The sequence below is a fragment of the Oenococcus sp. genome (assembly GCF_047725585.1).
In the GTDB taxonomy this organism is placed as follows: Bacteria; Bacillota; Bacilli; order Lactobacillales; family Lactobacillaceae; genus Oenococcus; species Oenococcus kitaharae_A.
On sequence record NZ_JBDNNF010000003.1, the window covers coordinates 55,244 to 112,914 of the forward strand.

59 protein-coding genes and 1 pseudogene (2 of these 60 running past the window's edge) are annotated in these 57,671 nt (G+C 41.8%); 22 read left to right on the forward strand and 38 right to left on the reverse strand.

Annotated features, from left to right (window positions below; all coding sequences use genetic code 11):
* The 4 genes from ABF487_RS04830 to ABF487_RS04845 form a co-directional block, all read right to left on the reverse strand.
* Window positions 1–427, reverse strand: the start of a protein-coding gene (locus tag ABF487_RS04830) for a hypothetical protein (RefSeq protein WP_415634672.1). It extends 1,619 nt beyond the left edge of the window; 427 of the gene's 2,046 nt are visible here — the first part of the coding sequence; the start codon lies at window positions 425–427; its stop codon lies off the left edge, out of view.
* 69 nt (window positions 428–496) lie between these two features.
* Window positions 497–1,909, reverse strand: coding sequence for an NAD(P)(+) transhydrogenase (Re/Si-specific) subunit beta (locus ABF487_RS04835; protein ID WP_415634673.1), 1,413 nt, complete (start codon window positions 1,907–1,909; stop codon window positions 497–499).
* Window positions 1,906–2,214 (reverse strand): NAD(P) transhydrogenase subunit alpha, encoded by a 309-nt coding sequence (locus tag ABF487_RS04840; RefSeq protein ID WP_007745543.1) that lies wholly within the window; start codon window positions 2,212–2,214, stop codon window positions 1,906–1,908. The genes ABF487_RS04835 and ABF487_RS04840 overlap by 4 nt, the downstream gene beginning before the upstream one ends.
* A complete protein-coding gene (locus ABF487_RS04845) occupies window positions 2,211–3,392 on the reverse strand; it encodes an NAD(P) transhydrogenase subunit alpha (protein ID WP_415634674.1) in 1,182 nt (393 codons plus the stop codon). The genes ABF487_RS04840 and ABF487_RS04845 overlap by 4 nt, the downstream gene beginning before the upstream one ends.
* 234 nt (window positions 3,393–3,626) lie before the next feature.
* On the opposite strand from ABF487_RS04845, the gene ABF487_RS04850 reads away from it, so the two are divergent.
* Complete coding sequence (locus tag ABF487_RS04850) at window positions 3,627–5,300, forward strand: SH3-like domain-containing protein (protein ID WP_415634675.1); 1,674 nt, start codon at window positions 3,627–3,629, stop codon at window positions 5,298–5,300.
* A gap of 3 nt (window positions 5,301–5,303) precedes the next feature.
* Window positions 5,304–5,693, forward strand: coding sequence for a C39 family peptidase (locus ABF487_RS04855; RefSeq protein WP_415634801.1), 390 nt, complete (start codon window positions 5,304–5,306; stop codon window positions 5,691–5,693).
* A 36-nt stretch (window positions 5,694–5,729) separates the two neighbouring features.
* Here the strand turns inward: ABF487_RS04855 and ABF487_RS04860 are convergent, their stop codons facing one another.
* The 3 genes from ABF487_RS04860 to ABF487_RS04870 all read right to left on the reverse strand — a co-directional run bounded on the left by ABF487_RS04860 (window position 5,730) and on the right by ABF487_RS04870 (window position 9,140).
* Window positions 5,730–6,287, reverse strand: coding sequence for a cysteine hydrolase family protein (locus tag ABF487_RS04860; RefSeq protein ID WP_415632603.1), 558 nt, complete (start codon window positions 6,285–6,287; stop codon window positions 5,730–5,732).
* 43 nt (window positions 6,288–6,330) lie between these two features.
* Window positions 6,331–7,308 (reverse strand): alpha/beta hydrolase, encoded by a 978-nt coding sequence (locus ABF487_RS04865; protein ID WP_263779888.1) that lies wholly within the window; start codon window positions 7,306–7,308, stop codon window positions 6,331–6,333.
* Between the two features lie 134 nt (window positions 7,309–7,442).
* Window positions 7,443–9,140, reverse strand: a complete 1,698-nt coding sequence (locus ABF487_RS04870; protein ID WP_415624960.1) for a phospho-sugar mutase — start codon at window positions 9,138–9,140, stop codon at window positions 7,443–7,445.
* Between the two features lie 37 nt (window positions 9,141–9,177).
* Between ABF487_RS04870 and yidA the strand changes: the two genes are divergently transcribed.
* Window positions 9,178–10,008: a sugar-phosphatase gene (gene yidA / locus ABF487_RS04875; RefSeq protein ID WP_415625986.1), complete on the forward strand. Its 831-nt coding sequence runs from the start codon at window positions 9,178–9,180 to the stop codon at window positions 10,006–10,008.
* Window positions 10,009–10,018: 10 nt separating this feature from the next.
* Here yidA and ABF487_RS04880 read toward each other — a convergent pair whose 3' ends face one another.
* From ABF487_RS04880 to ABF487_RS04945, 14 genes are all read right to left on the reverse strand, one after another.
* Window positions 10,019–10,783: a YibE/F family protein gene (locus tag ABF487_RS04880; protein WP_415625987.1), complete on the reverse strand. Its 765-nt coding sequence runs from the start codon at window positions 10,781–10,783 to the stop codon at window positions 10,019–10,021.
* Window positions 10,780–11,874, reverse strand: coding sequence for a YibE/F family protein (locus ABF487_RS04885; RefSeq protein WP_263779884.1), 1,095 nt, complete (start codon window positions 11,872–11,874; stop codon window positions 10,780–10,782). The genes ABF487_RS04880 and ABF487_RS04885 overlap by 4 nt, the downstream gene beginning before the upstream one ends.
* Window positions 11,875–11,915: 41 nt before the next feature.
* The gene (locus ABF487_RS04890; RefSeq protein ID WP_263779883.1) at window positions 11,916–12,950 is read right to left on the reverse strand and encodes a PTS transporter subunit IIC; all 1,035 of its coding nucleotides are present in this window, start codon (window positions 12,948–12,950) and stop codon (window positions 11,916–11,918) included.
* Between the two features lie 43 nt (window positions 12,951–12,993).
* Window positions 12,994–14,202 carry an aminotransferase class I/II-fold pyridoxal phosphate-dependent enzyme gene (locus ABF487_RS04895; protein ID WP_263779882.1) on the reverse strand — a complete coding sequence of 403 codons (1,209 nt, stop codon included), beginning with the start codon at window positions 14,200–14,202 and terminating at the stop codon, window positions 12,994–12,996.
* A gap of 247 nt (window positions 14,203–14,449) precedes the next feature.
* The gene (locus ABF487_RS04900; RefSeq protein ID WP_263779881.1) at window positions 14,450–15,724 is read right to left on the reverse strand and encodes a hypothetical protein; all 1,275 of its coding nucleotides are present in this window, start codon (window positions 15,722–15,724) and stop codon (window positions 14,450–14,452) included.
* Window positions 15,721–16,662 carry a hypothetical protein gene (locus ABF487_RS04905; protein ID WP_415634676.1) on the reverse strand — a complete coding sequence of 314 codons (942 nt, stop codon included), beginning with the start codon at window positions 16,660–16,662 and terminating at the stop codon, window positions 15,721–15,723. The genes ABF487_RS04900 and ABF487_RS04905 overlap by 4 nt, the downstream gene beginning before the upstream one ends.
* A 2-nt stretch (window positions 16,663–16,664) precedes the next feature.
* A complete protein-coding gene (locus ABF487_RS04910) occupies window positions 16,665–17,528 on the reverse strand; it encodes an ABC transporter ATP-binding protein (protein WP_263779879.1) in 864 nt (287 codons plus the stop codon).
* Between the two features lie 129 nt (window positions 17,529–17,657).
* Complete coding sequence (locus ABF487_RS04915; RefSeq protein ID WP_263779878.1) at window positions 17,658–18,515, reverse strand: helix-turn-helix domain-containing protein; 858 nt, start codon at window positions 18,513–18,515, stop codon at window positions 17,658–17,660.
* Window positions 18,516–18,652: 137 nt separating this feature from the next.
* Window positions 18,653–19,453: a tyrosine-protein phosphatase gene (locus tag ABF487_RS04920; RefSeq protein ID WP_007745523.1), complete on the reverse strand. Its 801-nt coding sequence runs from the start codon at window positions 19,451–19,453 to the stop codon at window positions 18,653–18,655.
* A gap of 61 nt (window positions 19,454–19,514) precedes the next feature.
* Entirely contained in the window at window positions 19,515–20,924 is a 1,410-nt protein-coding gene (gene lpdA, locus ABF487_RS04925; protein WP_415634677.1) for a dihydrolipoyl dehydrogenase, read from the reverse strand.
* Between the two features lie 2 nt (window positions 20,925–20,926).
* A complete protein-coding gene (locus tag ABF487_RS04930) occupies window positions 20,927–22,255 on the reverse strand; it encodes a dihydrolipoamide acetyltransferase family protein (RefSeq protein ID WP_415634678.1) in 1,329 nt (442 codons plus the stop codon).
* Entirely contained in the window at window positions 22,248–23,228 is a 981-nt protein-coding gene (locus ABF487_RS04935; RefSeq protein WP_415634679.1) for an alpha-ketoacid dehydrogenase subunit beta, read from the reverse strand. The genes ABF487_RS04930 and ABF487_RS04935 overlap by 8 nt, the downstream gene beginning before the upstream one ends.
* A gap of 1 nt (window position 23,229) precedes the next feature.
* Window positions 23,230–24,366 carry a thiamine pyrophosphate-dependent dehydrogenase E1 component subunit alpha gene (locus tag ABF487_RS04940; protein WP_007745519.1) on the reverse strand — a complete coding sequence of 379 codons (1,137 nt, stop codon included), beginning with the start codon at window positions 24,364–24,366 and terminating at the stop codon, window positions 23,230–23,232.
* The gene (locus tag ABF487_RS04945; protein WP_415625998.1) at window positions 24,359–25,378 is read right to left on the reverse strand and encodes a lipoate--protein ligase; all 1,020 of its coding nucleotides are present in this window, start codon (window positions 25,376–25,378) and stop codon (window positions 24,359–24,361) included. The genes ABF487_RS04940 and ABF487_RS04945 overlap by 8 nt, the downstream gene beginning before the upstream one ends.
* Window positions 25,379–25,706: 328 nt before the next feature.
* Between ABF487_RS04945 and ABF487_RS04950 the strand changes: the two genes are divergently transcribed.
* Window positions 25,707–26,528, forward strand: a complete 822-nt coding sequence (locus ABF487_RS04950) for an alpha/beta fold hydrolase (protein WP_007745516.1) — start codon at window positions 25,707–25,709, stop codon at window positions 26,526–26,528.
* Here ABF487_RS04950 and ABF487_RS04955 read toward each other — a convergent pair.
* On the reverse strand, window positions 26,485–28,146 hold the full coding sequence (locus ABF487_RS04955; RefSeq protein WP_415634680.1) for an ABC transporter ATP-binding protein: 1,662 nt from the start codon (window positions 28,144–28,146) through the stop codon (window positions 26,485–26,487). The genes ABF487_RS04950 and ABF487_RS04955 overlap by 44 nt on opposite strands.
* A 558-nt stretch (window positions 28,147–28,704) precedes the next feature.
* Here ABF487_RS04955 and ABF487_RS04960 point away from each other — a divergent pair.
* The 5 genes from ABF487_RS04960 (at window position 28,705) to ABF487_RS04980 (ending at window position 31,482) form a co-directional block, all read left to right on the forward strand.
* Complete coding sequence (locus ABF487_RS04960) at window positions 28,705–29,553, forward strand: Rgg/GadR/MutR family transcriptional regulator (RefSeq protein ID WP_415634681.1); 849 nt, start codon at window positions 28,705–28,707, stop codon at window positions 29,551–29,553.
* A gap of 191 nt (window positions 29,554–29,744) precedes the next feature.
* Window positions 29,745–30,035, forward strand: a complete 291-nt coding sequence (locus tag ABF487_RS04965; protein ID WP_415634682.1) for a hypothetical protein — start codon at window positions 29,745–29,747, stop codon at window positions 30,033–30,035.
* A gap of 181 nt (window positions 30,036–30,216) precedes the next feature.
* A complete protein-coding gene (locus ABF487_RS04970) occupies window positions 30,217–31,005 on the forward strand; it encodes an MFS transporter (protein ID WP_415634683.1) in 789 nt (262 codons plus the stop codon).
* 27 nt (window positions 31,006–31,032) lie between these two features.
* Window positions 31,033–31,260 carry a hypothetical protein gene (locus tag ABF487_RS04975; RefSeq protein ID WP_415634684.1) on the forward strand — a complete coding sequence of 76 codons (228 nt, stop codon included), beginning with the start codon at window positions 31,033–31,035 and terminating at the stop codon, window positions 31,258–31,260.
* Window positions 31,261–31,296: 36 nt separating this feature from the next.
* Entirely contained in the window at window positions 31,297–31,482 is a 186-nt protein-coding gene (locus ABF487_RS04980) for a hypothetical protein (RefSeq protein ID WP_415634685.1), read from the forward strand.
* A 583-nt stretch (window positions 31,483–32,065) separates the two neighbouring features.
* Here ABF487_RS04980 and ABF487_RS04985 read toward each other — a convergent pair.
* Both ABF487_RS04985 and ABF487_RS04990 read right to left on the reverse strand, forming a co-directional pair.
* Window positions 32,066–32,449: a hypothetical protein gene (locus ABF487_RS04985; RefSeq protein ID WP_415634686.1), complete on the reverse strand. Its 384-nt coding sequence runs from the start codon at window positions 32,447–32,449 to the stop codon at window positions 32,066–32,068.
* Window positions 32,450–32,497: 48 nt separating this feature from the next.
* Complete coding sequence (locus ABF487_RS04990; protein WP_415634687.1) at window positions 32,498–33,076, reverse strand: hypothetical protein; 579 nt, start codon at window positions 33,074–33,076, stop codon at window positions 32,498–32,500.
* A gap of 386 nt (window positions 33,077–33,462) precedes the next feature.
* Between ABF487_RS04990 and ABF487_RS04995 the strand changes: the two genes are divergently transcribed.
* Together ABF487_RS04995 and ABF487_RS05000 are read left to right on the forward strand one after the other, a co-directional pair.
* A complete protein-coding gene (locus ABF487_RS04995; RefSeq protein ID WP_415634688.1) occupies window positions 33,463–33,951 on the forward strand; it encodes an RrF2 family transcriptional regulator in 489 nt (162 codons plus the stop codon).
* 56 nt (window positions 33,952–34,007) lie between these two features.
* Window positions 34,008–34,082 (forward strand): annotated as a pseudogene (locus tag ABF487_RS05000) (hypothetical protein); the annotation flags it as partial.
* Between the two features lie 64 nt (window positions 34,083–34,146).
* On the opposite strand, the gene ABF487_RS05005 reads toward ABF487_RS05000, so the two are convergent.
* From ABF487_RS05005 to ABF487_RS05025, 5 genes are all read right to left on the reverse strand, one after another.
* A complete protein-coding gene (locus tag ABF487_RS05005; protein ID WP_415634689.1) occupies window positions 34,147–34,683 on the reverse strand; it encodes an ATP-binding cassette domain-containing protein in 537 nt (178 codons plus the stop codon).
* Complete coding sequence (locus ABF487_RS05010; RefSeq protein WP_415634690.1) at window positions 34,641–35,942, reverse strand: ATP-binding cassette domain-containing protein; 1,302 nt, start codon at window positions 35,940–35,942, stop codon at window positions 34,641–34,643. Before ABF487_RS05010 ends, ABF487_RS05005 begins: the two co-directional genes overlap by 43 nt.
* 24 nt (window positions 35,943–35,966) lie before the next feature.
* On the reverse strand, window positions 35,967–37,673 hold the full coding sequence (locus ABF487_RS05015) for a glycerophosphodiester phosphodiesterase family protein (RefSeq protein WP_415634691.1): 1,707 nt from the start codon (window positions 37,671–37,673) through the stop codon (window positions 35,967–35,969).
* Between the two features lie 109 nt (window positions 37,674–37,782).
* On the reverse strand, window positions 37,783–38,751 hold the full coding sequence (locus tag ABF487_RS05020) for a D-2-hydroxyacid dehydrogenase (RefSeq protein ID WP_415634692.1): 969 nt from the start codon (window positions 38,749–38,751) through the stop codon (window positions 37,783–37,785).
* Window positions 38,752–39,098: 347 nt separating this feature from the next.
* A complete protein-coding gene (locus ABF487_RS05025; protein WP_415634802.1) occupies window positions 39,099–40,544 on the reverse strand; it encodes an MDR family MFS transporter in 1,446 nt (481 codons plus the stop codon).
* A gap of 144 nt (window positions 40,545–40,688) precedes the next feature.
* Here ABF487_RS05025 and ABF487_RS05030 point away from each other — a divergent pair, with 144 nt between their 5' ends.
* Window positions 40,689–41,282, forward strand: coding sequence for a TetR/AcrR family transcriptional regulator (locus ABF487_RS05030; RefSeq protein ID WP_415624976.1), 594 nt, complete (start codon window positions 40,689–40,691; stop codon window positions 41,280–41,282).
* Window positions 41,283–41,457: 175 nt separating this feature from the next.
* Here ABF487_RS05030 and ABF487_RS05035 read toward each other — a convergent pair whose 3' ends face one another.
* Entirely contained in the window at window positions 41,458–41,751 is a 294-nt protein-coding gene (locus ABF487_RS05035; protein ID WP_263779867.1) for a bacteriocin immunity protein, read from the reverse strand.
* A gap of 391 nt (window positions 41,752–42,142) precedes the next feature.
* Between ABF487_RS05035 and ABF487_RS05040 the strand changes: the two genes are divergently transcribed.
* The 10 genes from ABF487_RS05040 to ABF487_RS05085 all read left to right on the forward strand — a co-directional run bounded on the left by ABF487_RS05040 (window position 42,143) and on the right by ABF487_RS05085 (window position 51,492).
* On the forward strand, window positions 42,143–43,024 hold the full coding sequence (locus ABF487_RS05040; protein WP_263779866.1) for an Rgg/GadR/MutR family transcriptional regulator: 882 nt from the start codon (window positions 42,143–42,145) through the stop codon (window positions 43,022–43,024).
* Between the two features lie 117 nt (window positions 43,025–43,141).
* Window positions 43,142–43,318: a hypothetical protein gene (locus tag ABF487_RS05045; protein WP_415634693.1), complete on the forward strand. Its 177-nt coding sequence runs from the start codon at window positions 43,142–43,144 to the stop codon at window positions 43,316–43,318.
* 66 nt (window positions 43,319–43,384) lie between these two features.
* Window positions 43,385–45,109, forward strand: coding sequence for an ABC transporter ATP-binding protein (locus tag ABF487_RS05050; RefSeq protein ID WP_415634694.1), 1,725 nt, complete (start codon window positions 43,385–43,387; stop codon window positions 45,107–45,109).
* A gap of 25 nt (window positions 45,110–45,134) precedes the next feature.
* Window positions 45,135–47,837, forward strand: a complete 2,703-nt coding sequence (gene lanKC, locus ABF487_RS05055; RefSeq protein WP_415634695.1) for a class III lanthionine synthetase LanKC — start codon at window positions 45,135–45,137, stop codon at window positions 47,835–47,837.
* Complete coding sequence (locus tag ABF487_RS05060; RefSeq protein WP_415634696.1) at window positions 47,830–48,588, forward strand: hypothetical protein; 759 nt, start codon at window positions 47,830–47,832, stop codon at window positions 48,586–48,588. Before lanKC ends, ABF487_RS05060 begins: the two co-directional genes overlap by 8 nt.
* 2 nt (window positions 48,589–48,590) lie before the next feature.
* Entirely contained in the window at window positions 48,591–49,289 is a 699-nt protein-coding gene (locus tag ABF487_RS05065) for an ATP-binding cassette domain-containing protein (RefSeq protein WP_415634697.1), read from the forward strand.
* Window positions 49,290–50,093: 804 nt separating this feature from the next.
* The gene (locus ABF487_RS05070; RefSeq protein ID WP_415634698.1) at window positions 50,094–50,474 is read left to right on the forward strand and encodes a hypothetical protein; all 381 of its coding nucleotides are present in this window, start codon (window positions 50,094–50,096) and stop codon (window positions 50,472–50,474) included.
* A 144-nt stretch (window positions 50,475–50,618) separates the two neighbouring features.
* On the forward strand, window positions 50,619–50,822 hold the full coding sequence (locus ABF487_RS05075) for a hypothetical protein (RefSeq protein WP_263779862.1): 204 nt from the start codon (window positions 50,619–50,621) through the stop codon (window positions 50,820–50,822).
* A 40-nt stretch (window positions 50,823–50,862) separates the two neighbouring features.
* Window positions 50,863–51,120: a hypothetical protein gene (locus ABF487_RS05080; RefSeq protein WP_415634699.1), complete on the forward strand. Its 258-nt coding sequence runs from the start codon at window positions 50,863–50,865 to the stop codon at window positions 51,118–51,120.
* A 51-nt stretch (window positions 51,121–51,171) separates the two neighbouring features.
* On the forward strand, window positions 51,172–51,492 hold the full coding sequence (locus ABF487_RS05085; protein ID WP_415634330.1) for a hypothetical protein: 321 nt from the start codon (window positions 51,172–51,174) through the stop codon (window positions 51,490–51,492).
* A 380-nt stretch (window positions 51,493–51,872) separates the two neighbouring features.
* Here ABF487_RS05085 and ABF487_RS05090 read toward each other — a convergent pair whose 3' ends face one another.
* The 8 genes from ABF487_RS05090 to radA form a co-directional block, all read right to left on the reverse strand.
* Window positions 51,873–52,082: a hypothetical protein gene (locus ABF487_RS05090; RefSeq protein ID WP_007745478.1), complete on the reverse strand. Its 210-nt coding sequence runs from the start codon at window positions 52,080–52,082 to the stop codon at window positions 51,873–51,875.
* A 70-nt stretch (window positions 52,083–52,152) separates the two neighbouring features.
* On the reverse strand, window positions 52,153–52,542 hold the full coding sequence (locus ABF487_RS05095; RefSeq protein ID WP_263779859.1) for a nuclear transport factor 2 family protein: 390 nt from the start codon (window positions 52,540–52,542) through the stop codon (window positions 52,153–52,155).
* Between the two features lie 107 nt (window positions 52,543–52,649).
* Window positions 52,650–53,210 carry a hypothetical protein gene (locus tag ABF487_RS05100; protein WP_007745468.1) on the reverse strand — a complete coding sequence of 187 codons (561 nt, stop codon included), beginning with the start codon at window positions 53,208–53,210 and terminating at the stop codon, window positions 52,650–52,652.
* Between the two features lie 28 nt (window positions 53,211–53,238).
* The gene (locus ABF487_RS05105) at window positions 53,239–54,057 is read right to left on the reverse strand and encodes a phosphoribosyltransferase (RefSeq protein ID WP_415625125.1); all 819 of its coding nucleotides are present in this window, start codon (window positions 54,055–54,057) and stop codon (window positions 53,239–53,241) included.
* Window positions 54,058–54,136: 79 nt separating this feature from the next.
* Entirely contained in the window at window positions 54,137–55,630 is a 1,494-nt protein-coding gene (gltX, locus tag ABF487_RS05110; protein ID WP_415625126.1) for a glutamate--tRNA ligase, read from the reverse strand.
* 22 nt (window positions 55,631–55,652) lie between these two features.
* Window positions 55,653–56,234, reverse strand: a complete 582-nt coding sequence (gene rdgB, locus ABF487_RS05115; protein WP_263779856.1) for an RdgB/HAM1 family non-canonical purine NTP pyrophosphatase — start codon at window positions 56,232–56,234, stop codon at window positions 55,653–55,655.
* Window positions 56,235–56,283: 49 nt separating this feature from the next.
* Complete coding sequence (pgmB, locus tag ABF487_RS05120) at window positions 56,284–56,955, reverse strand: beta-phosphoglucomutase (RefSeq protein ID WP_007745458.1); 672 nt, start codon at window positions 56,953–56,955, stop codon at window positions 56,284–56,286.
* A 26-nt stretch (window positions 56,956–56,981) separates the two neighbouring features.
* Window positions 56,982–57,671: the 3' end of a DNA repair protein RadA gene (gene radA, locus ABF487_RS05125; protein WP_007745457.1), read on the reverse strand. It continues 717 nt past the right edge of the window; the window shows 690 of its 1,407 coding nt (coding positions 718–1,407); its start codon lies beyond the right edge, outside the window; the stop codon is at window positions 56,982–56,984.

The following is a 57,671-nucleotide window of genomic DNA, read 5'->3' on the forward strand; positions in this document are numbered from 1 at the left end:
AGCGGACGGCCCAGCTGTAAAAGATAGTTGGTGAAACAATCTGCGGATATTGGGCAAAATAAATCCCCCACCGTCCCTGCCTGCCGTTTGCTAAATCATAGGCGAACGAGCGCAGGCGGAAAGGGTCATGAATAAGTGACGGAATAAAGTTCCGCAACAAATAGATTTCCAATAAGGCAAATAGCAACAACAGGCCAATTAAAATGCCGCGGTTGGCCGCCAAACTGCATTTTTTAAAAAACTGATAGGCTTTTCTGAATAATAGCAGCAGCAATGCAGACAGCAGCAAGACTAAGAAGTTGCCTGGCAAAAAGCTGCCATTTCCGGACATAAAAGTATTAACAACGACACCCGTTAATAAAATAAACAGTAAAATAGCGGTTAACGCCCGGTATATATACCGAAATGAATTCTTTTCCTGACTCACAATAATTAAAGTATAGGATAAAAAAACGCCTCAAAAATGAGACGTTTGTTCAACATAGCCAATAAAATTTTATTGGTTGATATATTCCTTGCTTGAAGCGATGATATCCTGCAGACCTTTTTTAGCATCCGAGAAGAACATCTTCGTATTCGGCAAAGAGAATAATGGATTTGGTACACCGGCATATCCACTGCTCATCGAGCGTTTGATAACAACAACCGACTTAGACTTATCAACATCCAAGATAGGCATTCCGGAAATATCATTCCCCGATTCGCGAGCTAACGGATTCGTCACGTCATTTGCACCAATAACCAAGGAAACATCGGTGTTTTCAAACATGGAATTAGCTTCATCCAGCTGTTTCAATTGGTCATAAGGCACATTGACATCAGCCAGCAGCACATTCATATGGCCAGGCATACGTCCAGCGACCGGATGGATCGCGTAATCAACATTAATCCCGTTATCAGTCAGCAGTTTGGCTAACTCAGCTACTTCATGCTGGGCCTGAGCGGCCGCCAAACCATAACCAGGAACAATCATCACATTATGCGCATAGGCTAATTGCAGGCCGATATCATCAGCTGATGTTTCCACTACTTTGACATCTGTCTGGCCAGCAGGGGAAACGGATTGAGAATCATCTGTCCCGAATCCACCTGCCAGAATATTAGCGACTGACCGATTCATCGCATCAGCCATCTGCAAGGTCAAAATCGTGCCCGCAGCACCAACAAGCGCACCGGCAATAATCAAAACCTGATTGTTAATCACGAATCCGGCAAAAGCAACTGCTAGGCCAGTAAAGGCATTTAACAATGATACAACGACCGGCATATCTGCACCGCCAATCGGCAGTGTCATCAAGAGCCCAAAAGCCAAGCTGGCCAGCAAAGCCAAGACAAGGTACCAGCTATTGTCAACTTGCGTGATCATTAAGACAGCAGCTGCCACGATCGCAATCACGACTAGGATATTGACAAATTTTGAACCTAGAAATGTAATCGGTTTTCCAGAAACCTTCCCGGAAAGTTTGCCCGTGGCAATCAAAGAACCAGAAAATGTAATCCCGCCAATGACGATATCTAAGACCACCGGAATTGATAAAACAAGCGGCAAGTGCCCATTAGCTGTCAGGTAATCAAAAGCGCCAATCGCAGCGGCGGCACCACCACCAACGGCGTTAAATAATGAAACCAGTTGCGGCACATCGGTCATCGGTACTCTTTTTGCCTTGCTAAAGCCATAAAAAATACCCAAAGCCAATCCGGCAGCCAGAGCCATCCAGGCACCAACTTGGACACGGCCAGAGACCAGGATTTCAATCAAAATCATGATGACAGCCAGAATCATGCCGACAAATGAGAGGCCGTTGCCTTTTTTAGCCGTCTTAGGGCTACGCATTAAATGCACGCCAATCACATAGCAAAAGGCCGAGATCAGATAAATGAGAGATGCAGTTGTTGTCAGACCTGTCATTTTTTGTCCTCCTCTTTTTTAGCTGGCTTGCGGTCAAACATACCTAGCATTCTGTCTGTTACCGTATAGCCACCGGCGACATTGATTGCAGCAAATAGTGCAGCAAAGAAAGTCAGCACATACAACAGCCAATTATTGGCCTCGGCTGCAATAGCAAAGGCACCAACGACAACCACACCGTGAATCGCGTTTGCACCAGACATCATCGGTGTCTGCAGCGTGGATGGAATTTTCGACATAACCTCAAAACCAACCAGCAGGCTTAAAACAAAGATAGCCAAATTGGCATATAATTCTTCACTCATTTTTCTTCCTCCGCTCCCTGTTCCTGCTTTGGCTGTACTGGCCTTTTTTCCATACCCATACGGCTGCGCAGAAAATTCGAATTGATCTGGCCGCCATAAGTTGCCAGCAGGTCTGTCAAAACATCATCATCAAGATCAAAATGAATCTGACCGTCTTTGACAATATAGTTGATTGTATTCTGAACATTTTTGGCATACATATCCGAAGCTGATCGAGCTACACGGCTCGCTAAATCACCAGCACCAACAATAATTGCACCAGTCTTTGTGACGATGGTCTCGCCAGGTTGGGATCCGGCTACATTGCCGCCCAATTTTGATGACCCCAAATCTATGAAGACCGTATCGGCTTTCGCTTCATCTACAGCTTTCTTTGAAACAACAACCGGTGGCTTGCCTCCAGGGACTTGAGCTGTCGTGATAATGACATTATTCTCCGCAATAAAGCCTTCTAATTCAGCCTGTTGTGCTTGTTTTTCATCATCATTCAAGGCACGGGCATAACCATTTTCATCTTTCACCTGGACTTTGGAAATCAATGCTTTGGCACCCAGCGACTCAATCTGGCCACGGGCATCTTCACGAATATCATAACCAGAAACAACTGCACCTAAACGATGGGCAGTACCAATGGCTTGCAAGCCAGCCACAGCTGCACCAATAACTAATACTTTGGCTGGACGCGCCGTTCCGGCAGCTGTCATCATCATTGGAAAATATTGCGGATAGGTATCAGCAGCCAGTAGAGCCGCTTTATATCCAGCAATCGATTTCTGCGATGAATTGGCATCAAGATTCTGAGCTCTTGACACAGTTCGCGGAAGCAGTTCAAAAGCCAAGGCACTGACACCCGCCTTGGCCAGCTGCTGCATCCCTTTTTTATCTCCAAGCGGATTCAGCATTCCGATAATCGTCTGTCCTTGAGACAATTTGGATAAAACTGCCTCGCTAGGTTCGTTAACGACTGTGACAATATCGGCCTTTAATGCCTCTGTTCGCGTGACCAGTTTCGCACCAGCCTTTGCATATAAATCATCATTATAAAAAGCCTTTTCGCCAGCTCCCTTTTCGATGCTCACCTCAAAATCGCTCTTAATCAGTTTTGCGGCCGTATCAGGTGTCAATGCGACACGATTTTCGCCGGCAGCTTCTTTAAGAGCAGAAACAACAATTGCCATAAAACCCCTTTCGTGTTTGAAGCTGCAATCACTTGCAAACGCTTCCACGCTTTCCTATTCTATTACATTCTTGTGAAAAATAAATTTTCATTTGCACATTTTTGGATTTTTTTGGTCAATCCGCTGCCAAACACCGCATAATTAAAGAAGATTTCGGTTTTTTAAATTGAGAAAACAGTTGCATAGCTTCTTGGGGGTCGCTTAATTGTGTTTAAAAAAAATAAGATAGTCCAAATGGTGATTGCAGGATTAATTCTTGCCGCATGTCTCGGTATCAACGGTCAATTTTTCGTGAACGCTGACACTGCCGGTAATATGCAATCTTCTAGCAGTGAAGCTTCCTCAGCGCCAACTCGGCAAAGCACACAAACCACGAGCCATGCCGACAAACCAAATCCACCTACTTTCCCAGCTACGATTACCGGCAATCAAAATATCAACCAGACAGCCGAAATTCTTGATAGCAGCCGTAATGACGGTGTTTTTGCAAATGGGCCGGCCCTAACAAGTGCAGACACTATGGCTCCAGAAAGTAATGGGAGCCAACTTAATGGCCGTTCTGTTAATGTTCTAGCAGTTGTCAATACAGTCCGCAGCAACGGCCAAAGATATGATTATGCTAAAGTACAGGATCTGGCCAATCAAAGAATTTTCTGGATTGACGAAAGAGCAATTTTAGCCACCATGATCAGCCAAAAAGATGTGCAATACCAGGCAATTATCATTTCAGGACAACGTAATGATGGTATTTACAACAACGGCCCAGCTCTCAGCACTTGGGCCGCTCTAAAAGCAGATAATTCAGCAAAAAATGTTGATGGTCGTCAAGTGACCGTCCTAAAAGAAGCTGACACGCTTCGAGGAAACGGCCAGCATTATTATGTCCAAGTGCATGATCCGGTCTCAAACCAAGATTATTGGCTTGACCGCAGAGCATTAACTCTGGGCCAATATGCTGTGATCACTAGTCAAAAAAATGTCAACCAATATGCTCAAGTAACCAATCAGCGCAATGACGGCATTTACAATAATGGCCCAGCCTTAACAAATGCAGCCAGCCTCTCTCCCCAAGGCTATGGAAACCGATATGCCGGCCTTTATCTACAGGTAATTGAATTAGCCGTGACACAACGCGCAACAGGCCAAAGCTATGAATATGCCAAAGTTACTAATCCTGAAAACGGAGAAAGTTTTTGGATTGACAGCCGATCATTAGCGATAAGTGATTTCGCAAGTATCATCAACCAGACTCCGATAAATCAAACTGCTACTATTCGTGACTCGTCCAGAAATGATGCCGTCTACAATAACGGTCCTGCTCTAACAAACATCAATACCTTAGCAGCTAGCAATCAGGGACAGAAGCTTAATGGCCGTGAAGTAATTGTTTTAAACGCTGTCAGAACACGCAGGGCTAACGGACAAGAATATGATTATGACCAAATTAAAGATGGTAATCAGACATATTGGATAGATCAAAGAGCTGTTTTAGCTAGTGTTTCATACAAGAATGTCAGCTATCAGGCGATTATTAATACGATTAACCGAACGGATGATTTTTACTTCAATAATCCAGCTCTAACGAACTGGCAAACGCTCTCCGCCAACGGCAGCGACCGTAATCGTAATGGCCATAAAGTTCAGGTTCTGCAAGAAGCTTATACACTTCGAGGCGATGGTAACCGTTATACCTATTTAAAAGTTCAAGATGGTATTACCATTTATTGGCTGGATAAGCGTGCCTTCTTGTTCCCGAATCAATCAGTAACTTTATCGTTTCACCATTTTAATCAAAACCAAGAAGGCGCACCCGAAGGGTGTGAAGGGGCTTCTCTGCAAACAGCCTTGTCAGTCAAGGGCAGGTACCTATCCTTGCGCCAAATTTATAATGCCACCGGCTATGGCTGATCCATTTCCCCTTATAACGGTTTTCACGGCAATCCCTTTGGCGGCGGCACTTTTCAAACACAGACAGTCTATGCTGAACCGCTGGCACGTGCGACCAAGAAATTTTATAACGGTATTAGCAACATGACCGGTGCTAATGTGAATGATGTTATCTACCAGCTGCAACAAGGTAATCCAGTTGTTACCTGGGCATCTTATACTTGGACTGTCAATCCGGCTAATTTTCATGTCATGTGCATTGTCGGCTATCGGCCAGGATACTTCCAAATCTCAGATCCAATTTTTTGGGGCAATTCTTACTGGATTTCAACGAAAACCTGGCAAAATGTTAACCAAAATGAAAAAACAATCGGCTTCAGCACACCAAGAAGCATGAATATTGTTGTTAAATAAAAAACCGCGACTCAAGGTTGCGGTTTTTTATTTATATTAATCAACTACTTTCGCGCCAATCACATTTTTAAAATGTGCCAAAGCCCAGTCTTGTGCCGCTTGTGTGAGCGTGGCAACAGCGTTTTCATGAATGATCAGTTGATAATTCAAATCGTAAGCATCAACAGCCGTGTGTAAGACGCAGATATCCGTACAGACGCCAACTAGATGCAGTGTATCAACATGTCGTTCACGCAAACGCAAGTCCAAGTCAGTCCCGGCAAAGGCACTGTAACGCGTCTTATCATACATATAGACCTGTGGGTCATCTTTGTTAGCACCATACCAAGGTGCCAGCTTGCCATAAAATTCCCGACCCCAGCTGCCAGCTAAATTATGCGGCGGATACAATTTAGTCTCAGGATGATAAGGATCATCTTTCTTATGCAGATCCGTTGGCAGAATCACCCAACCACCGTCAGCTTTGATTTGGTCAGCTAGTTCAACAATCCGGCTGTCAAGAACTTGGGCCGGTTTGCCGCAGGTCAAAGCGCCTTTATCGTCAACAAAATCATTCGTGTAATCAATAATCAGTAATGCTTCATTTTTAGCCATCTGACAAGATTCTCCTTTTGCTGTTAAAACAATTATAATCTTTTCATTGAACTGTCTTGGGTGCCTGCGCGTTAGGTTCATAATAGTGATGCAAAAAGTGTTCAACGTGCCGTTTATAATTTTCAGGATCAACCCAAAAACTTTCAGCATGGCTGGCGTTTTCAACAATCCACAAATCTTTCGGTGACTGTGCTGCTTGATAATTTTCCAGCGCCATATAACTGGGTACAAAGCGGTCCTTCTCGCCGTGAATGAAGAAAATCGGCAGCTTGTTTTTCTTTAATTGCGTCACTGAGGAGACATCCCCGAGATAATAGCCTAAGCGATGGTGATTGATCGTGCTGACAAAGGGATAAAAGGGATATTTCGGCAAATGGTACTGGTGTTTCAGCAGGAAAACCAGTTCTTCGTCAATGCTGGAATAACCGCAATCAGCAATAATACAACGTACCTGCGGCGGCAAGTCTTCTCCACTCAGCATCTCAACCGTTGAAGCGCCCATACTGACACCAAACAGGACGATTTTCGTCTTGTCGCCGAGACGGACAATTAATTTCTGCAGCCAGCGCAGATAATCCAGCCGGTCCAGCCAGCCGAAACTGATATATTTCCCAGCACTCTCGCCATGCCCACGATCGTCGGGCAGCAGCACTGAAAAACCCATGTCGTAAAACATTTGCGCATAATTTGACATGGTCTCGCCATTACCTTTATAGCCATGGGAAATAATCACCGATTTATCGGAACTACCGTCTTTGGCCGGGATAAAATAAGCCGACATATCTTCTTTTTCACCGGAAATTGTAAAAGTCCAGTGCTCTTTATCGACTTTTTTAAACCAATCCACATAGCGCCAATAGTCATCAGCGTATTTCTGCTTATCGGCCGATGTTTCGGGTACGTAATCAACCCGCTTAAAAGCCAAACGGAACAAATACTCGCTGGCCAAAAAGGACAGCGACACAATCCCAGCCGAAGCCAGCAGCAGCCGGCTTGTATTTTTAAAATTTTTCTTTGCCATTAGCACCTCGTAAAATAAATTAAGGCAATCCATGCACTTGAAAGACATTCTAACAGTTACGACCAAAAGGCGCTATTTTTTGGAAAATTGGACACAAAAAAATCCCGCTTGCAACTGGGATTTTTGGGTAACAGTTATTTCAAAAGTTGGTTAATCTGATCTTTTAAATAGGTCAACTGTTTATTGGCAGCAGCCATATCCTCACCTTTAGCCGCGATATAGACCTTTAATTTTGGTTCCGTACCGGATGGCCGCAAGGCAATCCAAGAACCATCGACAAGCCAGTATTTAATCACGTTAGCCTTAGGCAGAGAAATGCGTTTGCTGGCACCAGTCGTCAAATCTTTGGAGACGCGCAATTCATTGTCTTCGACGGTCTTTACAGCGACTTCGCCAAAATTTTTCGGCCCTTGATTTCTAAAGCGCGTCATCACAGCTGCCATCTGAGCTTGGCCTTGTTCGCCGGGGAACTCTGTGGCTTCAGAAGACTCGGCAAAGGCACCGAACTTAGCATAAATTTCATCCAAGCCGTCGCCGATCGTCATGCCGCGGTCCTTATAATAGGCTGCCAATTCAGACATTAAAGTAATCGCTTGAACAGCATCTTTATCGTGCACGAAAGGTTTGATCAAAAAGCCGTAAGATTCTTCAAAACCGAATTCGAATTGATAATCCTGTTTGGCATCAAATTCAACGATTTTATCAGCAATATATTTAAAACCGGTCAGCACTGTAAACTGCTTGATGCCAAAGGAATCAGCAATCAGACCTGGCAGATTAGAGGAAACATTGGAGGTTACAATCGCGCCATTTTTTGGCAAAGTACCAGCCTGCTGTTGAGCCGTCAAGATATAATTAACCATCAAAGCTGCGATCTGGTTGCCTGTCAGATAGGCATAACTGCCATCGGCTTTACGATAACCAACACCCATCCGATCCGAATCAGGATCAACAGCCAATTCCAAATCAGTCTGATAACCTTCAGAAAGCTTGAAGACTTCATGGAACTCAGGGTTTGGATATTTCACGGTCGGGAAAGTGCCGTCGGGCTCGAATTGCTCTTTAACAATTGAGACTTTATTAAAGCCTGCCTGTTTTAAAGCCCGCGAGCCCAAATCACCACCGGCACCATGGAGCGGTGTGAAACTGATCGTTAATTTATCTCCCCACTTTTTGATCAGTTCTGGGTTAATCGTGACGGTCTTGACATGCTCCAAATAAGCCTTATCCATGTCGGCACCGATTTTTTTAATCCCGCCGGCTACCTGCTTGATATGAAAAATATCTGTGACACCGGCACGCTCTGCGACAATTTCATCTGCGGGTTTTGGTGGTAACTGGCCGCCGTCTTCACCATATAATTTATATCCGTTATATTCTTTTGTATTGTGGCTGGCCGTGATCATAATGCCTGCATAAGTATGCAAGTTCATAACGGCAAAACTTAATTCCGGCGTCGGATGCGGCCCATTAAACAAATAAACCGTAATATCATGCGCCCGCAGAACTTCAGCTGATACCTTTTTGAATAGTTCAGAATTAATTCTCGAATCGCCGGAGATCACGACGCCGCGTTTTTTAGCATCATCACCCTGCTTTTCCATATGCCGCGCCAACGCTTCTGTCGTCTGCGCAACCGTGTAAATATTCATGCGGTTACTACCGACTCCTAGCAGACCGCGCATGCCAGCTGTCCCAAAATTAAGATCCTGATAGAAGGCATCTTCCAGCTGCGCCTGGCTGGCGTTAGCAAACTCTAAACGTAATCCTTCGGGAAGATCTGCGACTTCCCAGTCTTTTATTTTCTCTTGTATTGTTTTTTCTTTAACCATATGATCATTGTAAATTTTTCTTGGTTAAAATAGTTGTATGACAATAAAATTAGTAGCAATTGATGTAGATGCCACTCTGCTGAACAGCAGAAACGAATTAACCAAACATACAATCGACGTTTTGGAAGAAGCGATCAAGCAAGGAGTTAAACCCGTGATTACTTCCGGGCGTCCACTGCCAGGCACCGAACCTTATTATGCTAAGCTCGGGATTGCTGATCGCGATGATCAATATGCAATTAATTACAACGGCGCAACTATCAGAACCACTTCCGGAAAAATGATTGCCCAGACGCCTGTCAGCATTCAGGACTATCGCGATATCTATAAATTGGCCGGTGAAATCGGTGTCAAGGTCCACGCTGAAACAGCCGATTATATTTATACGCCCTATTTGTCAGCACCGAAATATACAAAATACGAGTCTAAATTAACCAATTGCCAAGTGCGCCATGTCCGCATGCAGGACTTAAAAGAATCTGATGTTCTAGCCAAAATTATGTTCATTGACGAACCTGAAATCATTGAAAGAGTCAAAAAAGAATTGCCGCAGTGGGTTTACGATCGTTTTACAGTCGTCCCCAGTTCGCCTATTTTCTTGGAATTCATTCATAAAGGGATCTCAAAGGGCAGTGCGGTCAAGACCTTGGCTGAGAAATTAAATATCGACATCAGCGATGTGATGGCTATCGGTGATCAGGGAAACGATATTTCTATGATCGAAGCTGCCGGTGTTGGTGTGGCGATGGCTAACGCGATTGACGAAGCCAAAGAGAAGGCTCAATTCATCACGAAGAGCAATGATGAAGACGGCGTCGCTTTTGCAATTGAGAAGTTTGTCTTAAATCAAGAACAGTTAGAAAAATAAGCTGCAGCAATCAATTCTGCAGCTTATTTTTTTTGGCATGAACATGGGCGACGATCCAAGTCGTGACCGGAATCGTTAACAACACCCCGATCATGGCAATGAATAAATCAATAATCGCAGCCACCAGCAGTTTGCCATTAATTAATTGAGCAAAACTGTAATGCAGGCGAATGTAGAAAATAGCCAAGGTTAAATTCTCGCCCAAGACGCCAAAGAAAAGTGTATTCAAAGCTGTTCCAATAATCTGAGCACCGATAATGTTGCCCTGCTTATACAGATTGGCGTTTGTAATATCAGGCGTGCTTTCGATCAATTCATGCAGATCGGCTGAAATCGCCATACTAGCCTCAGCAATTGCACCGAGGCTGGCAATTACAGTCACAATAAAAGCAATACGATGAAAGTTCAAGCCTACAGCCAACAGCAACCCCTCCAATTCTTCTGACGACTCAGATGAAAACCCCTGGACGTTTGCTAAATAATTAATCGGAATAATCAGCAGTACAACAGCAAATAAGACAATCAGGCTGGCCACAAAAGCATGATTCGTCACTTCTTGATTATCAGCGGAAAGATAAATGGAAACGGCCAGAATTATAAAACTGATCGCAACCGTCACGATATAAACATTAAACTGCCAATTGATCAAAATAATCAGCAGAAAGATTGCGGCAAGATTGACGATGAGGCCGATAAAGGCTTTAAAACCTTGTTTCCCCGCCACTAAAATCATTAGAAGAAACAAAATGATAATTAACCAAACAAAAGTCGTCATCGGGCAAGCCTCTTTTCAGCTGACAGCAAACTGGCCGACAACCAAGATGTGATCGGCACAGTCAGTACAATGCCAATCGCAGAAATCACCGTGGATAATAATCCCAGCATCATGGTCATATCAATCGTGTAGGACCAGGTATTGCCGTTTCTTAAATATAGGAAGACCATCGGCAATGTATTGGCGATAAAGACCATGAATAAGACATTCGTTAAAGAGCCAACAATGTCCCGACCAACACGCATGCCGGAAACAAAATACTCGCCAAAGGAACGGTCTGCCCGTTCACGCTGCATACCAAACATCATGGCCGTAATATCTGAGGACTCGTCCATAGCTGCGCCTAACACGCCAATCATCAGTTCCGAATAAAAGAGTGGGATCGGAAATTGTGTGATAAAGTCCATGTATTCGAAATGAATCCCACTAGCATGATTGACTGCAATCGTGATCGCGCCAATCCCAACACCGGCGGCCGTTGACAGAATTGTCGACAAAAAGACAATCACAAATTGCTTGCGCCTGCCCAGCACCAACAATAAAGTAATAAAAGCAAAAACGATGGTCAAAATCGCGAAGATGAAGACAGCTGGTGCGTCTTCAAAATTGATGTCCAACAAAATTGCCAGAATAAAGAAGATAAAATTCAGACCCAAACTGCCGATAATCCGCAAGCTGATTTTTTTTGTCAGCCCGATGGTCAGAGCCAGCATCAAAGTAATCGTGAAAACAAGAAAAGTATCCCGCTTTTGGCCGATGATGCCCCACCATTTTTTATGGCTTAACAGCAAGCGCTGGCCAACACGATATTTTTGTGTCAGCACTTCCGAAGCAACATATTGATTGCTAATCGTTATCTTCTGATTCTTGCGCTTCGTATTTAAAAATTTAACCGTCAGCTGTTGTGTCGCGCTACGGTCTTCATTAGCAAAATAATCTCGCGTACGATGGCTGTCGTTCTCTTTAACTCGAACAACTTGGGCAATAGGCGTCTGATAGAAAACAGTATCAAAGTGTGTCAAGGCTGTTAAGCCGATGACAGCCAACAAAAGAATGGCCCATTTGAGGAGTTTGCTGCGGGAAAAAGACATTACCTGCATTTTAGCGCAAATAAAAAAAGCGCACGCGCTTTTTATGCAGCATCAGGTAGTTTCAAATCCGATGCTTTAATGAATGCAGTTTTCTTAACAAAAATAAAATGAGTGGCAAAAGCCAGCAGCGCTGGAATAAGTACAAACTCCACGATCAGCAGCAGGATATTGGTTGTGCCTGTTTGAAAGGCACCCAGGGGGCCAACGAGTCCTGAGATACCAAAGCCGGCTGACATAGGCGTACCGCCGACTTGTAATACTGCGGCCTCAAAACCAGCCAGCGCCGAGACAATCATGATCGGAATGAACAATTTAGGTTTGCTGAGCATATTCGCCATTTGAATTTTTGGTGTGCCGATAAAATGACTGATTGTCCCACCGAAAGTGTTGACAGAAGAACCCATGATCGCCAAGGTGAAACTGGCGGTCGTGATACCTAAATTAGCCGCGCCGGATCCGATGCCAGTCAAACCGATTGCAATCGCAATGCCGGCTGATGAGATTGGCGACAGAATCAGGACAGCGAAGATTAGTCCCATTAAAGGTGCCATAACTAACGGCTGCAGATCAGTCAAGCGATTAATGCCGGCCCCAATTTCGGTTGTAATCCAGTGAACGTAGGGAAACAAGAATCGGCCTAGGCCCCCAGCGATTCCCAATACGAGAATCGGAGATAGAATGACCTTTAGCTGGCCTAAATGCGACTGGATTAATTTGATCAGCACAACCGCAATCACCAGTGTCACACCAATGTTGATAATGTCGCCGGTACCGGCAATCACGAAGCTACCTTTAGCTCCAATGCTGGCAGCACCAGAACCCATAAAAGCTGCTAAAGCCATTGAACCCGTATCAATCATTGAAAAACGAAAAGCCTGCCCCACGGCGAATGCCGCTATCACTGCGAGCAAGCTTTGTGCCATGCTAGTCATTTGAATCACGGACAAGGCGGCGGGATTGCTGCCGAAAGCTCGCATCAAAGAACCTAAAACTGCACTGGGAATCAGCGTAATCACAACGCCAATGCTGAGGCCGTTTAAAATATTTAAAATAAATGAATTTTTTTCTTTTTTCATATAAACCTGCTTAACGCCCTGAGGGCTTATTGATGGAATTTTTTTACATATCAGCGTCAGTAACGCTTCGCTGTTTGGCTTTTTGCATCTTTAAAAATGCAGATAGACGTTGAGCAGCCACTTTTAATTGCGCCAAAGATGTCGCATAGGAGATTCGCATATAACCGGCCTGTCCAAAAGCAACACCGGGTGTCAAACCAACTTTGGCTTCTTTGGCAATCTGCCGTGCCAGTTTGAAACCATCCTGCTCGAGATAATCCGGAATCTTGACAAAGAAATAAAAAGCACCATCCGGATACGCGTAATGCAGACCCATTTGATCAAAAGCCGATATGAGAAATGCACGTCGTTTTTTATATTCAGCCCGCATAGATTCAGCGTCATTTTCACCCGGTCCGAAAGCTTCAGCACCGGCGGCCATGACAACGTTAGGCTGAGTCGTCGTGATTAATTCATGGATTACGGCTAATTGAGAAATGATCGCAGCAGGTGCAGCAATAATGCCCAAACGGTAACCAGTCATAGCATGAGACTTAGAAACACCGTTGAACAAAATCGTCTGTTCTGGCAGGGCTTTTGCAAAAGAGGCATGCGGCCGGTCATAAGTCAGCTCGGAATAAATCTCATCGGAAACCACGAAAATATCGTGCTGTTTTAAGACGGCTGCCAAAGCTGCAATCTGAGTTTCGCTATAAGCGACACCGGTGGGGTTTCCGGGACTTGCCAGCACAATCGCTTTAGCCTTGGGATGCTCTGCCAAAACAGCCGTTAGCCTAGCAGGGGTCAACAAAAAGTCGTCATCAACCGTTGGTACAGGAACAACTTTTGCCCCGCATACAGTGGCTGCAGCACCATAGACCGGGAACGTCGGCTGTGGAATAATCACTTCGTCGCCAGGATTCAGCAGCGTCTTCATCGTGTCAAAAATCCCTTCTGTGACGCCGATGGTCGTCAGCAATTCAGTCTTAGGATCATAATCCAAGCCATAACGATCCTTCAAAAAGCTGGCAGCGTTTTTCAACAAAAGAGCTGTTCCCTTAGACGGCCCATAATGAGAATCATCAGCCTGAATATCGGCGACAGCAGCTGCTTTAACGTGTTCTGGTGTGTTGAAATCCGGCTCGCCAATCGTCAGCATGACAATATCGTCAATCCCTTTGAATTCTTGATTCAAGGCCAAGATCATACTCGGTTTTGTGCCTTGTACCACGCTGTTGGTCAATCTCTCTAAATTTTTTCTAACTTGCGGCATCTTCTCTCTCCTTAATTTCGAATAAAAAAAGCACTCCGAGTTCATCCCAAGAGTGCTTAAAAAATCTTAGCGGTCCCAGGATTTAAACCCGCGACCAAACTGGCAACACGGGTTAGCGCGTAAACCAGTAATAGTAACTGTGCATTTGTGACATCTGATCTGCCATCGAAATTACTGCTAAGCTTAACGGAAAAAAACCAGTCTGTCAATCATTTTTTACGACATTTTCAATGATTCACAAACTTACTCACATGACTGACTTAGAAGGACTGTGGCCGCGGTTAGCCCGCCGATCAAGAAGATAAAGGACGGAAAATTCAATCACAAACAGCAGCAGGCTGGCCATCAGCAGCAGCTCGCTAGCAAATCCAGCATAATACTGGCCATTTTCCGTTAAATTAGCGAAGTAGCCTGTCACCATATGGTCAATCTGGAAATAAGAAAAAATATTCAAATAATTCGGCGGTATCATCTGACCGGCCAGCAAAAACAAGCAAGTCGCCACATTGGTTAATTTTTGATTTTTGATCAGAAGCGACAAGATACCATTCAAGGCAAACACAAAAATAATCAAGGACAATAACAAGGGCAAAGCTGTTAAAAGATACTGGTACAAAGGATACAATTTCCCGAGATTGAACATCGAGAAGGCGTGATTATAAGTCACCATCCAAACCGGATATTGCAAGCTGCCAACTTGACCAAAGATTGCCATCAGCAGCAAGAAGACTGCTAACGGCAGAAAAATGACGGTCATAGCCAGAATAACCTGAGACAATAGCTGCTCAGCATATAAAGCATGCCGGCTTTGACCGTAAGTTTTTAGTAAACGCCAATTAGGATGGTGATGATCTAATTCTGATGCGAATCGACCACCAAACAGGAAAATCAACCCTATCAGCAGCAGCAAAGGCCCATAGCTGCTCTGTAAAAAGGCATACAGCAGATACCAACCTTTCAGGAAAAAATAATGGTTCCAATACTGTAAATAATCGCGCGTTCGTCTAGGTGCCCGACCCTGGATATTCAAAAAATTATCATAATGGAAGAAAAAGCCATAAGGATAAAGAGCCTCAACTCGATGTCTTTGCAAATAGGCCAGATAATCCAAAGTTTGTTGGGCATAGCCTGCATCATCGCCGCCGCCGTATAAAAAACGCCGGTTCTGGTCAGGCGAGACATAATCTGTCGCTTGATTAGGCTGGAAACCATAGGAATTGAGCTGATTTTTCTGATCAAACATGGTCGTGGAAAACCAGCGGAAATAAGTCTTCTGGCCGCCATTCAAGGCCTTTAGTTCTTGCCGGGTGTCCTTTCGAACAATGGCCGAATTAATATAGTTGTTTGAGGACTTATAGTATGTGTTTTGAACCAAAGTCTGGCGATAGTGATTTAAAAAAAGCAGCTGGCTGCCTTTCTCATAAGCTAAATAGGCGAAAAGCAGTAAGAAAATCACGATAGCAGCCTTGAGAAAATGACTGGAAATCCACAGTTTGCGAAATTCGAGCTTTAAAAATTTCATAGTCTCATCCCCTTTGGCAAAGGCCGATTGACCGCCTTTTGGTAAATCAGCGGCAGTAACGCGTTGACCAGCAAAGCTAGCAGTAGGCCAATCACAAACAAGGGCCATAATAACTTAATTAAAGGCTGAATCATACCAAGAAAAGTCATCGGATAGGCAAAACTGCTGGATCCAGACTTGAGCAGCGGGTGATCCAAGATGAGAAAAGTGCTGCTAGCTAGAATGTAGATGACAAGCAGATCGGTGATAAAACGTTTTAAGGCAAATAACATTTTTCCCAAAGCTAAGGATTTTTCATCTGCCAGCGTCTGCAACAAACGTTCATTTTTCCGTTCCTTTTCCAGCAGAAAGAAGGCCAGCTGGATCACCAAAAACAGCAAAATACTTAGCGGATTAAAGAAATAACTCGTGAAAAGGAAGAAAACATTCGGAAAATTAAAACTGGCATCGTTAAACTCAAAACTCATATGTGCTTTCATCAGACGACGGGCTTCAGCAGCGTTCGCACGAAAAATATCAGCATCACTGGCTTGGATCGGTCCTTGACTCTGATTTAAAATATCGGCCTGGCGAGATACTTGAATCGTTAATGGCAAGTAATTTCCCTGACGGTTATTCAAAGCGTTTTCTTGTTTTTTAATTGCATTGGATACGTTGGCAGCTAGCTCCAGACCATGCCGTAGATAAGCCAGCTGTTTTTTCGGCATCTCGGGATTGTCGTTAATTTGTTGGGCAACACCATACATGGCACCGCCAATGGTTGAACGCTGTGCATCGAACTGTCTATCATAGGCTAGAGTCTGCTGCTGAACACCTAAAAACATTGAAATAACGAACAGAGTCACATAAACGACAATAAAAGCCAGATCAATGCAGAAAAACCAGCTTTTAAAGAAGCTTATTTCCGCTACATGAGAAAGTACTTTGGCGCGGGTCATGATTAATCAAAGATCCTTTGATATTGGTCTTCTAGGCTGTTGACATAAATTTTAGGATCGGAAAAATCTAAATGCTGCTGATCCATCTTTCTGATTAAGTCAATGATTTTATCCGAAGCAACCAAAATGACCAGCCGGCCATCGTCCTGTTTGACTTGAAAATCAGCATCCTCCAAGAATTGCTGCATTTGTTCAGGCTGGTCAGTCTTAAATGACAGGTTAGCAAAATGCTCAATCTGTTCTGAAAAAAGCTGCTTATTTTTCACGTAAAAGAAAGTGTCTGTGGTTTTCGCTAGTTCATCCAAATTATGAGAAGAGACCAAAACCGTCTTCTTTTCCAAGGCCAGCTGCTTTAAAACATTTCTAATAATAATCACGCTGTCTGGATCGAGGCCATTGAGGGGTTCGTCTAAAAAGATCAGTTGTGGATCCGTGACCATGGCCATCGCAATCAAAATGCGCTGTTTTTGACCAAGCGAATAGCTGGAGACTGGGCGTGTCAGAAAATTGGTCAGAGCAAACTGTTTCACTAATTGTGCGACACGTTCTTTTGACACATGATACAGATCCGCTACCATATTCAGGTGTTCTTGTGCACTGAGGTATTGATAGAGGACGCGGTTGTCCTGGACATAACTAATCTTCGGCGCTAGGGATTTCAACTGCTTATTGGACTGCCCGAAAATCCTAATCTCGCCTCGCTGCTGAGATAAAAAACCAGCAATCAAGTCCAGCAGCGTCGTCTTCCCAGAACCGTTAGGAGCCACCAAACCATAAACACCGGGTTTTTCAATCTGCATAGATGCGTCTTTAAAAATATCGACGTTTTTGTAGTTAAAAGATAAATGAGTGATTTCCAGAATCATGCCAATCCCCTCGCTTATTGTTTACATTATAGGCAAATTACTCACAAAAATCTTTATATATGTCTATTAAAAATAAAAAAAATAGTTTTAATATTGCTTTTAACTATTTTTTTGGAAGAAAAACCTGTTTTATATCTTTTTTTCGAGGCGAGTTATTTTTTCACGAGCTTTATTCATCACTATCGAATCTTGATTGAACACTGAGAAACTTTCTGCCAGGCGATAATAGGAGATTGCCTTTGCTGTATCAGCCCCGTTTTCAGATAAATTGAAAGCATAAACGTAGTAAAAATCTTCTACAAACAAGGTAGTTGAATGGCTCTTTGCTATTCGGATACCTTGTTCAGCTAATTGATTACTGAGAGGCAAATCAGATTCTCGAGAATAAAATTTCGCTAAATTGCTCAGCAAGAATAATGCCCAATAAAAATGTGCATGATCGACGTTGAAATGGCCGATTTGTTCAACGATCCGATGGAAGTAAACGGCAGCTTCTTGATGATTGTCATTTTGATAATAAGCGACACCAATCCCGTTGAGCAGCAAAAAGTAATAAATATCATCCTGTTTCGGCGTATTCTCCAATAAAAGAGAAAAAGCGAAAATTGCCGACTTAAAATCTTGGCTGATCCACATTTTGGAAACAGTTCTTAAAAAGCCATACCTCGCTCTATCTCTATCGTTGTGAATCGCAGAGATATCAATACCATCCAAAATGTCCAGCGCCGCCTGATAGTTATACTGTTGGGCTGCTTGTTCGGCTTTTGAAAGCTGATCTTGAAATTTAATTTTGTTGGGATTACCTAATAAATCATTCAAATCAACATTTAAACGGTCGGAGATTTGCGAAAGCACTTTGACACTCGGTGCTCGATTATTTTTCTCCAAGAGACTAATTGAAGCTTGATTCGTGATTCCACGTGCCAGTTCCCCTTGACTTAAATTTAGTTTCTCTCGCGCTTCTTTAATTAGACGACCATTGATCATATATGACTATATTATCATTTATACTAAAATAAAGATAAATATATTGTTCCCATTAATTATTTGATGGACTAACGACGTTTACGACAGCAAAAAATCCCTCATGATTGAATGAGGGATTTATGAATATCTCACCGTGATTATTGCTTGCCCGTTGGTTCACTGAATAAATATTTATCGCGCAGCAGCTGAATATCAGCCGGCTGAAGCTGTAGATAGTTTTGCAAATAAGTGATCGGATCACCAGACAAGCGTTTGACTGTATCAATGGAACGCTGAATATAATCAATGTTCACCGACCACATAGAGTGGATGTTTTCAATTTCGTCAGGTGTAGCACCCTCGGCTTTCATGTGCTCAATTTTATTACGAACAACTTCAGTCGACAGGCGGTCCGTAATCAAATAATCGTGTTTGATCTGAGCCTCATTAATGCCCAAGGCTGACATCAGCAGCATAGAGGCAACCCCTGTCCGGTCTTTGCCAGCTGTGCAGTGATAAGCCAAAGTCTTGTTTTCCGTCATTAAAAGATCGAAAAACTTGCGGTAAGCAATATTGGAATACTCGTCTGAAATCAGATGTTCATAATTATTGATCATATTCAAATAGCCGTAGCCTTTTTGATCGTACTCTTTGCTCAACTGTGCGTAATCCACAGTCGATTCGGTCCGGTCAAAATCCATAGCTGGAATATTAATATCAACAGCATGTGCCGGTACACGATCGGGGCCTTTAGCCACTTCAGCTTCAGTGCGAAAATCAATAATCGTGTCCACTTGCCGATCTTCTAAATATTTCAAATCTTCAGGCGACAAGTCTGCCATACCGGCCGTTCGAAAAGCCTTGCCCCACTTGATTTTGCGTCCGTCAAAAGAGGTATAACCGCCAATATCTCTGAAATTAAAACCGCCGATTACCGGCAAAACGCGTCTTTTATCCATAAATTAATCTTAACTAATTTGAAGAAATAAAACTTGCCAGCGGTGCTGTCCTAAAAGATTTCTAAATGTGAATCGGCAGATCGTCAGCTAGTTCTGCAGCATCCATAATTGCCTCGCCAAGAGTCGGATGAGGATGAATCGTCAAACTGATATCTTCAGTCGTTAACCCGTTTTCAATCGCCAAAGATAACTCGGAAATCAAATCCGAAGCACCCGGACCGACAATCTGAGCCCCAATCAGTGCCTTGCTTTGATTATCGCTAATCAAACGAATAAAACCAGTTCCGGCATTCATCGCCAGCGCACGTCCGTTAGCAGCAAAAGGAAACTTATAGGCTTTGGCATCCAAGTTCTTTTCTTTGATACTCTCAGGTGTCTCGCCGGTCGTAGCTAATTCGTAATTCGTATAAGCAACAGCAGGCAGCGAGTAGTGTAAATCACGTGCTTGCGGATCGCCAGAAATGGCAGCCGCGGCAATCTTGGCTTGGAAACTGGCTTTATGTGCCAAGGCCGGCCCAGCCGTGACATCCCCGATCGCGTAGATATGCGCAGCCGTTGTTGCCATGCGGTCGTCAACTTGAATCAAACCATGTTCATCAAGCTTGACGTTCGTATTATTCAGGCCCAGTTCATCTGTGTTAGGCTGGCGTCCTACTGAAACCAGCAGATAATCACCGGTCACAGTCTGTTCTTTACCATCAGCTTCAAAAGTCACAGCCACGCCGTTGTCGGTCTGAACAGCCGACTTGGCTTTGGCACTCGTATAAATTTCGCCGCCTTGGGCTTTAAAGTCATCTAAAACAGGCTTGATTAATTCAGCATCAAAGCCGTTTAACACGTGATCCAAGCCCTCGATGATCGTCACCTTGGCTCCCAAATTCAGATAGAGGCCGCCCAACTCCGACCCGATCACGCCGCCGCCAATCACAATTAAATGTTTGGGAACAGTTGGCAGACTCAAGGCACCGGTCGAATCAACGATCCGATTAGTGAACTCGAATCCAGGGATCTGTACAGGACGTGAACCAGTCGCAATGATGCAGTTTTTGAATTGGAACAATTCGTGGTTGTCCCCTTCAATGACATTAATCTGTTCATTATCATTGAAAGAAGCCGTTCCACGAACGATATCGACATGATGTTTTTTTAATAACATGGCCACGCCGCCAGTCAAACGCTCGACGACTTTCTTCTGTTTCCAATCCTGTGTCGCGGCCCAATCCAAGCTGACGCCGGTCGCGTGCAATCCGAAAGGCTGCTCAGTCATTTCATCGCGATAATGGTGGCCGACATTAATCAAAGCTTTAGAAGGAATACAGCCAACGTTTAAACAAACACCGCCAATCTCGCCGCTTTCAATCAAGGTCACTTTCTGACCTAACTCAGCTGCCCGAATCGCCGCAACATAGCCGCCAGGGCCCGAACCAATCACAACCGTCTCTACTTCAGTAGCTTGTGCACCAACAACCATCCTTACACCTCCATCAGCATATAAGCTGGATCAGCCATGAGCGTCTTGAAATAATTCAAAGATGTCTGCCCTAACATGCCGTCAATCAAACGGTGATCGTAACTAAGACTGAACTTCATCACTTGACCGGCGACAATCGAGCCATCATCAGCCACAATCGGCTCTTTGACAATCGAACCCAGACCAAGAATTGCCACTTCTTTAGCATTGATAATCGGCGTAAACCAAGTACCGCGCGCCGAACCAAGATTGGAAATCGTAATCGTCGCGCCATGCATCTGGTTACCTTTAATTGATCCGTCACGAACAGCGGCAGCCAAATCTTCAATTTCTTGGGCAATTGTCAGAATAGACTTCCGATCAGCTTGTGCAACTACGGGCACGAAGAGGCCGTTTGGCGCGCTAACCGCAACGCCGATATTGATATCGTCATGATAAACAATTTCCTGTTTATCCATATCGACTGACGCATTCAACTCTGGGAACTTCTTGGCAGTCGCGGCTAAAGCCTTCACAGCATAAGCCAAATAAGTCAAATGAATCGACTGGTCAGCTGCTATGGCTTTGAACTGTTTGCGATGCGCCACGAGTTTGGAAACTTCAATCTGATCGAAATTCGTAACCGTCGGGATCGTCGCGTTTTGTGTCGCCATGGCTTTTGCGATCGCTTTACGGATTGGTGTCATCGCAACACGGCCTTCTTTAACTTCGACTGGTGCTGCAACTGGTTCCGGACTAGCTGAAACTGGCGCAGCGCTAACAGCCGGTGTTGGAGCGGTGGCCGGTGCAGGAGCCTGCTGAGGCTGCTCAACAGCTTTTTGCGCATCAGCCATCGTGATATGGCCATGACGGCCGGTAGCTGGCACTTGTGTCAGGTCCAAGTGATGTTCAAAAGCAAAGTGCCGAACAGATGGCATTGCTAGAACATTACCATTAGAAGCTACTGGTGCTGGTGCTGAACTTTGCGGCTGCTCACTGGCTGCAGGTGCAGGTGCCGTAGCAACAGCAACTGGCTCTGGAGAAGGCGTGCTGGCAGTACTGTTGTCTTGTACGGCGGCTCCCGCAACTGGCGTTTCAGCAGTACTGCCGCTGCCGTCACCATCAAATTCAATTAAAGGCGCCCCCACTTGAACCGTTGTCCCGGCATCGACAAATAACTTTGTCACTTTACCGGAATAAGGCGATAGAATTTCCTGCAGTAGTTTGTCATTTTGTACTTCAGCGACTGAATCATCTGTCTTTACCTGATCGCCGACTTTGACCAGCCAATTAGAAATCTCGCCTTCGGCCATCCCTTCGCCAATATCCGGCATTTTAAAAATTTCAGTCATAGTTGACTACCTCCTTGACTTTGGCAATGACATCATCTGCGTTGGCCATCCAGTCGTTTTCAGCCTGAGCAAAAGGATAAACAGTATCCGGAGCGGACACACGGCCAATTGGCGCCTTCAAACTCAAAATAAATCTTTCGGAAATTTCAGCCATCACTGATGCACTAATTCCGGCAATCCGCTGAGCTTCCTGAGCCACAACAACACGACCGGTCTTTTCTACCGACTTCCCAATCGTCTCGATATCCAAAGGCGAAACAGTTCTCAAATCGACAACTTCAGCGTCAATGCCTTCTTTAGCCAGGCTCTCAGCCGCATTTAAGACGACCGGTGTCATGCCGCCATAGGTAATAATCGAAACGTCTTTGCCTTCACGTGCAATCGCGGCTTTATCCAATGGAGTCGTATAATAACCGTCTGCGACTTCGCCTTTCAAAGAGCGGTAGAGATGAATATTTTCCAGGAAAACAACAGGGTCATTGGATGCAATCGCACTTAGCAGCAAACCTTTGGCATCAGCCGGATTCGCCGGCATCACAACTCGCAGGCCTGGATTTTGTGCCACCAGGCCTTCTAGGTTATCAGCATGCATTTCCGGGGTCTTTGTACCGCCGCCATAGGGCGCACGTACAACAATCGGCATCTGGCGCGTGCCATTAAAACGAAAACGGTTACGAGCCATTTGCCCGGCAATCGAGTCCATCGTTTCATAGACAAAACCGAAGAACTGGATTTCCATAATCGGGCGAAAACCCTGTGAAGCCAGCCCGATTGCCAGTCCGCCAATGCCCGATTCGGCTAAAGGTGTATTGAAAACGCGGTCAACGCCGTATTTAGTCTGCAGGCCGTCAGTTGCACGGAAAACACCACCGTTTTTACCAACATCTTCCCCAAAAATCAGCACATTCTCATCACGGCCCAGCGCTAGATCCTGTGCATCTCTCACAGCTTCGATATAACTCTTCACAGCCATTTTATCTGCCCTCGCTTTCAAATTTCTTTATCTGTTCGCGCATCACATAACTAGGTACTTCCAGCGTATTTTTAAGGTAGTCGCTGATTTTCTGCTTATCAACCTGATCGGCTTTTTTAATATCCGCGTCAATCCGCGCGTCAATCTGAGCAATCGTCTCTTTTTCTTGATCCTCACTCCACAATCCTTGGTCCGTCAGATACTTGCGCATGCGAATCAAAGGATCCTTCTTCCACCAATCAGCAATATCTTCCTTGCTGCGGTAACGCAGCGGATCATCACCGGCTGTTGAGTGTGCTTCAAAACGATTTGTCAGCAGTTCAATCAGAACAGGGCCTTTGCCGGAAACAGCCCAAGCGCGTGCCTCTTTAGCCGCTAAATAAGCAGCGATGGCATCCTGGCCGTCAACGACGATACTTGGCAAACCAGCTGCCCAGCCCTTTGCTGCCAAATGCGCTGCTGCTGTCTGATCAGCACGCGGCATTGAGATTGCATAACCATTATTTTGAACAAAGAAGACGGCATTAGCGTGATAGGCGCCGGCAAAATTCAGTGCCTCGTAAAAGTCGCCTTGCGAACTGCCACCATCTCCTGTGTAGGCATAAGCGACTGCATTTTGTTCACGTTTTTTCAAGCCCAAAGCGACACCGGCTGCTTCCACGTATTGGGCGCCGATAATAATTTGCGGAAACCAGGAATTAACCGGCTGGCCATCTTCTGTTTTAAATTCATTGCCCAGCACATGCCCACGGCTCCAAAGAATGGCTTTATAAATCGGCCAGCCTTTAGCGACAACCTGTGGAATATCCCGATAGCCCGGGAACAGCCAATCCTCAGCACGAAACGCAAAAGCCGTCCCCATCTGGGAAGCCTCTTGACCGGCAGTCGGCGCAAAGAAACCGAAACGGCCCTGTTTAGCCAATTTTGTCGATCGAATATCCAATTGGCGGTTCAACAGCATACTGCTGAACAATTTAACGAGATCGTCATTGCTCAGATCAGCACGCTTTAAAGCCTCTTCATCGACAATCTGGCCATCATTATTTAAGACGGACAATGTCGGAAAATTATCATCCTGTGCCTTGAGCTGAGTTGCAAAATCCAAAATCTGGTGATTAAGATTTGAGATGTTAGACATTTTCTTCCTCCTGAACATTTTTAGCACCAGCAGAGAACATGGCGGCTAGATCATGATCGTCAATTGATCCGAAATAATGCCCGCCGGCGTTTGCATGCAATACTTGATAAACAGCATCCGGATCAAAGGGCAATCCGATAAAACGATCCTTGATTTCGCGCCAATCCCGTACGCCGAGAAAATCACCGCGAAAATCAATTGCCTGGATACGGCCTTGGTCAACATTGGCAGAAACATCAATGGCGCCACCCGTAAACTTTTCATGGTTCGTAAAATTAAATTTCGGACTCGTGCCGTAATTCCAATCCCAAGTCGCAAACTGCTGATCGCGCAAATCCAAAATTCCTTTTTTCTGCTGATCAGATAAGACGTATTCTGTATCACGGCCTTCATCTGTCAGATAATATTGCAAAGCCTGCCAGAATTTTTCCAGCGTTAAATCAGCTGGCGCGTAGTCTTTGATATTGCCCACTCGCGCGCGCACTGATTTAGCAGCTTTTGAGATGAATTTCTCATCAGCAACATTCAACGAACGCACCATACTGTCAACATCAGAATTCCAAAGCAAAGTCCCGTGGTGCATCAAGTAACCGCCGGCATAGCGCTGTGCATTGCCGCTGATTTTTTTACCGTCAATCGTTAAATCATTTCGGCCGCTGATCTCTGCCTCAATGCCGACTTCGTGCAAAGCATCATACATCGGGCGGACAAACTTATGAAAATCGACTTCAGCACTACTTTTGACCGGTACAAAAAAAGTGAAACAAATATTCCCCAAATCATGAAAGACAGCGCCGCCGCCAGAAACCCGCCGGACTACCTGTGTGTGGTGTTCATCAATAAAATCCTGATTTACTTCGGCAAAGGTGTTCTGATTCCGACCGACAATGACAGCGTTGCGATTCTGCCAGAGCGAGAAGACCGGTTGGTCAGGCTTTAAATGATATAAAAGCCAGCTGTCCATTGCGATATTTGTGTAAGCATCTGTGCCAAAATATTTAATATATTGCATTGATTACCTCTACTTTGTGAAATGCAGTCTGCCCTTTTTGTAAGCGTTTTCATCTCACAAGACAATTCTAACACTGCAAGATAAGTCTGCCATCATGCTCATAAAAAGACTTTTAGAAAAATTTTCTAACCGGCGTGATTGTTCATAAATGAGCGATGTTTCAGGCAATCAGTCCGCGTTTCACATCGGAAAGCATATCCAACACAAGTACCTTGAAAAGTAATATTTTTAAATCATAAATTATATTTTTTAAAATCAGAAATGTGCATTTCACAAGAAAGGCCGCTCGAATTGAAACAGCCGGCGCGAGAATTTATATACTGTAGTCATGAGCTTTTTTTATACAAATGACCATGTCAAACTTGATTATCACGAACTCGGTGATCCATCCGGACTGCCTGTGATTTTAATTGAGGGCTATTCCGGCAGCGAGATGACCTGGGTCGGACAGATTTCTGATTTCACGAAGGCTGGATTTCATGTGATCACTTATGACCGGCGCAATCATGGCAAAAGCCAGAGCGTCCCTTTCGGTATGCGAATTTCTCGTCACGCCATGGATCTAGCTGAATTAATTGACCATTTGCAGTTGAAACAAAAAATTGTCCTGATTGGCCACTCCATGGGTGCTTCAACTATTTTTGCCTATCTGTCTTTATTCGGCAGCCAGCGCCTGCAGGCCGTTGTCACGGAAGATCAATCACCCAAGGCAATTAACGACAAGGGCTGGCAATTTGGACAATATGACAGCAGTTGGTCAAATTTCTTGGAGTTAGTCAAGAAAATCCGCACGACCAGATTCACACGCATTCCCGTTGACCAGCAATTCAAAATCGCCTTAGGCAAAGTCTATCGACCTTTCGATTTTGACTTCAACGAACCGCTCTTGATCGATTCTTTAAGCCAAGATTGGCGGGATCAAATTCCTTTAGAAACTGAGCCGCACTTGTTTTTAGCCGGTGAAAAATCGCCATTATGGCCGGCCGGACAGGCTAAAGCAGCAGCCGAGATGAATCCGCTAGCTGAAAGTTATGTCTTTGCAGGCGCGGGCCACATCCCTCATTTGGAACTAGCTCCCGAATTCAACCAGGTAGTGATTGATTTTATTAACCGGCATCGACCGGCTGATTCACATCTTTCAGATAAATAATTTGATCCAACAAACGTGATGATGCATCGTGTAACTGATGCGTCACGATGATTAAAGTAATATCCTGGATCTTAAATAAAGTCTGTTCAATCTGAATGGCTGACTCACGGTCCAAAGATGAAGTTGCTTCATCGACAAGCCAAATGCTGCCCTGCTCAATCAGGCCTCGAGCAATGGCAATCCGCTGCTGCTGCCCTCCGGATAAGTTGCGGCCGTTTTCACTAATGATCGTATCCAAACCTTCTGGTAAGGAATCAATCAAGCTGATCAAGCCGCTTTTGAAAAGTACATTTTGCAGGCTGCTCTTGTTAATTGGCTCGCCTAAAGTGAGATTAAAAAGCAGCGACTCATTAAAAATATGTGGTTTCTGATTTAAATAAACCAGTTGTTTACGCAGATCTGCTGGCGTCATGTTTTGCAAATCTTGCCCATTGACCGCAATCACACCACGGTAATGATCAAGTTTGCCGGCAATCAAATCCAGCAACGTACTTTTCCCACTACCGGATTCACCGACCAGCGCATATTTTTTTGCTTTTTGAAAGCTTAGCGTCAGCCCGTGAAGAATATCTGATTCTTTATTCGGATAGCTAAAAGACAAATTCGTTAACTGAATCGCAGCATCACTATCAACAGCGTTGCTCAAATTGGCCGTTGGCGTCATGCGAACACTACTTGGCTCTTCTTTTATCTCAGGCAATTGTCCATATTTAGCAAACACGGGTTTCACAGTCCCCACCTCAACCAAGTTAGCAATCATCCCGGTTAGACTAGCAAAAATCGTTGCTGAAAAATAACGAGCCCCACTAATCGCACCAGCTGAGACGAGATGCATAAAAAACAGCAGCGCAGCTTGGGCCACTAAAATCACTTGACTAATCAGACTCGTGAAATTCGAGCTGGCAGACATGGTTGCACTGGCTTTAGTAAATCTCACTCTTTTATCGGCCAAATCCTGCGAAGCTTTTGTGATTTCACGGTGGATCAGATGCGGACGATTAATCATGACTAATTCATCAAAGCCCAACAAAAAATCAGACATTTTGCTCGTTGCTCTTTCAGCTGCTTGTGTGGCCTTTAAAGATGCCTGATTCATTTTAGCTGTAAAAATCTTCGGAGCTAACAACATCAAGGCGGATAAAACGATAATTGTGATAATCATCGAATAATGAAAACTCAGCATGGCACCGATACTCATGAGGATCGTCAAAAATTGGTTCAGGGCCATTTCCAGATTGCCAAAACCGAATTCATTGATCGTTGAAATATCATTTGTCAGCCAAGAGACATAGACGGAGCTGCTTTTCTCATGAAAAACACTCACAGACCTGTTCAATAACGAACTCGTAATATCTTGACGAATTAAGGTATCCATTTTTTGGATTGACTTGGTTAGGGTCACCGATTCAAAATAAATTTGCAGCGGCCAAATCACGCTGGTCAATAACAGGACCACGACCCAGATGATCACAGCACGAAATTTGAAGGCAACAGCGCTGGTTAAAATATTAGCAGTACTGAGGCCATACAAAGTCGTACAGGATGACCCGATCACGACCCAAAACAACACAATTAAATTTTCTTTCCAAGCTCGACGAATATATTTAACTAAAGGCACCGATAAACCACACTTTCTTTTCTTGATTGACTATATTTATGAAGAGCCGCAACTGTTTAAAAAGATGAGTTGATCAAGATAGAAAAGGTTCGCTTAGAAAAAAATAAATTTATTTAAATGAAACGATAGATCTATTAACTTATATAACAACACCTCAACTACACTTGAGAACTCATCTTCTGAAAAATCTCTTGTGTTTGCATGTTCCAAACACGATGAAGATAAAATCATGAGACCGTCTCAGTTAAGTTGTTGTCAGTTAATCATGATTTCATTGTACTCGTTTATATACAAAATGTTTCATAATTATTCAAAAAAATTAATGATATTTATTGGATGATCTCTTAATTTTCAATATTTCCTATCTCGGATCCGAATAACTTGAGCTATGGCTAAAATATTTTTTGAATGATGGGTGATGGAGATAGCTAGGGAAATCCGGTTTAATAATAATAACTGGTCCCAGGAGCAGCAAAAGTAGTAGTAATGATATTTTCATTCTTTTTTTCATGAGATTTTTGTCCTTTTTAATTCTAATTATGCAATAATAACCTGCAAATGGATGGATTATTAAAAACAAACGCTGGTCAATTATTTCATAAAATCAGAAGCAATCGGAAATTCAGTGTTGCTCAACTATCATCAGGAGTTCTTTCTCCGTCAACGATTAACAAATTCGAAGCCGGAACGATTCAGCTCTCTTTTTTTAATTTGGCTCCTTTGTTGCAGAAAATGGATTATAGTCTTGACGATTTTTACAATCAAGTGCAAACAGGTTCTGCATCGGCGTCCTACAGAAAATTTCTCGATGGTTTTGAAAGCATTTATCAGGAAAATGATCTGCCAACTCTTAAAAAAGCGAGTCAAGAATTGTGTGTCGTTTACGAAAAGGATCAGGATTTTCAAAGTTTAATCCAGGGTGCGACAGCAATTTCTTTAACGAAAAGTATTGACCAAAGTTATGAAACAAATCCACTGATTACTCAAAGAATCACTGAATACCTGTTAAAAGTTAACTATTGGGGAAAATTAGAAGTTGCCATTTTCAACAATTGTTCCTTTTTGCTAACTTCTCAAATGGTTAAAACGGTTACTAAAGAATTAATTTATTCGCAAAACGTATCAGTGCTGGCGCTCATCAATGTTGCTGATTTAATGTACCAGAGACAGGAGTATCAACTGGCTAAAGAAATCGTGAAGCAAGTTGAAAACTTACGCTTGAATCAAAACGATCTAGTTACGCGTTTTAAGTTCCTCTTCATGAAGAATCTCTTAACTTTAGATGCATCGACAGCTCGTGTTAGGAACCAGCAATTAATTGATGGGTCGCTCAGATCTCTGGGTTCAAACAGTTTGGCTTCTACTTTTGAGGTCTATATGACCAAACATTCCTTTCCGAATACTTAGAATTGCGTAGTATTTGCGTTAAAAACTTTCAATTTGGTGAACATAACGACTATAAGATAGCTTTCTTCCAAAAGAAAAATAATGAGTTACGATTAATTCAATTTTTAACTGGGAGGAAAAATAATACGTCCAATAGGATGAACAATCGACGGAATCAAGTTCTAATTGTTTACATCGTTTTTATAGCTCTTTTGGCATTATTCATTCATAACGACCTGCTCTGGTTCCTTTGGCAGCTGGGTTGTGCGGCCATGGTGTTAACGGTTAATATCGCTTTTCCGATTATCCAGGCTGGTCTTGCCCAACAGCTCGAGCATGATTTACTTTTTGCCTTCTCTTGGTTATTGAATGTCCTGCTTTTTAGTTTGCTACTCCATGTAAACACTCACTCTCCTCATTACTTTTTAGCCATTGTCCTTGTCTCTTTGATCGCCTTGCTGATACAAGCTGGCTATGATCTCGTCAATTATCGCAAGAGATAAAGAACCAGTCTATTTGTATCAATGAAGGAATCACAGAAATGAGTGATTTAGAATTGATGCTTAAAATTAAGGCCTTTTTCAAAATGAGAATATAACTATGATCTGAATCGCAGGCTCACGGCACACAGACAAAGTCGCTCCATTAACGAACCAAATGCCTCCTGCAGACTAAACTGTTAGTATGAAATCAATGTCTATGCAGCCAGTAAATAACAATCTAACCAAGACTTTGATTATCAAATTTTTTGGTACTTTTGGCAGTGAAATGTTTTCTTTTGCGATTAGTCTGTATATTCTGCGGCGAACAGGCTCGGCTTTAGGCATGGGAATCAGTTTAATCACAGGTCCGCTGATCAGCGTATGCCTAACACCTTTTGTCGGTTATGCTGTCGATAGCTATAGCCATAAAAAAATTATGGCCTTGTCACAGCTTGGCACGATTATCTCGCTATTATTGTTTGCCCTTTGTTTCACCATATTTCCACAAGCCTATTTCCTGATACTGGTCGTCTTAATTGCCTTGCTAGCGATCACTGATGGTTTTTTGACCATAACTGTCCAAGCAAGTCTGGCGCAGCTCTTCAATAAAGATGATCTTCAAAAAGCGAATTCACTAAACCAGTCGGTTTCGTCGCTAGCCGAGTTTTTAGCACCGATTCTGGGTGCCGTGGTGTATACACTCGTTGCACTAAATGTCTTCGCCTATTTAGAAGTTGTTTTTGAGACCGTTGCCCTGATCGCAATTCTATTTCTCAAGTTTTCAAAAGCTCATCATCCCGCGAATACGGTTGTCGCAGCAAACCATCTCGGAGCCAATTTTATGGCAGGCCTTAGATTCTTGTGGGAAAACAAATTATATCTAATGTTTTCCGGATCCTCTGGCGTCATCAATTTTTTCTTTGCGACGATCAATGTTGGCCTGCCTTTCTTTTTAGTGGACAGACTACATCTCAGCAACACACAATATTGATTAACAGAATCAGCCTTTGCTGGCGGCATGTTCCTCGGTGGTCTGGTTTTGAGCCGGCTGTCCTTAAAAAGCCAATCATTAAAAGTGACTTACTTCAGTTTGGCTGTCTTTTCCTTAATCATTGCCCTGATTGGTCTGCCATCGCTGTTGACTTTGCCAAAAGCCGCTTATGCTTTAGTGTTTATCACAATTAATCTTGTACTGGGCCTCCTGCTCGTATTTTCAAACACACCGGTTGAAGTCTACATGCAGTAGCATATCCCAGAAGAGATGCAGGGGCGTGTCTTCTCCATGGATGAAACACTTAGCTCAGTGCTCATGCCAGCCGGAACCATTGTCTTTGGGATCTTGTTTGACCGACTAGATGTTTTTGCCGTCTTTATCTTTGGCGGGCTGATGCTGCTGCTGCTTTCCTGTTGGGCCTTTGTCGTTGTCAACCACCACCGGGAAACGACACCAATATCGGAACAGAGATAATTATTGGGTGTCCGTCTCTTTCATTATGAAAAAGTCCTTACCATAACAGTGTCTCCTCGTGCTTCAGCTCATAACTACGTCCAAAAAAATAACCGCCTTAGCCCTGACCAGCTAGCGGTTATTTAATCGTCTTAAGTTTGTCACCGTTTTATACGGCTTACAGGGGGAAGTCCTGTTCAAGCAGGGCTTCCTTTTTACATGTCTTATTATAATCTGTCTCACATACCAGACGGACGAGGTCCATGGGCGAATATTTCGTGTTTTTGGAAAGAGTTTGGTAGCGGTCACTCCCAGGATTACTTGCCTATCGTCTTAATTGATTGTGTTTCTTCTTGTTTCAGTGTTTTGATTTCCGGATTGTGTTGAACAAAGTTTGAGTAAGCTTACATACCGAACTATGGTACAAGCAGATCACATCGCGGTCATGTAACCAGGTTTCTTTAAATTAATGAATTAGATGATTCAGTCTAGGTTATCCGACAGCTATGTAACCTTGTTCTCTTGAACTGCTTTGGCATCAATCTGGCTGTGTTCATCGGCCAGTCCTAATGTTATTCATATTTATCTTTTCCGAAAAGGATATTTATTTCATCTCCTTTGAAATAGCTCTCTGGAAACCATCGGCCAAGCTGTCTGGATCAACGCCGTTTTTCTTCATCCAGCTCTTTAACCAGTCAGTGCGCTCTTTTGATGTTTTTTCAAGATAGCGTTTGGAACTGAGCGTCAAAATTACTTCGCTAGCCTGCGATTGGTTCAAAGACAGATCGAAAATATAGCGTGCCACAGGATCAAACTGAGGATCCAACTTAACCAATTCTTTTATCAAATCATTGATTATTTGTCCTTGCTGATAAATCACAGCCCGCAGATAATCTTGCCCGGCTTTGGTTGATAGATCCAGGTCCTCATGATCTAATACTGCAAGTATTTTTCCTTGTTCAACTATTTTTTTAATGGCTTTTTTCATATCTAGATGCTCCGATTATGATAATGAAATACTGTATTGAATAAATTTTCAGATCAGAAAACTTATAATTCCTCTGATACCAGCTGCCAAAGATTGTGCAATTGAAGCAGAAACACCAGAAGCCCTGAGGCTGTTATAGATAATTTTTTGGATAGTTGCTAAACCACCATTTTCTGCTGCAGTTACCTTACGTAGTGGTCCTTCCATGTCCTTCAAGGCTGCACCAAATCTAACGGCTGCTTTCCCACCAAGAACACGTCCTACTTCATTAGTTAACTCCGTCCTGTGACTCAATATCCATTTTGCAGCTTTGAGTGCAATTTTCGTGGTAGCAATTTTAACTGAAAATTTAGATGGTGCTTGACTAGGAACGTCGATCCCTTGTTCTTGAGCAATCTCTTTAATTTCATTAATTTGTTCATGACTAAAAACAGGATTGCCATTGCTATCAAATTTTAAGTCTCCATTGTCGAAATCGATAAGTGGTGAATCATCGGTAAATCGATTTTGATAACCGCCCCTAACATTGTGATCTGCACTATTATCCGCAAAAACCGTGAGTGGTGTAGCTGCAGTGACTAAGCTAGCAGCTATTAAGAGCGAACTGAGAAATTTTAATTTTTTCATAATCTAATTATTTCCTTTCAAAAGAAGTGTCCTAACCGTACCACAGTATTTTTCTTTTAGGAAAACTGTTGACTATAGGCGTATTTTCAGTTAAAAAGAGCTCTTTTCGGAATATATTACACAGTTTTTGGAAAAGGGCAGTCACTTCAAAAGAAGAAACCAAACTATCTGAATTTCAGGATCTGAAAGCATGGCCAATCAACTGCTGATTTTTTTATAGACAACTAGTTCATTGAGCATTAAAAGATTAGCCATAAATTGTAATGTTGATGGCCAAAAATCACTAACACGCTTCATTTAGAACTTCTAGAAATTGTATAGTATAATATCTATAGACAAAAAATATACACAGATAGATGCAGTGATAAATAGAAAGGAGATTGTCGATGAAATTAAGTAAGCACGTGGAAGAATCCTTATATGTCATCTTGATACTAGCCACTCAGAAGAAACATCAACCTGTTAAAAGTGTTAAGTTAAGTGAAATTTTAGATGTGTCTGACTCCTCTCTCAAAAAGGTTCTCCACAAACTCGTCGTCAAAGAAATCATCAGTTCCGCCGCCAGCAAAGATGGCGGTTTCGAATTGAAAAAGGAGATTAATCAGCTCACTTTATTAGATATTGTCGAAGCGATTGAAGGAAACGAGCTGATCCAATACGTGCCAAATAATATCGTAGAAAACATCTTCACTCGAAAGGAACATGCACAAAAAAGCGAGCAATACATTGTCAACGGTTTCAGAAAAGCACGAGACGCATACGCATCTGCCCTCAAAGAAATTAAGATAGCAACTATTTTAGAAGAACACACGATTGAGCAGGGAGCAATTGACTGGGCAAAGTTCAAGCCAATAGAAAGAAAACAATCATCATGAAATTAACACACGATACTATTTTAATAACAGGCGGTACAACAGGTCTCGGCTTAGAAATGGCGAACCAGCTTTCCAAAATGGGAAATACTGTGATTGTGACTGGTCGAAACAAAAACAGACTAGATGAAATCAAGAAAAATTTCCCGAATATTCACGTTTACACTGTCGAAGTTACCGAACTAGCATCCATGATAATTATTTTGCGTCCGTTCCCTTTTTTAAAGCTTTATTTTGAATTGAATAATAATCGCGATAATAGTCATTATTTTTTAAAAGATTTTCGTGCGTATCAAAAGCCACGACTTTCCCTTTGTTCAGAACCAAGACCTTATCAGCGATTGTCACAGAATTCAGGCGATGCGTAATAAAGAACACGGTCTTATCAGCGGCAATTCGGACAAATTTTTGAAACAGTGAATATTCGCTTCTGGGATCTAGCGAGGCTGTCGGCTCATCGAGAATTAAGATTTGCCGATTAGCAAAAACGCCCCTGGCCAAAGCTAATTTTTGCCACTCGCCACCAGACAATTCAGTACCATTTTCATATTCTTTGCCCAGCTGCACATCCAGCAAAGAACTTTCCGATACGCCTTTATTCGGGTCAAAGCCAGATATTTTCATGGCGTCAATTAAAGCCTGACTGTCATCTTGTTTGTCCAGGTCTGAGATGGCAATATTTTCTTTGACCGTCAGTGAAAACTTCGCATAATCTTGAAATACGGCTGAAAACAATGAACGATAACTGAATAAATCGAATTCTTGGATGGTCTGGCCATATTCAACTGAATATGGCCTTGACTAGGGTCGTAAAAACGAAGCAGCAATTTCATCAAAGTCGTTTTACCGGAACCATTTTCGCCGACAATTGCAATTTTCTGGCCTTTAGCGACCTCGAAATTCACATCGTTCAGAGCGGGCCGCGGACTATGCGGATAAGTAAAACTGATGTGTTTGAAACTGATGCCTTTGACTGTGCCGACTTTGGTTGTGCCTCTTTTATCGATCGTATCGCTGCTTTTCAGGAAATTAAAATACTTCTCCATGTAGAGCAAAGTGTCATACAGCAAGCTGCTGCCTTCGATCATGGAAAAAATATTCTCGGCGATATAACCAATCGCGCTGGTAAGTGTTAATAAGGCACCCACGCGAAAACGGCCAGCCTGAATCGAGAAAACAAACCATAAAAGAGCCAAAATACTGATCAAGCTGCTAACCGTCATGGAAGCTAAAGCAATAATCATTTTCTTGGCTCTTGTTTGGTTAACAGCATGATGAATCTGCCAAAAAATCCTCTGATAGCGTTTAATAAAAAAGTCAAAAGCATTAAACAAGCGAATTTCTTTTGTAAAGTCCTTGTTCAGCACGGCTTGACTGGCGTACTGCATTTTTCTCGCGTCACTGCTTGCATCGACCATTGTTTCAAAAGCTTCTTGCTGTACACGATATGAAACCAAGCTCTCAGGAATCATTGAGGCCAGGATCAGTAAGGCAATCAGTGGGTTGTAAGTCGCCAACAGCACACCCATGGAAGCAATCGTGATAAAACTGCTAATCACACTGGTTCCAAACACAATCAGATTAACTGGTCGCCAGGAACTCTGCGAATTAATGACTTGGACCTGGTCATAAAAATCAGCATCTTCAAAGTTAGCCAAGCCTTGCAGTTCTTTCGTCTTGTTCATGAGGCTTGTATTCACAAAAGCAATCAAGCGGTCTGTCAAAACTCCCTGCACATTGGTTGCCAATGGAATCGTGATCAGAGAGACAAAAAAACTAATTCCCCAAAAGAAGAAATTTTCGTAGTTTAAACGGCCAACACTCAGCTGATTGAGCATCTCTTGAGCAAAAAAAGTCAGCAGTGACGGTATCAGCGCCTTTAACGGAATGACTAAAATTAAAATACTGCTATTGAGTTTATCAGCCCGCCAAAAAAGCAGCAGGCTTTTAAAATACAGGCCCAAATATTTTGTTAAGGATTTTCTTTTTGCCATGTCTAAGAATAAAAATACACTTAATTAATACACTTGGCGAATAGTCAGCATATAACGCAACAAGGCTTGATTGTATGATAGACGCCTGGGGGCCGCTAGAATGCTTTTCAGTCTTTGTGGATAATCCGTAATAATGCTGTCCACATTCATGACACTGAGCCAATGCATAGCTTGTCGATCATTGGCCGTCCAAGCAAAAATACGTTTATGCTGTCTGTGAATCTTTTTCACGAGCACATTATTCAAAGTACTGTACTCGGTCGTATAAAAATTGTTGTCTCCTCCTGGCAAAGACTCCGTATTATAAGAAACAATAAAGCCAACTTTCAAGCGTGGCTGCTTCGTGTGGATCTGACGCATCACATTCTGGTTCAAAGAATGCAATAAATCACCATGTCGAAGCAAAGCACTGCCATACTGACGCAAGAAAGTTTTTGTCAAGGTCGAAGACTGTTGCACCATGGGTGGTGTTTTAATCTCGACGAGTAATTTTTGCTGATGGTCTTGGGCGCGATTCATGTATTCGCGCAAAGAAACCATTTTCGCTTTATGACCACGGTAGGCTATCGTAAGCCTTTTCAATCGCTTTAAAGTCACATGCTCAGCTTGCAATTTGTGGCCAGTCAAAGTCTTCAGGTTATCATCGTGCACTACAACAAATTGGTGATCCTTTGTATAGTGGACATCTAATTCGATGTAGTCAGGCTTAACATGCACCGTTGATACGAGGCTTTGCAGGCTGTTTGGCACACCGTTATTGCCATTGGAACCTTTATGTGAGATTACAAGAGGTATTCTGTCCAGTCGGGGAAAGAAATTATCAGCTAATAGACAAGAAGCCGCGCCAACAGTGACCGTAGCCAAGACAGCTGCAGCGGCTTGCTGAAAAGAAATACGAGGGCGGCGTTTCTGATAAAGAAAATGATTTTCGACAGGAAAAGATTGTCTAAAAATACTTTTCAGTAATTCATAAGTCGCGGCATATAAAATAGCTGTGAATAAAGTCATCAGGCCATTCGCAAAAAGGCGAGCCGATAAAAATGCCAAGTGATCAACGAGAGTCTGCGCGGCAAACACAATTCCTGTTATGACAGACAGCACGATGACATTAATAAATAATATCAAACACAAATGAAGGATTTTTTTAGTCGGCATCTCTTTCCAGCTATATCGGAGAGCTTGAAAGAAAGACTGGCCCGACATCACAGCCGGAATGACCTGAAGAAATTTTATCGTGAATAGCCAAAAACATATCAGACCTAATAAAATAGCAGCTATCAGAAAAATGTTGCCAGCAAATGGCTGAATGATAAAATCAGGCAGTTTGATCAAAGTTGCCAAAGGCAATTTATAACCAATGTTTGCTAAGGGCAAGGCAGCTAACAATAGCCACAAGCACATCATGTGCAGGCCTGGATGAAAATATCGCAGCCGCACGCCAGACCAGCGGGTATCGCGATGCTTAATAGTAAGAAAATAAAAAAAGAACAATTGGATTGACCAAACAAAAGCCAGCCAGATGAGGATATAGCAAGCTAAGCCTAAAAATAAATTAAGCCAGCTGCTTAAAGGCCAACTCAAAATATGGTCTATCTGAGGCATCAATTGATTAGCTAATTGAAACAAAAAATTTGCCAACCAATTAAAAGCCAGCAGAAAAACTAAAATAACGATAATCGTCATGTCCATGCTGCTAGACATTTTTCTTTTGTGCGCTTGTCTAAAAGGCATTCTGTTTATCCTCACCCGATAAGTGTGTGCTTTTGTGCGTATTTTTGCAGCGTCGGCTGCTGACAAAACATGTGTTAATGATTGATATTGCTAGCCGAAGGTCTTTTTTCTACCTATAATAATGGACAAGATTGCTTGGCTTGCCGGATAGGTAATTAGCCAAGTTACTGATGCTGATATCCAATAACCGCCTTCGAGTCTCAAAGGGTGCCCAGGCGATATGCGGCGTGATGTAGCAATTTTTAGCTTTCAGCAAGGGATTATCGGCGCTAATCGGTTCAGTGCCGACGACATCAGTAGCAAAAGCATAAATATCTCCCCGATTCAGCGCCTCAGCGAGGTCAGCTTCGTTAACCAGCTTGCCGCGTGCCGTGTTTAACAAAATCACGCTTTTTTTCATTTTCTGAAGGCTACTGCGATTGATTAAATTAACTGTATCCGGAGTCTGGATAGTATGCAGGCTGATGACATCAGACCTTGTTAGCAGCTCATCCAAATCCACCTGCTCAGCCCATGATGGGTGGTCTTTTTCCGGGCGATGATTGTAAAAAATGACTTTCATGGCAAAAGCATGCCCCAGTTCGGCAACTTTTTTTGCAATATGGCCGTAACCGATCAGCCCCAAAGTCTTACCCTGCAGCTCAAATAAAGGCCGACCCCAGAAAGTAAAATCAGGAACGCGCAGCCATTTGCCTTCGTGCACCAAACGGTTATGCAGGCCCACCTGACTCGTCACTTCAAGCAATAAGGCAAAAGTAAATTGCGCCACCGCATCAGTGGCGTAAGTGGGCACATTCGTCACGGCCACATGATTGCGATCAGCACTCTGAATATCGACAACATCATAGCCCGTGCCCATAATGCCGATGTAGCGCAATTGAGGTGCCTGATTAATGACCCAGTCGTTTAAAGGCGTTTTATGTGTCAGAACAATCTCTGCTTGACCGATTCTTTGGAGGATTTCTTCATCATTGTCAACGGACGTTCGATCATAATGGTCAAACTCTCCCAGCTGATCCAGTTGCTGCCAATCAAGATCGTGATTTAAAGCATAACCATCTAAAAGAACTATTTTCATGACTGTTTGCCTCTACTTTATTAATCACATTAGCTTAATTTTATACCTGGGTGCCAGGCAAACAGCATCAACGAGATATCGTGGCTTCACTTGATCTTAATCATGGTTTAATTTCGGCTTGCTATACTGTTGTCTGGCTTTGAGTTGATGAATAAAGGAGTCAAATCAATTATGCAGACAAATACGAAGACTGCTTCGGCAGAAATACTTGAACAGGCAAAACTTCGAAAAGTTCAGAAGCGACACCAAATTCAGCAGCAGACAACTAAACACAAAATAACAAACAATAATAAAAAGACCGCTTGAGGTCTTTTTTTATCACTCCATTAACGGTCATCATAAGCCGTTCATTTGTCGCTCTTCATTCTGTTGGTTAAAAGAATACATGGCAAAGCAATTAATAAAGCAGCGATCGCAATGCACAGAAAGGCATACTGAAAGGAATGTGTTTGGATCAAATCCAAGTGCTGCAGAATAAATTGGTACATCTTTAACGGTTTCATTTGAAAGTGGCCATTCGCTAAATTCACTTTGAATTGTTTTATCTGAGTGTGCGAGTAAGCCGTCATTAAGGTCGTGACAATCGCCGATCCAAAGGCACTGCCAATGTTTTGAATGGTACGCGAACCAATCGAAGCGGCCGGAATTAATCCGCCTGCCATGCCTGTATACGAGTCAGCCATTAAAGGCATCAAGATACCGCCAGCACCGATTCCTCTAATTAAAAGAACAAAAGCGATCAGCCAATATGGTGTTTGGCCATCAATCCAATAAAAAGGAATCGTACCCGCAAAAGTGATCACCAGACTCGCTAAAACCACATATTTAGCTCCAATCTTATCCGTTAATCTGCCAGTGAGCGTCCTAGAGACTAGCATGCCAATGCCTTGTGGAATTAAAGCTAATCCGGCCGCCATCACGCTCATACCGCGGATGTTTTGGAAAAACAAAGGTAAAACCAGCATAGCGCCATTTAAAACAGTGCCAGCAATTAATAATCCAAGCACCGATCCATTAAACGAACGATATTTAAATAAACTGAGAGGCAAAACAGCTTTTTCTTTGAGCCGAAAGGCCCAAGCTAAGTACAAAAGCAATAAAATCAGGCCCAAGCCCATGAACCAGAGCGTGCTTTGATTTAAGAAACTGGCATCTCGTGCTGCACGCACAATCGCATAAATAATACTCGTTGTCGCTGCAGCAATGAAAAATATACCGACAAAATCCATTTTGGCCGATTTATTTTGTGCCGGGTAATTCGGCATTTTTAACAGAATCAAAATGATCGCAATCAGTGCTACAGGGACATTAACCCAAAAAATCCACTGCCAAGATAAATATCGAATAATGACACCGCCAATTACCGGCCCCACCAAAGGCCCTAGAATAATCGGCAGCCCAACAGTTGCCATCATTTGCCCCATAACTTTTTGACCAGCCGTTTGAACCAGTAAAGTCGTCAATAAAGGCATGATAATACCGCCAGCAAATCCTTGCACTAAACGCGCACCAATTAAAAATTGTGCGTTGCCAGCTAAAGCTGAAAGAATAGAACCCAGGACAAATAGTATTTCACCGGATACAAAAACAAATTTGCCATCAAATTTGTTTAACAACCAGCTGGAAAAAGGGACAGCTATTCCCGTTGCTAACACATAACCTGTAATAGTCCACTGTATGGTTGAAATTGAGCTGTTCAAATTTTTAACCAGGCTATGAATTGCGATATTCACCATTGTCGAATCTAATAAAGGTGCAATCGCTCCCAAAACCAAAATCCAAGCAGTTACCATCGTGGATTTGGAAATGGTATTTTCTCTTTTCTGCACGATGTCTCCTTTTTGTTTAAGATACTAAAAGTTTCTTAACAAGAAATGTTATATTACTCTTAGGACAAAAAGTCAATAAGATACTTAAAGTTTCTTAATGGGAAAATCATGGCTGGAAAAAGACGACGCGGGCAGGAACTAGAAAAAGATATATTTATTACCGCACGAAAAATTATTAATGAAGATGGATTTCGGGCTTTAACATTTGAGCGAGTCGCTCAGCAAGCTGCAACCAGCAAACCGGTTATTTATCGTCGCTGGAAGACACCTTTTGAACTGGCTTTGGCCGCACTTCAAGACCAAATTCGCCGGGAAAACAACGGTAAAGTGGATGAAGTAACCCTTAGCGGCAGCGATCTGCGCGAAGACCTTTTCCAAGTGATGAAGCGTTTTTTGGTAAGTGTGGATGTCATTGGCAAAAGCCTGATCAGAGAAATTCTGACCGAGCCCGATATGTATACCGATTCTCTTCCTGGGATCATCGGCGAAAATTCCGACATTGATATTCATGCGATTGACCGTGTTTTGCAACGAGCAGCTAATCGTGGAGAACCCGTCAAACAAAATCTATCAAGAACACTGAAATTGCTTCCTTTTGATTGGCTGCGCTATCGCGTCTTTGTTAGAGAAAATACCGATCAAGCCGCACTAGAACTGCTCATCGATGAGATTATTCTACCGATTTATTTAGAACATGAATGACTATGTTTATTTTTGAAAAAACGCAATGTTACACCGTTAAGCTAGCAACTGCCGGTTCATTTTGAATGGCGTTCGGCGGCAACTAAACGCTTTTTAGTTAGAAATCATTTTTCGTGCGCATGATCAGAATCATTTCTCTCATGCAGGCGCGAGACTGCTAAGATTCACGTGTTACTTAAAAAGAAGTTCCCCAGACGGTAAATAAGCCACCGCCAAAGCCTTTATCACTAAATTTCATCAGTTCTAGATAAAGTCCCTTGACGCTCTCTGACATTTTTCGGCTAACAGCCAGAGGTGTCAGGCCACCTTGCAGCCTACTGACAATTCTGGGAAAATACTGTTTCTTTTCCAAGGCATGCTGACCATCAATCAAAAGTGATCGTTCGTCATCACGAATATCGGTTGTTAAAATCAGATTGATTTCCTGCAGGATGTGGTCTTCATTACTCAAACCCTTATCTTTTTTCATGATTGTGCCCTTTCTCTCGATTGAATGATTTAATCTTTCGCACGCTTTTGAAAACTGTATCCAGCAGCTAACCGTATGTGACCATCTATATGCTTTGAGTATATCCAGCCATTAGCTTAATAATATAGCACTTTTCTGTTTGAAGACAAGCAAAAGACAGGCAGGCCGAAAATCTAACTTGAACCCCATCTGCTTGTGCGAAAATTTTACTTGATAATCAAGATATTAAAAGCATTTTTAATATATTCACTTCCTTGTCCATCTGGATCGATAATGATATATACACCCAAAATGGTCAGAAATAATAATTGGAAATTTCGAATTAGTTTTTTCATGATATTAGCCCTTTTTTGTTTACCATACTATCAGATATATGTCATAATAATTCCAAATGTACGAGGAAGATTTTAAAAAAGCCGGCAAGCTGTTCAGAGAAATTAGAAAAGACAATCACATTTCAGGACAGGAACTAGCTCAAGGAATCATCTCTTATTCCTCGTTAAACAAATTTGAAGTGGGCAAAAATCATCTTACCTTTTTGGATTTAGCCCGGCTCTTAAAAAGGATGAATGTAGATTTAGATTCCTTTTACGAACAAGTTTCTTCGACAAAGGAAATTGATTTAAGTCTCAGGGGTCGGTATGGGCAATTTCTAAGAGAAGTCAGACGTGATTACGAGGCTAACGATTTAAGTACGATAGAAACTAACGCCAAGCAGTTGCAAGAAGATTTTGGACACGATGGTAATGTGCTCAATCTGATCGAATTAACAACGCTTGCTGCATTAATTAAAGAATCAGAAGGGCGGTTCCATCTTAAAGAGACAATCGTTGAGCAATTAGAAGACCATTTTATGCAGCTTCAAAATTGGGATGCCTTCAATTTATCAGTTTTTAATAATACAGCACCCCTGGCTTCCACTAAAATGATAGAAGTGGTCGCAAAAGAACTCGTTTATAAGGATCAGGTAGGCCCTTTACATAGCAATATTTTGACTACTTTGACTAATATTGTTGACCTTTTATTCAGAAAAAACCAACAAAAAGAGGCGAAAGCAATGCTCGCTAAGGTCAAACACCTATTAGGTAAAGATGAGCCTCTGCTGCTTGTACGTTTCAAAGTCCAATTTCTAGAAAACTTATTTGAGCTAGACATCGAAAAAGGTCGTGACAAGAATCGCATTTTGATCCAACAGCTTCGTGACTTAGGCGCTGATCGCCTAGCTTCTTCCTATGAAGATTATCTTCAAAAATACTTAAGCTCTAACAAATGAAGCTTTACTCGCAAAAAAGGTAATGAAAAGAGTTGCTAATTCGCTTATTTAGCGAATTTTTTTGAATGCATATTAAAAGCGATAGTCTGAAGCTAACCTTTAGGAAAGGAAACAAACATGGAAAATTCAGTTTTAAAATTACAAGCTTTATCTTCAAAAGGTTTAGCAGAGCCAGAAGGAAACGTTAGTATTGTGGGTGGAGATGGTAGCAGTTCTGGTGGTGGCTCCGGTGGTTCCAGTAGCAGTAGTTCGGTTTTCTCAAATGTCAGAAGTTTGTTTAGTATTAATTGCTAGAATATATTTTTAATCAGGTCTGACATGGATAAATAAAGTTTTTTTGTTCATGTGAGGAGTTTGAACATGATGAAATTAGATTTTAAGAACAAGACAATCTTCAGTTTGTTTAAAATAGATAGTATTATGGGGATTGGAATAACTATAGGGCTGATATCCAGTGCTATTGGTTCATTCATTCCCCTATTTATTCGGCAATATATTAATTTTCAAGATGTTTATCGTAGCGGGAATCAGTATTTGATATATGTCACTATTCTTGTATTTATGCAGTCCATAATAAGTACCATAAGTATCTATCTGATCAGTAAATCTGGAGAACGTCAAATTCTCGCATTGAGAGTCACCATTAAAAAGCACATCCTAAGACTTCCCACCTTTTTTTTTGATAATAATAGGAGTGGAGAAATATCTAGCAGGATATTAAATGATACATCAATTGTTAGGAACTTTTATACTTCGAGTCTTCCAAGATTTGTTAATAGTGTGGTATCTCTTGGTATGATTTTATCCATTATGTTATTGATAGACTGGCAATTTTCTCTTTTAATTATATTATTTTTTCCTCTTAATATGGCGATAGCTATTCCTATTGGAACAATTAGCAAAAGAACATCTGAATTAGTACAATCAGAATTAAGCAAGATTAGCGGGAGTGTTACGGAAAACATCAGGAATATCAGATCAATTAAATTGTACACTGCTGAGGATAGCATATTAGAAACATTCAAAAAAGAAGTCAAGCTTTTGTACTCTTTTTCGATTAAAGCAGATAAACTTCTTGCCATTACCGTTCCTCTGCAAAATCTGCTTTCTCTTTGTCTAATTTTTGTTGTTTTTTTGTATGGTGGATTTGCGTTACGAACAGACAAAATAAGTATAGGAACATTGGTGGCTTTCATTTTTTATTTGTTGCAACTATCTGGACCGATTAACGGGTTAATTAGTTTTTATGATAACTATAAAATAGCTAGCGGTGCAACTGCTAAGTTAATTGAAATTATGAATATGCCATTAGAAAACGATGTAATTAGTGTTGACAATAATTTTATTTGTGAGCCATATATTTTGGAACTTAAGCATATTTCCTTTTCGTATATAAACAATTTACTTGTTCTGAACGATATTAATATGGAGTTTAAGACAGGAGAAAAGGTTGCAATTATCGGTCCTAATGGATCTGGAAAAAGTACCATAATTAACCTCATTACTAGACTTTATTCTCTTCAGAACGGAAAAATATTTCTTAATGGTGTCAACTCTGACCAGGTTGACTTAAAAAAATGGAGATCTTTATTTGCGGTTGTCTCTCAGGAGAATACTATTTTTACTGGTAGTATTGTCGAGAACATCACTTTTGGATTAGATAAGCAACCAAGCGTAAGAGAGATCCAAGAAGCAATCGAGATTGCTAACTTAAAGGATGATATAAAAAAAATGCCTCGGGGTATGGATACTCTAGTTGGTGAACAAGGAACAAAAATATCCGGTGGTCAAAGACAGAGGGTTCAAATAGCAAGAGCATATCTGAAGAAAACACGATTTTTGATTCTAGATGAAAGTACATCCAGTCTTGATCCCGATACAGAAAAGAAAATTTCTGATGCACTTAACACCATTAAACCAGGCAAGATCGTCATAGCAATTGCTCATAGAATATCTACCATTGTTGATGCAGATAGAATATATTTCATTAAAAATCATAAAATTATGGATTCTGGTACACACGCGGAATTGCTCGCCAGATTACCAGAGTATTCAATATTTATACGGGAACAACAATTTCAATAATATCCAAAAAAGGAGGAACATTTCTTTGTATATACCAAAATTCAGTGACGAAGCGTATTTAAAATATTCACAAAATAAAGATAATTTATTTTATTCATTTTCCGGTACGAGAAAAACACAGAATGCATATGATAGATTTCCTATTGCTCATTATGAAGAAGAAAATTGGGAAAACCAGTCAGATGATTACTGGTTTTATATGAACAGCAAGAAAAATGATTTTCCAAGTCAGGGCTGGAAAATTCATATTACTGCTACCTTAGAAGATGCTGGTAAATTGTTATACGATGTCTCAAAGCTACTTATTTCGAAAAATGTTTCTTTTAAATTTGCACCAAATGTGGGAGTGTTAAAGCAAAGGAATTCAAAAAACGCTGACAGAGGAGAGTCTGGGAAATTTATTACTATTTATCCGTGGGACACGGATTGTTTTTTGCAACTATTGAATCAATTAAAAAAAATTACAGATATCTATTCTTTAGGACCGTATATTTTGAACGATAAACAGTGGCAAGGCAGCAATGTTTTCTTTCGATATGGCGGGTTGAAGCGAATTCAGCATGAGATTAATGGAAAAAAATGTTTATGTATTCAAACACCAGATGGAGTTTTTGTAGAAGATCAAAGAGTGCCATTTTATTACTTGCCAAATTTTATTACAGAACCATCGTTTTTGGTAAAAAACAACATTTTTCCAAAAAAAGAAATTTTTAAAAGAATCGACTCACTTCACATTAGTGAAGCGTTACATTTCAGTAACTCCGGGGGAGTATATGAAATTACAATAAATGGCGAAAAGGCCATTCTTAAAGAAGGCCGCAGCCAAGCCGGTTTGGATTCTAATGGCCAAGATGGATTTATACGAATAAAAAATGAACATTCTATTTTACATCGATTGTCCGATTTAGATAGCGTGGTTAATGTCAAGCAGTACTTTGTCACATGGTATAACAACTATTTCATAGAAGACTTTGTGGACGGCGAGAATTTGCACCAATTTATTGCCAGAAATTTTCCTTTTAACGAGGAAGATGATGTCAATGGTCTAACCGCTAAATATTCTACTCTTTGTCAAAAGATTCTCTCGGACCTGACTAAGTCGCTTACACAAATTCATAATAAAGGAATAGCGGTTGGTGATCTCAGTCTAAATAACATAATGGTTTCATTTGGCAAAGAAAATAACCTATATCAGCGATTAACCTTGATTGATTTTGAAACAGCATACTCCAGCGACAGCACATTTGCTTCTAGCCTTGTTACTCCTGGTTTTTATTCAGACAAAGCCAAAACAGCCTTGGAAGGCGATTGGTTGGCTTTATATAAAATTGCGAGGAAACTATTTCTACCCATAAATTCTGTTACTGACATAGCACCTAAAATTAAGTTCGTACAAGATGAACTTATTAAAGAGAAATTTGGTAAACAAACAACTGACTTTTTGCTGACATTGGAAAACGAAATTTCGGAACATGTTAGCATCTTTCTGGGGTCTCCATGGATATCAAGACAATTGGAAGCACCTCAGAGTGGAATTACTAAAGATAATGTCAACTTTTATGAAAAAAAACTTGCAGATGGAATCATTAGTAATTTGCATTTTGATTCAAAATATCTCACCAGCGGAGATATTGGTCAGTTTTATACCGATTCTGGAAATTATAATATTGCTTATGGAAGTTTTGGGGTATTGCTATCTTTGAGCCGCTATTTTGGTAAAGACTTTGTATCGAAAAATTTGAAAATTAAAAATTGGTTGGACACCATTCTACCCAAAATACTGAGCTCTTCCATGAAAGGAACACAAGATATAGGTTTATTTACTGGTTTGTCAGGTATAGCAACATCTATGTACGAATTGGGTTATGAGAAGGAGGCTTTGTTGATGATCCATACTATGAGTATGGATGAATTGTCGCGTACCAAAGATATCAGCATTTTTTCAGGATACGCGGGACTAGGTCTCTTGTTCCTTTCATTTTATAATTTATTGGATAGCAAAGAATACCTAAGAAAAATTGTGTACATTCGCGATGCCTTGATGCATCTGTACGAAGAAGAAAGTGAATCCAATACTTTAGAGGCCAATCTTGGTTTTATGACCGGATGGCTGGGTGTAGCTCTGTTTTTTTGGGAATTTTCACTACTATTTCAGGATCAGCATTCATCTGACGTGGCGAATGCTATTTTAAAAAAATCATTCAGAACACTCTCTCCAGGACAAGATATTGAAAATCAAAGCTATGTTTTAGATGATAAAAACAGATTAAATCCATACTTAACAAATGGATCTGCTGGGGTTGCTCTAGTGATGTTAGAAATGATTAAAGACGGTGGTTTAAGTTTTAATGATTATGAATTAAGTATTTTCAAAGAACTCGAACAAACTAACTTATCATTTTGTTCCTACAATGGTGGTTTGATTGATGGCTATTTAGGACTGCTGGTTCTGGAAAATGGTCTCAATTCAACAAAATTAGAGAATAATATTGGGCCTCATAAAGCCATATTGAAAAATCTTAACCATTTTATAGCTTTAGACCCTTCTAATAATAGCTTTTTGTTCCCTGGAAATAATGGTTTTAAGTTTTCTATGGATTTATTTACGGGCGCTGCCGGTGCTATGGCCGTTCTTAATGATATTAATACAAACGGGTGGGGGTCGTGGTTTCCAGTGTTAATGAAGAATAACAAAATTTTTCATTACACGGAGGCACAACATGCGTAAATTCAAAGCACTCTACCACGTCATTTTTCTCGATACACTGGATAATAAGTTTGTCTTTGTTTTCAATTTGTTGATGCCGACAGCTTTTTATTTGTCTAACAATTTTTCTTTGATATTGCACCCATCTCCAAATATTGCCAGACAAATTCTGTCGAGTAATGCTATTGGTTTGTTTTGGGCCTATATCATTTTCGTCACGATGCTGAATATGGTCATTTTTCAGACATTGACTGATCGAGAATCGGGTTTTTACAAGGAATACTATTTTATTGTCGGATCAAAATGGCAAATCTTTGTTACGAATTTTCTTGTTCAGCAAACCATCCTATTAATCGAGATAGCCCTCTTTAATTTAATCGTGATGGCTTCATTGCGTGTTTGGAATATTGCGCTATTTGTTGCCGGCTTAATTACAACGCTGGTCTTTGCTATTCCTGTGACTCTAGTCTGCTGCCTCTTTTTAACTTTGAAAATCAAAATCAAGTCTATTTCAATCATTGAGACACTCTTTATTACGGCCATGTTTATCTTGGGAACGATGTCTGCCAGCAATATTTGGGAAGACCTGCTGATGACCTTTGACCCGGTTTATTATCTATCCAAAGGTTCGTCATTTTTTCTGAATATATTGACAGGGAACATCAATCTCACAGCCATACTACAGCTGGCGATTGCGACACTTGCTTATGTGCTTGTTGGTGCCTATAGCTTGTCGCGTTTTGATGTGAAACCCATTTTAAGGAGGGTCTAATCATGATGCGGATAAAAAATCTGACTTTCTCATATGGCCACCAAATTATTTTAAAAAAATTAAACATCACTTTTTCAGACACTAAACTGAATATGCTGATTGGACCCAATGGCACTGGCAAAACGACTTTGCTAGATATCATTGCTGGCTTATATGATCAGGAAAAGCCGCACCTGGATAAAATACAAATTCCTAGTCATGATCAGATTGCCTACAGCTTGCAAAACCCAATTTATTTTCCCACGCTGACTGTCCAGCAGACCTTAAACATGTATCAGGAAATTGATCATGCGGGTGGTCAAACAGCCAATATTGTCATGCAGCAGATTCAAAAGGACGTCTTTGAAAAGATTAAAGATACGAAAATGGGTCAGCTGTCTGGCGGAGAACGCAAACTCTTATTAACCTACGGGACTTGCCTATTAAAAAGAGATTTGTATCTCTTTGATGAACCGCTTAGTGGTGTTGACCCGGTCAATTGTAAATACGTCCTGCAGTTAATTGCTTCACTGGTCACAGAACAAAAGAAGCAGGTTATTTTCACGAATCATCAGTTCAATGCGTTAAGCACGCTGCCGATTCAAGTGATTGGCCTCAATCATGGCACTTGCGTACTGAATGCTGACTATGAGGATTTCATAAAGACAAGCGAGAATCATGATGCTGATGAGGCTTTTCAAAAGATGCTTTCGCTGTCCTAAAAAATATCCTCGATAAAAAAACATGATCAAACTAATCTATTTGATTTAAAACAAGGCTTGCCTAGTTGGCAACTGTTCTAATACCCACCGCGATGATTATTGAATACACTTCTCAGTGGCTCTTGTCATACCATAAAATCAGAAAATGGTTTCTTTTTAGAAGTTGATAATCCTCATCACGGACAGACTGATAAGATTACAGCCAAGAAATAATGAAAAAATCGTCTAAAACAATTTTATATCCATTACTCATGTACTTCGTCGCTTTAGCTGTGGTAGCTTTTTATCTGTCGATCATGATCTTTATGCCCAGCCCAGCTTGGTTCAAAACCAATTTTAAGCACTGGTTTAGGAACTTGTTCTTCCTAGACCGTTACTAATAGTTAAGACAACATCTTGTGAGCCCATCTGTAGATGGGCTTTTCTATACCAAATCAGCGCCTAGGAAGGATAATGAAGGTAATTTCATTAAAGGACGATCAAATATGAAAAAAGCTTTTGCTTTCGCACAATCTCAGTGATCATTCTGTTAGTCATATAAGCAATCGCTTTAATCTTCCTTATCATGGCTTAACCGGCTATGTATTGATCGTGCTTGGCGTGTTAGTTGGTTTTTGGGGTAGTCATCTGGATCATCAAAACAAAAAATAAAACGCTGTTCGCAAAATAAGTGACGAACAGAGTTGCTAATTCGCTCATTTAGCTAGTTTTGCTTAAACGCATATTGAAAGTGCTAATCTGAACTTAATTCTAAGAAGGGAAAGCCTAATCCGGTCAGAGTATCGAACCTACTAAGGTGCCATCATGGAAACAACAAGCAAATTTCAGCTAATTAATTATGTGAAAGCCGTCTGTCAAACAGCCTTGTTCGTCTGGCTGTTGATAGGCTTAACTGTTTTTTTGATTCAAGGGCAATCAACTGTTTCACTCAATTCTGCTTTTGTCAGTTTTACGATTGCTTTTCCTCTATTGTTTATGAGACTGGACCATAGTTTCCAGCGTTTAGGCAAGACAAAAGCAGGCCTGATTATCTTCTTGTGTCTCTATCTGCCTACAGAAGCCTTAGCTATTTTTCATATTGATCATTGGACACTAGCTCCTCTTAGCTACGCTGCTGTCTTGGTGATCTGGATCATACTGAATTTGATTGTGGCCTTCGTTAGAAGGGCAAAGGCGGTATCGTGATGTTAGCAAATGGCATTGACCATGGTGGAATTTATGGGTAAATATATCCACTAGTAAGATTCTTGGTTAACCTTCTCCAGATAGTCTATTCAAAAAAATTGGTCACCGATTATCATCTCTTCGCCAAAATAAGGAGGAATGCAAATGAAAAACAAAAATGCACAAGCAGCAGCTTTAGCAGCTGGAATCAGTGTCTTAATTGCTGGCTGCATCAATGAATTTTTCCTCAACACGTTCTTAAAGGGTACTTGGTTGTTCATCACACAAATCATCGTTGTCTTGATTGCGGCTTTCCTTGCGGGCTATACAGCTAAACATCTAGATAATAAAGATCACCAAGAGAAGTAATCCTTGATACAACTTGTCTAAGAAAAGAGGAAACGCAAATTTGAAAAAACTTATCAAAACAACTTTAGGCTATGTCCTCTTTTTCCTGATTTTTGACTTAGCCATCTCTTTTGGTCTTCGCGGCATCATCGACCTTGTAGCCGGCCACGGTTACCAAACTGCTACTTATGTCAAACGAAGTATTTTAGACATGCCCAACACTTTTATCTTCTTTTTCTTTTGGGGCTGGGTCGAATATTCGTATCGAAAACACCAGGCCAAAAAACGGGCCCGTGCCAGTAAAGCTAATCCCAAATAAAAACTGACAGAAGAATGATCTAGATAATTCCTTAGTCATAGAAGCTGATTATTGATCAGACAAGACAAACAAATTTTACAATTGCAGATCAACAACAAAGAAACAGAGATTCAAGTGATTGGCCCTCTGGCTAAAAAGCTGCGTTGTTTAATAAAAGTCAAAGCCGGCAACCTTGGAAAAATCAATTATTCTGCTTCAACCAATATCAGTCTTGATCATCAACTTCGCCGAGTCCTCACTGAGGCCGGCATCCCCTTACTGCAAGCTTATCGAGTTATTCGGCTGCTTTCCGCTGATGTCCTGCTGCAGATTCTCAGAGCATATGACATCAGCGGAAAGCCAGATGGCCTAGTTTTGACAAGAAAATATTGAACCAAGTCAGCAAGTAGCAAACAGCATAGACTTTTATAAAATTCAGTGAAAACGAAAGGAAAGTATCGTCATGACATCAAAATAAAAAAGGCCTTAGTGGCTTCTTAGCAGCGCTTTCAGCTTTAGCTCTGCTTTTAGCCCTTTCAACAAAGTCTGTTATCTACATCATTGCTTTCCTGGTTATTTGGATTATCATTGGCAGAGTTAAACGGTCCTAAAGACCAGAAAAACCTATCTAGTTCCAACTAGATAGGTTTTTCTTGCTTAAAATTAAAATATAAGTTCATATGTTCGGCAATCCGGACAAGTTTTATAACTTTTCTTTCTACTTTAAAAAGTGATTTTCTTTGGTATAGGCAACCCGTATTATCCATCATTCATCATTTAGCAGTGTTTCTGCGATAACCGAGATATCCAGCTACGCTTAATGCGTAAGCGATGATCAACACAGTTCCCACGGTAAAAGCAAAATCGATAGACATTTTAAAAACATTGAGCCTATAGATTGCCACAAAGCTTGCAAATAAAATCTGCAACAGCCACATAATCATGGCTTGGCCAAGAATTTTTTTGTAAATGATTTTTTTCATCAGTTCTTACTGCCATTCTGCTTAATTAATTGATTCAGATTTTCAACTTCTTTTTTTGCTATCGTCATCATTATCGACCATAGGAACTCTTTTTAAAGGGATAAAATACGTCATGTTTTGTCTCATATTCAATAATCTCCGAAATTTTATTTTGACTGTTAAATTTTATTTTGGACAAACCATCAAAAACATATGTTTCCTTCTCTTTTGCTCGAAAAGTCCATGTGACAAAAAAATAATGGCCATCCTCATAGACATCGTGAAGGTGCCAGTCTAACACTACTTGTTTTTTTAGCTGACTTTCGATCCATAAATGAAGTTCATCTAAATTTCTATAACATGCACCGTAACATTCACGATAATAAATATCCCAGTCAAAGAGACAGTCAATATTTAAAAAATCTCGATCAACCCACATTTGAAAATATGAACGAATTGATTGAATTGCATCTGCTGCCATATTTTGTCCTTTCCAGCGACAGTATGAACCACCAATAGCAATTTAAGAATAACAAAAAAGATACCCTTAATCGTTGTTAAAGATATCCTTTTTCAATTTCGTTCAATTTAACGGAAAATATTTTGGAAAATGCTGACGACCTTTTGAAAGTCCATGGCAGAAAACTGTGTAAAGTTTACAACTGTATACACATAAAAAGCGTTGATCAGAGAAAACACAAAAGCAATAATAGCCATCTGCCTGGGGCTCTCAAAGAGGCTCATGATCGCAAACAGTAATGATAGCAGCAAAAGCAGCACGCCAAAGAAGAATAAAGCGGCCACAAATGACCCGGTATTATCATTGCTGCTGACGCTGCCCGCGTTTAAAATTACACGGGGATTGAGCACAATCAGAATTGGCGACAGCGTAAACAGCAGACTTAGCATTGATAAGATTAAGGCATTAATGCCATTGTGCCGGTTCTTGCCACGTGCCGCTTTTTCCAAACGGCGTTTTTCTTTGCGGCTTAATTGGCTCTCATCTTCGCCAACAGCAGGCAAAGGTTGATCAGCGCCACTATCATCAAGGCTGAACTCCTGACGGTTCAAAGCTTCGCGAAACTCGCTAGGCCTGGGATCGCGACCGTTGATTTTTTTGAATTCTTCTATCCACTCGGCTTTATTCATCGCATCCTACCTAGTCAACTAGTCCGCTTTAATCGTCATAACTCAATTCATCAGTGGCATTGGCGTTATCCAAGAAATTGCCGGCAACGTTGTATACGGCCACTGTGTCAGCCAAATCACGCGTGATAAACATATCGTTTTCGTAAACCAAATCAATTTTTTCGTCAGCCACAATCTGCTTCAATTGACGCGATGAAACAATCTCCATCTTCAATTCATCAAAATGAACACCATGACGGTTCAAAAAGCTTTCCAGCTTGTCGCGGTGCTTTTCCCGCAATCCAGAATAGATGACTTTGATCGGATAACTGGGCAAAGTGACCGGAATCCATTCGCCAGTCAAGGCATTTGTCGCAATAATTCCTTCAAAACGCATCGCGGCATCGGCTAAAGCGGCTTTTTTGTGCAGGATATTCCACTCGTAAAGTTTGGGTTCTTCTAATGTTTCCAAGTGAAGATCGACACGATGGCCGCCTTTTTCCGTCGCATAGACAGATAAAGTCGTCACTTTTTTAGCTGTCGCGTCATCTAGTTTAGCCGCGGCCTGTTCAAAGACGGTACCCTCGTCGGTCGAATCGTCAACTAACAGGATATTGCTGTAGGATTTCGGAAATTTGGCTGATTCTTCCTGCAAACGATAACCAATTTTTTCACTAGCCATATTGGCATTTAGTTCGTTAAAGCTGACAACCGGTTTATTTAAAAATAAACCAATCAAGGTGGCCGGAATCATGCCTCGTCTTGGTAAACCGACAATCAAATCAAAATTATAAGACTGCAGTCTGGCCAAATTTTCCTTAATTAAATTGTTTAAATCATCAATCGTGCGGTAAAAATACTTTGGCATAATTCCTCCTTCTTAACTATTATAAAGTAAGCCATTACGAACAGTTGCAAGATCGGATTATATTGCCTTAGAGTATGAATTAGACCAATGTTTCCTGAATGTTTTTCAAGGTCCAATCCCGGCCCATCACAGCCAGAATTTCCGGCAGATTCGGTCCTTGCACTTCGTGTGTCGTGATCAAGCGAATCGGATTCCACAAGGGACGGCCCTTAATCGCCAGGTCAGTTTGTAATTGACGAATCAGTTTCATGAGATTTTCAGCTGTGAAGTCATCAGCAGTTAATGCAGCAGCGGCTTTTGCAAAAGCGGATGTCACTTGTTTACCTGCTTCCGTATCCAGCCAGGCAGCTTTATCTTCGTCTGAAATATCGTGTAATTTGAAAAATGGATAAGTGGCCAAAGGCGCAATTTCACTCGTGGCTTTAATCCCATCAACGCCAGCAATTTCAATAATCTTGGCCAAATGATCGGCTTGTTGATCCGCTTCTTGTTGGCTGATCAATCCGGCTTTGACCAATTCAGCGATCAATTGCGGCATGACACGGTCTTTTTCAGCCCGCATCCACTGGTTATTGACCCAAGCCAGTTTTTTAGCATCAAATTTAGCATTGGCTTTTGTAAAACGTGTCTCGTCAAACATGTCCTTAAACTGTTCGCGTGTGAAGATTTCATTTTCACCAACCGGCGACCAACCTAGCAGGCCGATGAAGTTGAACATGGCTTCCGGCAGATAACCCAGTTCACGATATTGTTCAATAAACTGCAGCGTATCTTCATCACGTTTGGACAGTTTTTTACCCGTCTCGGCTTTAATAATCAGTGCCATGTGACCGAACTTAGGTGCTTGCCAGCCTAAAGCATCATAAACCATCAGCTGTTTAGGCGTATTGCTGACATGGTCATCGCCGCGCAGAACATGAGTAATTTCCATCAAATGATCATCAATCACAACGGCAAAATTATAAGTCGGCATGCCATCGGCTTTTTGAATAACCCAATCGCCGCCGATCTCTTTGGAATTGATTTTGACTTTGCCCTTAACAATGTCCTGCCACTGGTAGTCGTGATCTTCAGGCACGCGAAAACGGACAACGGCTTTTAAGCCGGCGGCTTCATCTTTTACCTGAGCAGCTTTAATCTGGTCAGCGTCCATGCCTGCATATTCATAGACATAATGTGGTGCCTGATGAGCAGCGGCTTGTGCTTCTCGTTCAGCCTTTAAAGTCTCTTCAGTCTTATAGGATTTATAGGCTTTGCCTTGATCCAAAAGTTCCTGGATGTAACGGTCATAAATGCCTAATTTAGCGCGTTCGGTCTGCCGATAAGGCGCATATTCCGGATTTGGTTTGTCCGGCCCTTCGTCCCAATCAACGCCTAACCATTTCAGATTATCCAGCTGGCTTTTCTCTCCGCCGGCCACATTGCGGGCTAAGTCAGTATCCTCAATACGAATAACAAATTGCCCTTGATAATGGCGTGCAAAAAGCCAATTAAAAATCGCTGTCCGAGCATTACCAATATGTAAGTGCCCCGTCGGACTAGGAGCGTATCTAACACGAATTTTTTCAGTCATAACAATAGTATAGTTTACGCGATCAAGCTGTAATTTGCGAAATTAAATCTTTTAAGGCTCTGGCGCGATGAGAAACTGTGTTCTTTTCTGCTTTCGTGGCCTGGCCGAAAGTCTTGTGCAACTCTGTCGAGAAGAAAATCGGATCGTAACCAAAACCATCTTTGCCTTCTTCATGATCTAAGATCAGGCCTTGACTGTGACCTTGGGCAACAATTTCTTTTGCCAAGCCGATTAAAACGATCACGGTTGTAAAATGAGCTGTGCGTTTTTCTGCTGGGACGCCTTCTAATTCGGTCAGCACTTTTTGAATATTAGCTTTGTCATCGTGATCACCAGCATAACGGGCCGAGTAGATACCCGGTCGGCCATCCAAAGCATCAATGACCAAGCCCGTATCTTCAGCCATGACAAAATTATTCGGATAGGCTTGAGCTACAGCACGTGCTTTGATTTGAGCATTTTCTTTGAAACTGCGACCAGTTTCATTAATTTCAGGAACTTTGTTCAAATGGTTGAGATCAACAATTTGAAATTGATCTCCCAGCAAAGATTGAATTTCTTCTGTCTTACCAGCGTTTTTGCTTGCGAGAATTATTTTATTCATATGTTTTATGATAGTAAAAAAACGCCTGTCTTTGGCGCTTTTAATGCAATCAATTCATTTTGTCATGAATGGCTGCCAAAGTAATGTCTTGAGTTCGGTCAAAATATAAGTCCGGTTCAGCTTTTTTAGCTGCTAAACCAATGCCTAAAGCCGTTTGACCAGCCGCTTTAATCGACTGGACACCAGCGGCCGCATCCTCCAACCCAATCAGAGCCATTGGCGGAAGCGCAAGCAATTCTCCAGCCTTGATAAAAATCTCCGGATCGGGTTTGCCGGCACTAAGACTAGCTGGATCGACAATGCCTTGAAAATAATCCGTGATCTGCAGTTGTTTGAGAATAGTGACTGCATTTTTAGAAGCACTGGCAATACTCATTCGGTATCCGGCCGACCTCAATTCATTTAAAAAAGCCCCAATGCCCGGCAGCAAATCATCGGCGGTTAATTTTGTAATCAGTTGCTGATAGTAACGATTCTTTTTCTCAGCCAATGATACTTTCTCGGCCTGTGTATAGTCGTCTTCATGATGACCAGCTTTTAAGATTAAAGCCAAAGAATCCATTCTCGATAGACCCTTAAGCTGATCAGCCAAAGCTTGTGTCCAAACAGTACCAACTTCATTAGCTGTCTGGTGCCAAGCCTTCTCGTGAAAACTGGCCGTATCTGTGATGACGCCATCCAAATCAAAAGTCATTCCTTTGATATCAGAAAAAACTGCCATAAATTACCTCGCAAAGCTATTATAAATCAGTTCAAATTGTCCTGCCTCGTATAACGCTGCAAGCCCAGCCCGATTTTCAGCGCTTCTTCCAGCGTCGCGACACCAATCACTTGCAGACCCTCAGGCAGAATCGTTCCCGGAAGATTATTTTTGGAAATAATCGCACGCTTAAAACCCAGCTTGGCTGTCTCTTTGAGACGATCTTCAATCAATGAAATCGAGCGGACTTCACCACCCAAGCCGACTTCACCTAAAAAGACATCCGAAGGGCTGGTCGCTTTTTCATGATAAGAACTCGCCACGGCTAGTGCAATTGCCAAATCAGCCGCCGGTTCATCAATTTTGACGCCGCCTGTAATCCGCACGTGGGCATCTTGGTTCTGCAGCAGCAGATTAGCGTGTTTTTCCAAAACAGCCAGGATTTGAGCGACACGATTACGATCAACACCAGTCGTGACACGCTGTGCATTACCAAAGACAGTCGGCGCGACCAAAGCTTGTACTTCAACTAAAATCGGTCGCGTGCCTTCCATACTGGCCGTGATTGAGGACCCTGTCGCGCCGGCCAAGCGTTCTTCTAGAAAAATTTCTGAAGGATTAGATACTTCGCGCAGGCCGCGATCACGCATCTCAAAAATACCTAATTCGTTGGTTGACCCAAAACGATTCTTGACCGTTCTTAAAATACGGTATTTGTAATTGGCATCCCCTTCAAA

What these genes read in the sequence shown, in the direction of transcription:
- ABF487_RS04835 (WP_415634673.1), bottom strand. Translation starts at nt 1,909, where the DNA reads ATGACAGGTCTGACAACAACTGCATCTCTCATTTATCTGATCTCGGCC.
- ABF487_RS04840 (WP_007745543.1), bottom strand. Translation starts at nt 2,214, where the DNA reads ATGAGTGAAGAATTATATGCCAATTTGGCTATCTTTGTTTTAAGCCTG.
- ABF487_RS04845 (WP_415634674.1), bottom strand. Translation starts at nt 3,392, where the DNA reads ATGGCAATTGTTGTTTCTGCTCTTAAAGAAGCTGCCGGCGAAAATCGT.
- ABF487_RS04850 (WP_415634675.1), top strand. Translation starts at nt 3,627, where the DNA reads ATGGTGATTGCAGGATTAATTCTTGCCGCATGTCTCGGTATCAACGGT.
- ABF487_RS04860 (WP_415632603.1), bottom strand. Translation starts at nt 6,287, where the DNA reads ATGGCTAAAAATGAAGCATTACTGATTATTGATTACACGAATGATTTT.
- ABF487_RS04865 (WP_263779888.1), bottom strand. Translation starts at nt 7,308, where the DNA reads ATGGCAAAGAAAAATTTTAAAAATACAAGCCGGCTGCTGCTGGCTTCG.
- ABF487_RS04870 (WP_415624960.1), bottom strand. Translation starts at nt 9,140, where the DNA reads ATGGTTAAAGAAAAAACAATACAAGAGAAAATAAAAGACTGGGAAGTC.
- yidA (WP_415625986.1), top strand. Translation starts at nt 9,178, where the DNA reads ATGACAATAAAATTAGTAGCAATTGATGTAGATGCCACTCTGCTGAAC.
- ABF487_RS04880 (WP_415625987.1), bottom strand. Translation starts at nt 10,783, where the DNA reads ATGACGACTTTTGTTTGGTTAATTATCATTTTGTTTCTTCTAATGATT.
- ABF487_RS04885 (WP_263779884.1), bottom strand. Translation starts at nt 11,874, where the DNA reads ATGTCTTTTTCCCGCAGCAAACTCCTCAAATGGGCCATTCTTTTGTTG.
- ABF487_RS04890 (WP_263779883.1), bottom strand. Translation starts at nt 12,950, where the DNA reads ATGAAAAAAGAAAAAAATTCATTTATTTTAAATATTTTAAACGGCCTC.
- ABF487_RS04895 (WP_263779882.1), bottom strand. Translation starts at nt 14,202, where the DNA reads ATGCCGCAAGTTAGAAAAAATTTAGAGAGATTGACCAACAGCGTGGTA.
- ABF487_RS04900 (WP_263779881.1), bottom strand. Translation starts at nt 15,724, where the DNA reads ATGAAATTTTTAAAGCTCGAATTTCGCAAACTGTGGATTTCCAGTCAT.
- ABF487_RS04905 (WP_415634676.1), bottom strand. Translation starts at nt 16,662, where the DNA reads ATGACCCGCGCCAAAGTACTTTCTCATGTAGCGGAAATAAGCTTCTTT.
- ABF487_RS04910 (WP_263779879.1), bottom strand. Translation starts at nt 17,528, where the DNA reads ATGATTCTGGAAATCACTCATTTATCTTTTAACTACAAAAACGTCGAT.
- ABF487_RS04915 (WP_263779878.1), bottom strand. Translation starts at nt 18,515, where the DNA reads ATGATCAATGGTCGTCTAATTAAAGAAGCGCGAGAGAAACTAAATTTA.
- ABF487_RS04920 (WP_007745523.1), bottom strand. Translation starts at nt 19,453, where the DNA reads ATGGATAAAAGACGCGTTTTGCCGGTAATCGGCGGTTTTAATTTCAGA.
- lpdA (WP_415634677.1), bottom strand. Translation starts at nt 20,924, where the DNA reads ATGGTTGTTGGTGCACAAGCTACTGAAGTAGAGACGGTTGTGATTGGT.
- ABF487_RS04930 (WP_415634678.1), bottom strand. Translation starts at nt 22,255, where the DNA reads ATGACTGAAATTTTTAAAATGCCGGATATTGGCGAAGGGATGGCCGAA.
- ABF487_RS04935 (WP_415634679.1), bottom strand. Translation starts at nt 23,228, where the DNA reads ATGGCTGTGAAGAGTTATATCGAAGCTGTGAGAGATGCACAGGATCTA.
- ABF487_RS04940 (WP_007745519.1), bottom strand. Translation starts at nt 24,366, where the DNA reads ATGTCTAACATCTCAAATCTTAATCACCAGATTTTGGATTTTGCAACT.
- ABF487_RS04945 (WP_415625998.1), bottom strand. Translation starts at nt 25,378, where the DNA reads ATGCAATATATTAAATATTTTGGCACAGATGCTTACACAAATATCGCA.
- ABF487_RS04950 (WP_007745516.1), top strand. Translation starts at nt 25,707, where the DNA reads ATGAGCTTTTTTTATACAAATGACCATGTCAAACTTGATTATCACGAA.
- ABF487_RS04960 (WP_415634681.1), top strand. Translation starts at nt 28,705, where the DNA reads ATGGATGGATTATTAAAAACAAACGCTGGTCAATTATTTCATAAAATC.
- ABF487_RS04970 (WP_415634683.1), top strand. Translation starts at nt 30,217, where the DNA reads ATGAAATCAATGTCTATGCAGCCAGTAAATAACAATCTAACCAAGACT.
- ABF487_RS04975 (WP_415634684.1), top strand. Translation starts at nt 31,033, where the DNA reads ATGTTCCTCGGTGGTCTGGTTTTGAGCCGGCTGTCCTTAAAAAGCCAA.
- ABF487_RS04980 (WP_415634685.1), top strand. Translation starts at nt 31,297, where the DNA reads ATGGATGAAACACTTAGCTCAGTGCTCATGCCAGCCGGAACCATTGTC.
- ABF487_RS04985 (WP_415634686.1), bottom strand. Translation starts at nt 32,449, where the DNA reads ATGAAAAAAGCCATTAAAAAAATAGTTGAACAAGGAAAAATACTTGCA.
- ABF487_RS04990 (WP_415634687.1), bottom strand. Translation starts at nt 33,076, where the DNA reads ATGAAAAAATTAAAATTTCTCAGTTCGCTCTTAATAGCTGCTAGCTTA.
- ABF487_RS04995 (WP_415634688.1), top strand. Translation starts at nt 33,463, where the DNA reads ATGAAATTAAGTAAGCACGTGGAAGAATCCTTATATGTCATCTTGATA.
- ABF487_RS05010 (WP_415634690.1), bottom strand. Translation starts at nt 35,942, where the DNA reads ATGGCAAAAAGAAAATCCTTAACAAAATATTTGGGCCTGTATTTTAAA.
- ABF487_RS05015 (WP_415634691.1), bottom strand. Translation starts at nt 37,673, where the DNA reads ATGCCTTTTAGACAAGCGCACAAAAGAAAAATGTCTAGCAGCATGGAC.
- ABF487_RS05020 (WP_415634692.1), bottom strand. Translation starts at nt 38,751, where the DNA reads ATGAAAATAGTTCTTTTAGATGGTTATGCTTTAAATCACGATCTTGAT.
- ABF487_RS05025 (WP_415634802.1), bottom strand. Translation starts at nt 40,544, where the DNA reads ATGGTAACTGCTTGGATTTTGGTTTTGGGAGCGATTGCACCTTTATTA.
- ABF487_RS05030 (WP_415624976.1), top strand. Translation starts at nt 40,689, where the DNA reads ATGGCTGGAAAAAGACGACGCGGGCAGGAACTAGAAAAAGATATATTT.
- ABF487_RS05035 (WP_263779867.1), bottom strand. Translation starts at nt 41,751, where the DNA reads ATGAAAAAAGATAAGGGTTTGAGTAATGAAGACCACATCCTGCAGGAA.
- ABF487_RS05040 (WP_263779866.1), top strand. Translation starts at nt 42,143, where the DNA reads ATGTACGAGGAAGATTTTAAAAAAGCCGGCAAGCTGTTCAGAGAAATT.
- ABF487_RS05045 (WP_415634693.1), top strand. Translation starts at nt 43,142, where the DNA reads ATGGAAAATTCAGTTTTAAAATTACAAGCTTTATCTTCAAAAGGTTTA.
- ABF487_RS05050 (WP_415634694.1), top strand. Translation starts at nt 43,385, where the DNA reads ATGATGAAATTAGATTTTAAGAACAAGACAATCTTCAGTTTGTTTAAA.
- ABF487_RS05060 (WP_415634696.1), top strand. Translation starts at nt 47,830, where the DNA reads ATGCGTAAATTCAAAGCACTCTACCACGTCATTTTTCTCGATACACTG.
- ABF487_RS05065 (WP_415634697.1), top strand. Translation starts at nt 48,591, where the DNA reads ATGATGCGGATAAAAAATCTGACTTTCTCATATGGCCACCAAATTATT.
- ABF487_RS05070 (WP_415634698.1), top strand. Translation starts at nt 50,094, where the DNA reads ATGGAAACAACAAGCAAATTTCAGCTAATTAATTATGTGAAAGCCGTC.
- ABF487_RS05075 (WP_263779862.1), top strand. Translation starts at nt 50,619, where the DNA reads ATGAAAAACAAAAATGCACAAGCAGCAGCTTTAGCAGCTGGAATCAGT.
- ABF487_RS05090 (WP_007745478.1), bottom strand. Translation starts at nt 52,082, where the DNA reads ATGAAAAAAATCATTTACAAAAAAATTCTTGGCCAAGCCATGATTATG.
- ABF487_RS05095 (WP_263779859.1), bottom strand. Translation starts at nt 52,542, where the DNA reads ATGGCAGCAGATGCAATTCAATCAATTCGTTCATATTTTCAAATGTGG.
- ABF487_RS05100 (WP_007745468.1), bottom strand. Translation starts at nt 53,210, where the DNA reads ATGAATAAAGCCGAGTGGATAGAAGAATTCAAAAAAATCAACGGTCGC.
- ABF487_RS05105 (WP_415625125.1), bottom strand. Translation starts at nt 54,057, where the DNA reads ATGCCAAAGTATTTTTACCGCACGATTGATGATTTAAACAATTTAATT.
- gltX (WP_415625126.1), bottom strand. Translation starts at nt 55,630, where the DNA reads ATGACTGAAAAAATTCGTGTTAGATACGCTCCTAGTCCGACGGGGCAC.
- rdgB (WP_263779856.1), bottom strand. Translation starts at nt 56,234, where the DNA reads ATGAATAAAATAATTCTCGCAAGCAAAAACGCTGGTAAGACAGAAGAA.
- pgmB (WP_007745458.1), bottom strand. Translation starts at nt 56,955, where the DNA reads ATGGCAGTTTTTTCTGATATCAAAGGAATGACTTTTGATTTGGATGGC.